This is a genomic window from Vibrio sp. 10N.222.49.C12 (assembly GCF_041475025.1).
Classification (GTDB): Bacteria; Pseudomonadota; Gammaproteobacteria; order Enterobacterales; family Vibrionaceae; genus Vibrio; species Vibrio crassostreae_C.
This window is the reverse complement of record NZ_JBFRVF010000034.1, coordinates 1-57,671: the sequence shown is the minus strand read 5'-3', so window position 1 is coordinate 57,671 and position 57,671 is coordinate 1. Positions and strand designations below refer to the sequence as shown.

Below are 57,671 nucleotides of genomic sequence, written 5' to 3'. Positions count from 1 at the left end.
ATCTGTGGGTTGGCGCGCGCCTGGTTACCTTCGTAATAACCCGTTGGACTTGGGTTAAGTGCACCGACCAATTGAAAACGCGCAGGAAAACGAGTCTTGCCCGCAGCACGGGAGATAATGATCTCGCCCGACTCTAGTGGCTCTCGTAATGAATCAAGCACCTTGCGCTCAAACTCCGGCATCTCATCTAAGAACAATAAGCCGTTATGCGCTAAAGAGATCTCTCCGGGGCGAGGCACCGAACCACCACCCACTAATGCCGCCATTGAACTGGAATGGTGAGGAGAGCGAAAAGGTCGTTGCTTCCAGTTGTATTGATTGATTTCTTGTTGCGTTAACGAGGCCACCGACGCGGTTTCCATCGCTTCGTCATCACTCATTTCAGGTAATAGGTCACGCAGTCGAGAAGCGAGCATAGTTTTTCCGGTTCCGGGTGGGCCAAGAAACAATAAGTTATGATTCCCAGCAGCGGCTATCTCTAGAGCTCGCTTGCCTTGTTGTTGGCCGATAATATCTTGTAGGTCGCGAAGCACTGAAACATCAGCCTGATGATGTTCCGTTCTATATAGCCCAAGCTGAGCCTGTCCACACATGTCAGCACAAACCTCCAACAAGGTTTGTGCAGATTTATGCGCTCCCTTGCCCACCAGCGCAGCCTGATCACCGTTATGATGTGGGACAACTAAGCATCGCTCTACACTGTCGGCGGCTAACGTCGCAGGCAAAACGCCCTTTACCGAGCGAAGTTCTCCTGACAATGCCAACTCACCGATAAATTCATGTTGAGCTATTTTTGATGTCGGAAGCTGATCTGACGCCACCAAAATCCCAAGCGCGATGGGCAGGTCAAAACGGCCACCTTCTTTGGGCAAATCGGCTGGGGCGAGATTGACCGTGATTCTTTTCGATGGAAACTCAAAGCGAGAATTGATGATCGCGCTTCTCACTCGGTCTTTAGATTCCTTGACCGTTGTTTCAGGTAGACCCACCAGCGTGAAGCCAGGCATTCCGTTGCTTATATGCACCTCAACGGTCACTTCTGGCGCCTCTACACCCACACTAGCTCGGCTATGAATTATCGCGAGTCCCATAACTTTCCTTTGTCTTTGATTTAAAAGTATTCGCTCTGGATATTCGTTGCTCACCAAAGCGATAAGGTTGTTATATAGCTTGGTGGAATGGTATTTTAATGTGAAAAAAGAATGACATTTCCCTTGTCATGCGGCAGATTTGTGTGATAACACTAGAGATGTAGACATTTACTGAAGACAATAAACGAGAAAACTCGAATATTATGATTTTTAACGCTCGCATTTACGCACTGATTAACCTGATTATCGTAGTCATTATTAAGACTGCGCGGGGGCGAGTGGGAAGAAAGTAACCACGAATTAGAAAAAACCCCCGCACTGACAAGTCCGGGGGTTTTTTCTAATTTAAACATTCGATTTTTATATTTTTGAGCATTTTCGGCTTTGCCGATTTACAGGAAGAATGGGAGCACAAGATGTGCAGAGACAAAGGAAACAGTTACCAAAATAAAGGTAATACGGGAGAATTCCGATGAAAGGCGCAGAACTAGTCGTATCCGCACTCAAGCAACAAGGAATTGAGACCGTATTTGGTTACCCCGGTGGTGCCATCATGCCAATCTACGATGCACTCTATGACGGCGGGGTTGAACATATCCTATGTCGCCATGAGCAAGGCGCCGCTATGGCCGCGATCGGCATGGCTAGAGCAACACAAGATGTCGCTGTTTGTATGGCAACCTCGGGACCAGGTGCAACCAACCTAGTCACTGGCCTTGCTGATGCCTTTATGGATTCAATCCCATTGGTTGCTATCACAGGTCAGGTTGCAAGTTCCCACATTGGTACCGATGCATTCCAAGAAATGGATGTGATTGGTATGTCTCTGTCATGTACTAAACACAGCTACCTAGTAACTGATATTGAAGAGCTAGCTCCAACCCTCGCTGAAGCGTTTGTGGTAGCAAAGTCTGGCCGCCCTGGCCCGGTTATCGTCGATATCGCTAAAGACGTTCAACTAGCAGAAGCACCTGTTAACGCTCTTCCTGAATTTACTCCACCCGCAATTCCTGTTGCGACAACTGATGCCATTGAACAGGCACAGTACTTTTTGTCTCAAGCGACCCGTCCTGTTTTATACGTAGGTGGTGGTGTTCAACTTGCTAAAGCAACCGATGCGGTTCGTGAGTTTTTACGCCTAAACCCAATGCCAGCAGTAAGCACACTGAAAGGCTTGGGCACTATCGAACGTGACGACCCACACTACCTTGGCATGCTGGGTATGCACGGCACTAAAGCCGCTAACCTTGTGGTTCAAGAGAGTGACCTGTTGATTGTTGTCGGTGCTCGTTTTGATGACCGAGTAACTGGCAAACTCGATACCTTTGCGCCGCATGCTAAGGTTATCCATATCGATATCGATGCCGCTGAGTTCAGCAAACTGCGTCTTGCCAATGCGCCAATTCGCGGTGACATCAACAAGATCATGCCTCAACTAGAGCTAAGCCAAGACATCTCCTCTTGGGTTCATCACTCTGAAGGTCTTCGTAGCTCATTCAAATGGCGTTACGACCACCCTGGTGATCTGATTTTTGCTCCACTGCTGTTGAAGCAACTGTCAGACATGATGCCAGCAAGCTCTATCGTATCGACTGATGTGGGCCAACACCAAATGTGGGCAGCTCAGCACATTCAGCCTCGCGATCCACAGAACTTCATTACCTCTGCCGGTTTAGGCACCATGGGCTTTGGCTTGCCAGCTGCAATGGGTGCTTCGGTTGGGCGTCCTGATGACCAATCTATTCTTATCTCTGGTGATGGCTCGTTCATGATGAACGTGCAAGAGCTTGGCACGCTGAAACGCCGCCAAATCCCAGTGAAGATGGTACTTCTTAACAACTCTCGCTTGGGTATGGTTCGCCAATGGCAATCGTTGTTCTTCGATGGCCGCCATAGTGAAACTATCCTAGATGACAACCCAGACTTCGTAATGCTAGCGAAAGCGTTCGATATCCCGGGTAAAACCATCACGCGTAAAGAAGAAGTAGAGCCAGCACTAAAAGAGATGCTAGAGAGCAAAACCGCCTACCTACTTCATGTTCTTATCGATGAAGAAGAGAACGTATGGCCACTAGTACCGCCAGGTGCTTCAAACAGTGAGATGTTGGAGAACACATAACATGAAAAGATACCTATTAGACATCAAAGCCGATGATAAGCCTGTACTACTAGAGCGTGTTCTTCGTGTTATCCGCCACCGTGGCTTTATTGTTAAGCAAGTAGCGGGCACTCAAAACCACGAAAGCAAAGTGGCGAGTGTTGAGATCATTGTAGACAGTGACCGTCCGATCTCTTTCTTAGTCAATCAAATCGAAAAGCTGTGGGATGTGCGTACCGTTGACGTTATCTCTATCAGTCGTAATGAATTGCCAAACAACAACTTACAACAAAAGATAAACGCATAAGGAACCACAAACATGACAGCTAAAACGGCAGACTATATTTGGTTTAACGGTGAGATGGTTCCTTGGGCAGAGGCGAACGTTCACGTCCTGACTCACGCAATGCACTACGGTACTTCTGTGTTTGAAGGTGTTCGTTGTTACAACACACCAAAAGGGCCGGTTATCTTCCGTCACCCTGAACATGCTAAGCGCCTAAAAGACTCAGCAAAAATCTATCGCTTCCCTATTCCTTACACTGAGGAAGAAATTATGGAAGCGACTCGCGAAACGCTACGCCAAAATAAGCTAGAGTCAGCGTACATCCGCCCTCTAGGTTTCGTAGGTAACGTTGGTTTGGGTGTCTGCCCGCCAGAAAATACTGAGATGGAACTGATCATCGCTGCTTTCCCTTGGGGGGCTTACCTAGGCGAAGAAGCACTAGAAAACGGCGTTGATGCAATGATTTCTAGCTGGAACCGTGCCGCTCCAAACACGATCCCAACCGCAGCAAAAGCCGGTGGTAACTACCTATCTTCACTATTAGTTGGTGGCGAAGCTCGCCGTCATGGTTACGATGAAGGCATCGCACTGAGTGTTGATGGTTACCTTTCTGAAGGGGCTGGTGAGAACATCTTTGTGGTACGTAACGGCGTGCTATCCACACCACCAGCGACCAGTGCGATTCTGCCGGGTATCACGCGTGATTCGATCATGACACTAGCAAAAGACATAGGTTATGAGATCCGTGAAGAGAACATTGCTCGTGAAGCGCTATACCTTGCTGATGAAGTATTCATGACAGGCACAGCGGCGGAAATCGTTCCGGTTCGCAGCGTAGACAAAATTACAGTAGGTGAAGGCAAACGCGGCCCTATCACTGAAAAAGTTCAAGCGGCTTACTTTGGTCTATTCAATGGAACCACTGAAGATAAGTGGGGCTGGTTAGACTACGTTTACCCAGCAGACCAAACTTCAGAAAACCAAACGCAAACAACTAAGTAAGCAACAGCCAAATATTTTATAAGGATTTAAGCAATGCCAATCTATCGTTCAGCAACGACTACCCACGGACGCAACATGGCTGGTGCGCGCGCTTTATGGCGTGCAACTGGCGTTAAAGATGATGACTTCGGTAAGCCAATCATCGCAGTTGTAAACTCTTTCACTCAATTCGTACCAGGCCACGTTCACCTTAAAGATATGGGTCAATTGGTAGCAGGTGAAATCGAGAAAGCGGGCGGTATCGCTAAAGAATTCAACACCATCGCAGTTGATGATGGTATCGCAATGGGTCACGGTGGCATGCTGTACTCACTGCCATCACGTGAGCTTATCGCAGACTCAGTAGAGTACATGGTGAATGCTCACTGTGCGGATGCGATGGTATGTATCTCTAACTGTGACAAAATCACTCCGGGAATGATGATGGCTGCAATGCGCCTTAACATCCCAGTGATCTTTGTATCAGGCGGCCCAATGGAAGCAGGTAAAACCAAGCTTTCCGATCAAATCATCAAGTTAGACCTTGTTGATGCAATGATTCAAGGTGCCGATCCAACGATTTCTGATGAGCAAAGTGAGCAAGTAGAACGTTCTGCGTGTCCGACATGTGGTTCTTGTTCAGGTATGTTCACGGCTAACTCAATGAACTGTCTAACTGAAGCGCTAGGCCTATCTCAGCCTGGTAACGGTTCTATGCTAGCAACGCACGCTGACCGTGAAGAGCTATTCATCAATGCTGGTAAGCGTATCGTTGACCTGACTAAGCGTTACTACGAGCAAGATGACGCATCAGCACTGCCTCGTAACATCGCTAACCGCGCAGCCTTTGATAATGCTATGGCGCTAGATATCGCGATGGGGGGTTCAAGTAACACAGTACTTCACCTTTTAGCGGCAGCTCAAGAAGGTGAAATTGACTTTGATATGGGTGATATCGACGAGATGTCTCGCCGCGTTCCACACCTATGTAAGGTTGCGCCTTCAACACCTAAATACCACATGGAAGACGTTCACCGCGCTGGTGGTGTTATGGCTATCCTAGGTGAGCTTGATCGTGCTGGCCTACTGAACAACCAAACTCGCACAGTGCTTGGTCTAAGCATGCAAGAGCAACTTGCTCAATACGACATCATGCAGACAGAAGACGAAGCCGTGCTTAAGTTCTTCCGTGCTGGCCCTGCAGGCATTCGTACTACCAAAGCATTTTCACAAGATTGCCGTTGGGATCGTCTTGATGACGACCGTAAAGAAGGTTGTATCCGTACTAAAGAGAACGCATTCAGCCAAGAAGGTGGCCTAGCCGTACTTTCAGGCAACATCGCCGTTGACGGTTGTATCGTTAAGACAGCAGGTGTTGATGAAGAAAACCTGAAATTCCAAGGCCCAGCTATCGTATTTGAAAGCCAAGATAGTGCTGTTGATGGCATCTTAGGTGGCAAAGTGAAAGCGGGCGAAGTGGTTGTTATTCGTTACGAAGGTCCTAAAGGTGGTCCGGGCATGCAAGAAATGCTTTACCCAACCACTTACCTAAAATCTATGGGTCTAGGCAAGTCTTGTGCTCTATTAACAGATGGTCGTTTCTCGGGTGGTACATCGGGTCTGTCTATCGGTCACGCTTCTCCAGAAGCAGCAAGTGGCGGTGTGATTGGTCTAGTAAACACTGGCGATATCATCACTATCGACATCCCTAGCCGTTCGATCACACTTGATGTGCCTGAAGCTGAACTAGAAGCGCGTCGTGTTAAGCAAGACGCACTAGGCTGGAAACCAGAAAACCGTCAGCGTGAAGTGTCTTTCGCACTGAAAGCTTACGCAAGCATGGCGACCAGTGCCGACAAAGGTGCCGTGCGTGATAAGTCTAAGCTAGAGGGCTAGTCTATGAGTGATGACACGGTCAGTCCCCAAAAACAAACTGGCGCAGATTATCTGCGTCAGATCCTGAGAGCGCCAGTTTACGAAGCCGCAATCGTGACACCTCTGCAAGAGATGCCTCGCTTAAGTGCTCGCATTGGTAATCAGGTTCAGCTAAAGCGTGAAGACCGTCAGCCGGTCCACTCGTTCAAGCTACGTGGTGCCTACAACATGGTATCAAGCCTTTCAGAGCAGCAAAAAGCCGCAGGTGTGATTGCAGCATCGGCAGGTAACCATGCTCAAGGTATGGCGCTGTCCGGTTCTAAGCTTGGTATTCAAACCACGATTGTGATGCCAAAAACCACACCAGACATCAAGGTTGATGCGGTACGTGGCTTTGGCGGTAACGTAGTTCTACACGGCAGCAACTTTGATGAAGCTAAAGCTGAAGCAGAACGCCTTTCCGCTGAACATGGCTACACCTTTGTGCCTCCATTCGATCACCCATTGGTGATCGCCGGACAGGGCACCATGGGTATGGAAATGCTTCAGCAAAATGGTCACATGGATTACATCTTTGTGCCGGTTGGTGGTGGTGGCTTAGCTGCGGGTGTTGCTGTATTAGTAAAACAGCTGATGCCAGAGATTAAAGTCATTGCAGTAGAACCAGAAGATTCGTCTTGCTTAAAAGCGGCCCTCGATGCCGGTGAACCTGTGGTACTGGATCAGGTCAGTATGTTTGCTGATGGTGTTGCGGTTAAACGCATTGGTGAAGAGACATTCCGTCTTTGCCAACAGTACATTGACGGTCACATTGCAGTATCTAGCGATGAGATATGCTCTGCGGTGAAAGACATCTTTGAAGACACTCGTGCGATTGCTGAACCTTCAGGAGCGCTTGCTCTGGCTGGTTTAAAGAAGTTTGCAGAGCAGAACCAACTGCAAGGCAAACAACTGGCAACTGTACTTTCTGGTGCTAATACCAACTTCCATGGTCTGCGCTATGTGTCTGAACGTTGTGAGTTAGGTGAAAAGCGCGAAGGTCTACTTGCGGTTACTATTCCTGAGCGACAAGGTGCCTTCCTAGAGTTCTGTAATATCATTGGCGGCCGTGCTGTGACTGAGTTTAACTACCGTCATAACGATGACAGCCTAGCGAACATCTTCGTCGGTGTACGTCTCAATGGTGGACAAGAAGAACTCGATCACATCATCAATGACTTACGTGAGGGCGGCTACCCGGTTGTCGATCTCTCTGATGATGAGATGGCAAAACTGCACATTCGTTACATGATTGGTGGCAAACCATCAAAACCATTGAAAGAGCGCCTATACAGCTTCGAGTTTCCTGAATACCCAGGAGCATTGATTAAGTTCCTTGATACCTTAGGTACCCATTGGAATATCAGCCTGTTCAACTACCGTAACCACGGCGCTGATTACGGCCGTGTATTGTGTGGATTCGAACTGGATGATGATGATTTAGCTCAGTTCTCAACACATCTACGAGAGCTTGGCTATCAGTGTAAAGATGAAACCGATAACCCTTCCTACAAGTTCTTCTTGTCATAAGAGTTAACGACCGAATCAAAAAGAGCGAGTATTTACTCGCTCTTTTTATTGGTGCTGATTCAACTCAAACTTGAAAAGGATCTTCTCGCTAAGATCATTAGACCGCCTTGCGATGATCCAACCAATCTTGGTGAAGTTGTTCACTCGATCCTAGGTATTTCACCATCCACTCGATCAACTTATGGTTATCGTCTTTTCGCCACACCAAACAACAATGACTCTGCGGACTCGGTTCAGGCAGTATTTTTTCCACCAGCAAGCCTTGTTCGATAATTGGCGCGGCAATGTGCCTCGGCATATAACCCACCCCTACTCCATTTTTAAGGCATTCAATTGCGCTATACCAATTGGGTAACAACAGGCGTCTTTGACTTGAGTAGTGGCCTGTGTGTCGCTTAGGGAGCACACTGGAGGTATCATCCAAGCAGATGGCTGGATATTGGCTCACGAACTCTTCATTGAGGTTCTGTTCGCGCACACACGGGTGACTTGGCGACATTACAAATGCCCAATCTAATTGCCCCATGTCTTTGACTTCAAAATCGCCACCAACTGGCACAGCTGAGGTGGCGCCAATCACGATATCCGCCCTGCCCTGTGCAATCGCTTCCCATGAGCCGTTGAATACCTCCATGTTGATCTGAAGTTCGGCAAACTCAAAGGTTTGATAGAACTCTTCAATCATCGGCTTCATCTTGTCGAGCTTCACCACATTATCGAGCGTCAGACGCAAGGTTTTCTTCCAACCTCGAGCTGCTCGACGAGTCTGGGCACTGACCTCTTCCATTTGCCTCAGTAGTGCACGCGCCTCTTCAATGAACAGTTCACCTGCCGGAGTGAGCTCAACCTTTCTCGGTAAACGCCTGAAAAGCAGCACATCCAGTTCTTGTTCGACCTGTCTGACACCATAACTGATCGCCGAGGGCACTTTGTGCAACTGCTCAGCCGCCGCGGTAAAACTGCCCAAGCGCGCTACCGTATCGAGCATTTCTAAAGAGGATTTAGAGAACATAAGCCTTCAAATTTTTTGATTGATAACCACATATTTTAGCGTTTTATTTTATCAGGTCTGAAAAATAGAATGTCAGCATAAATAAACAGGGGCTTTCACTTCTGTATATCAAACAATTTTTTTGATGATAAAAACATCATTACCTTTAGCTTAATGGCATCTTATGAATATTTCTAAATTTCAATTGGTCTACCTTGCAGTTCTTTCAATGCTTGGCTTTATTGCGACCGATATGTACCTTCCTGCATTTAAGGCAATGGAAGTTGATTTCGCAACCGGCCCAGAGCAGATTGCCCTGTCTTTAACGGTATTCCTTGGCGGTATGGCAATGGGTCAGCTTCTTTGGGGTCTGGCGAGTGACAAGTATGGTCACCGTAATACGCTGGCGGTTGGTCTTGTTATCTTTACTGCAGCTTCATTCGGCTTAGCATTCAGCACCGAGGTATGGCATCTACTGACACTGCGCTTCATTCAAGCGATCGGCGTATGTGCTCCTGCGGTAATCTGGCAAGCAATGGTTATCAAGCGTTACTCACAAAGCAGTAGCCAACAAATTTTTGCAACCATCATGCCTTTGGTTGCGCTATCTCCTGCATTAGCACCTCAGCTAGGTGTGTTACTGGCGGATAGCTTTGGCTGGCACAGCATCTTCATCACATTAACCTTGATGGGTGCACTGCTAGTGGCGACAACAATGGCTCAACCAAAAGAAGCGCCTGAAGTAAAACAGACATCGATTAAGACAGACATCAAGATGTTGCTTAAATCAAAGCCTTACATGGGTAATGTCTTAATGTTTGCTTCAGCATCTGCAGCGTTCTTCGCTTACCTAACGGGTATGCCAGAGATCATGGCTCAACTAGGTTATGAAGCAAAAGACATCGGTTTGAGCTTTATCCCACAAACAATCGCGTTCATGGCGGGTGGTTACTTCGGTAAGCAAGCAGTGAAGAAATATGGCGATGGCGTTGTACTAAGAAACCTTATCGGTTTGTTCAGTGTAGCGGCGATGCTTATCTTTATCGCATCACAGTGGGAACTGACGTCAATCTGGCCTCTACTTGCGCCTTTCTGTTTGATTGCTGTCGCAAACGGCGCACTTTACCCAATCGTAGTAAACCGTGCTCTATCAAGCGCTAAACAAAGCCCAGCAACAGCTGCTGGTCTACAAAACAGCCTGCAAATCAGTATCAGTGGCCTATCAAGTGCATTGGTCGCGGCAATGGCTAGCCAAGCACTAAGCGCGACGGGTATTGCCGTTGTGATCTGTTTGGGTGCGTTGTGGGTTGGCTATATTGTTTCGAACAAAGAGCTTTCTGAACACTTCGCGACACCTGACAACTCTCGAGTAGTCGCTGACGAGAAACAAGACTAGTTTCTAAGTTAACGAAAACAAAAAAGAGCGAGATTACTCGCTCTTTTTTTATATCTAAATTTTACTTCTACTTATTTTGCAGCAACTTCACCATCGACTACTTCTAACGCTGGCGCTTTATGGCGGCTATATTCATCATAGTTAACCACTCGGCTGCGGCCCATATCTTTCGCCATGTACAAAGCATTATCGGCCATCTTAACCAGAGACTCGGTATCAGACGCTGGCTTAGGATAAGTGGCGACACCTATCGAAACACCCAACTGACCTAATGACAGACCTTTATGCTCAAGGTGCATTGAACGCACCGTATCACATAAGGTTTGACCAAACTCCGTCGCTTCTTGCATTGAATAATGTGGAAGCAGTACCGCTAACTCCTCACCACCGAGTCGGCAAGCAATCTCGTCTTCGCTAACACTCTGTTTGAGCAGTGCGCTGATCTCTTTCAATACGAAGTCACCTGCATCATGACCAAAGTTGTCATTGAAGCGTTTGAAGTGATCCAAATCGAGCATCAATAGCGATAATGGCTGCTCGCTGGTGGGCGAATTCATTGAGTGCTCTTCCAGTTTTTGTTCGAAGAAACGACGGTTGAATAAGCCAGTCAGCGGATCGCTCAATGCTTGAGAACGCAGTTTCTCTTGCAAGCTGAGGTTGGCTAAAGCGAGCCCCAAGTGTTCAGAAACACTAAAAGCCAACTGTTCGATAATCGGATCAATCTTGATATCACCTTGACCAAAATAGAGGTGCATAATGCCAATGGTATTGCCGTGCGCCGTCAGCGGAATACACAAGGTTTGATTGTTGTCCATTTCATGCATGTGACCACAAGTAAGAGAATGAAAATCGTTATTCGATAGATGAGCACGCCCTTTGCGCAGCGACCAGCACTCTTCCGGAGCAAAGCTGACACTGCCTGGCCATGTTTCTCCCCAATCAAGCTGGGTAACCAACTGGTTACGTGAGGCACGCATCAGAGAGACACTGCCATTCACCTGACCAAGAATACGCGGCAAGATATCTGAAACGATCTGCTGCGCCTCAACCATGTTGCTGCACGCGGCCAGCATAGTCGCAAGGCGATGCATCAGCTCAATTTCATGGGTTCTTTGGCGAATCCGTTCATCTTGCTTCTTTTGCTCCTCTTCCACTCGCTGAACGATTTGGCGATTGCTCACGTAAGAGGTGCCAATCAAGAAGCTTAAACTCAGCACGACCATGCCCACCAGTATTCCCATTAATTGGAAGTTCATCTGTTTCAATTGATGCATTGGCGAGGAGATCACGACAACGAAATCTTGTCCGTTAACGCTCTCTTTCATTGAATAATAGATTCGGTCGATGGAGGTCACGGTACTAAAACGGACATCACTGCCAATACCTTGTTGAAGCGCTTGTTGGAATTCGGGGCGGTTAGCGTGGTTTTCCACTCTCGCCAATGCATGCTCAGATAAGTCCGTATCCCCTATCACTACCCCATCGGTATTGATCACTTGAATTCGAAGGCGAGTATTGGCTTGGGTTAACCCTCCAATGTAGTGATCAACATCCACGCCAGCCGTAAATAACTCACTGTCTTCACGAATTTCATAGATAACATCGGACATCAAAGAGACAAGATGATCGCGCTCATTCTCCACCACTAACTTTTCCAAGGTGACATAAAAGCCATAGAGACCTATTAACATTGAAAAAGACAAAATAATGATCGGCAATGTTTGCCATTTCTTTTCAACCAATATCACGATGTATTAACCCAACTTTACCGAACCGTAACCTGAATACTAACAAGCCTCCAACAAAATACAATTGGCAAATCTATTATTTCACTGTCAGTAAATTCTGACAAAAAAGCCAGCAACTGACGTTACTGGCTTTGATTGGAATCCAATTTTAAGTGCTGGAGGCGGAAAGGTTACTTCTTAGTCGGACGTTTCCAATCAGCGATCTTGCGCTCTTTAGCTCGGCTGATAACCAGCTCATTTTCCAACACATCACGCGTCACTGTAGAGCCAGCACCAACCGTCGCACCATTACCAATCGTAACAGGCGCTATTAATTGACTATCTGAACCAACAAACACGTCATCACCAATAATGGTCTTAAACTTATTCGCCCCATCGTAGTTACAAGTAATTGCACCCGCACCCACGTTTACGCGCTGACCAATTTCAGCATCCCCAAGATAAGTCAGGTGGTTGGCTTTAGAGCCTTCGCCAAGGCGAGTGTTCTTCACTTCAACAAAGTTACCGACGTGCGAGTTATTACGCATATCGGCACCCGGACGTAGGCGAGTGAATGGACCAACCGTACAGTCTTCCCCCACCGTTGCCCCTTCAATAACGCTGTATGGACGAACGATGGTGTTGTCGTCAATCTCACAGTCTTTCAGTACACATCCCGTACCAATAACCACATTATCACCAATGCTGACACTGCCTTCAATGATAACGTTAGTATCGATCTCGACATCCATACCGCACTGCAGATCACCGCGTAGATCAAAGCGGCTAGGGTCGCGTAGCATCACGCCTTGCTTCAATAGCTTATCGGCTTGCGTAGCTTGGTAAGCGCGCTCTAGGCGAGCCAGTTGCGAACGATCGTTAACGCCTTCCACTTCAATTGGGCTTACTGGGTGTACCGCTTCAACTGCACGACCTTCGTCGTGAGCCGCAGCGATAACGTCAGTCAGGTAATATTCACCCTGTGCGTTGTCGTTGCTTAGACCTGACAACCAGCGCTTCAGATCGCCACCAGTCGCCACCATAACGCCGGTATTGATCTCTTTGATAAGCTTCTGCTCATCCGTTGCATCTTTCTGTTCAACGATAGCCACAACAGGGCCATTACGACGAATAATACGTCCGTAGCCCATCGGGTTGTCTAACACGACAGTAAGTAGCGCGATGCCACCGTTTGGTTGAGCGTCTAATAGGTTTTCAATGGTTTCAGGTGAGATTAGTGGAACATCACCGTAGAGCACCAATACTTTTTCATCATCAGCGAAATGTGCAGATGCTTGATCCACAGCGTGACCTGTGCCGAGCTGTTCAGCTTGCAGTGCCCAGTTTACAGATTCTTCAGCTAAGGTAGCCTTCATCTGATCACCACCGTGGCCGTAAACCAGGTTGATGTTTTGAGCGCCTAGACCATTACATGTATCGATAACATGCTTCACCATTGGCTTACCCGCAAGTGTGTGCAGAACCTTTGGTGTGTTTGAATACATGCGAGTGCCTTTGCCCGCCGCGAGAATTACCGCGCTAAACTTCATTGTAAACCTATCCAACGTTATTTTTATTAAGCCGATATTGTAACCGTTTTTGGGCAAAAAATTAAATCGCAATAACCATTTAACCAGTAGTGATACGTAAAAGAAGCATTTTTGAGAATCTAAAAATGCAAAAAGGCGACCCTTAGGTCGCCTTTATCTCAGAGTCTGTAATCTTAAAAAGATTAACGACGCTGTTTTGTCAGTTCGATAACTCGTAACTGAGCAATGGCTTTAGCCAGTTCACCGGCCGCTTGTGCGAAGTCTATGTCGCCATGCTGATTTTGGATATTCTCCACAGCCTTGCGCTTAGCTTCTTCCGCCTTTGCTGCGTCTAGCTCTTCACCACGGATAGCTGTATCAGCCAGTACAGTTGCTGTACCAGGCTGAACTTCTACCATACCACCAGAAACATAAATGATTTCTTCGTGGCCGTGCTGCTTAACAATACGCACCATGCCAGGCTTGATAGCGGTCAGCAGTGGACAGTGACCATGGAAAATACCAAGTTCACCCTCACTACCGGTCACCTGAAACGTCTCAACAAGACCAGAGAAAAGCTTTTTCTCTGCACTCACTACGTCTAGATGAAAGGTTATTGCTGCCATATCGCCTCCTAGTTAGCCTTATAGCTTCTTAGCATTCTCAATAGCATCGTCGATAGTACCGCAGTACATGAACGCTTGCTCTGGAATGTCATCGTATTCACCAGATAGTAGACCTTGGAAGCCACGTAGAGTCTCTTTAAGAGGTACGTAAATGCCTGGGTCACCTGTAAATACTTCCGCTACGTGGTAAGGCTGAGTAAGAAACTTCTCAATCTTACGAGCACGAGATACTACTTGCTTATCTTCTTCAGATAGCTCGTCCATACCTAGGATAGCAATGATATCTTTCAGCTCTTTATAGCGCTGAAGTGTAGACTGAACGCCACGAGCTGTGTCGTAGTGCTCTTGTCCAACAACCAATGGATCCAGTTGGCGAGAAGTAGAATCTAGCGGGTCGATCGCTGGGTATAGACCCATTGCTGCGATGTTACGGTTAAGTACAACCGTTGCATCCAAGTGCGCGAACGTTGTTGCTGGAGACGGGTCAGTCAAGTCATCCGCTGGTACGTATACCGCCTGTACAGACGTGATAGAACCCGCTTTCGTTGACGTGATACGCTCTTGTAGAACACCCATTTCTTCAGCAAGTGTAGGTTGGTAACCTACCGCAGAAGGCATACGACCTAGAAGTGCTGATACCTCAGTACCTGCAAGCGTGTAACGGTAAATGTTATCAATGAACAGTAGTACGTCACGACCTTCGTCACGGAAGCGTTCTGCCATTGTTAGACCAGTCAGTGCAACACGTAGACGGTTACCTGGTGGCTCGTTCATCTGACCGTAAACCATTGCTACTTTTGATTCTTCAGGTTTTTCGATGTTTACAACACCCGCTTCCTGCATCTCAAAGTAGAAATCGTTACCTTCACGAGTACGCTCACCAACACCTGCAAATACAGATAGACCCGAGTGTTGAAGTGCGATGTTGTTGATAAGTTCCATCATGTTGACGGTCTTACCTACACCAGCACCACCGAATAGACCGATTTTACCACCCTTAGCGAATGGACAAACCAAGTCAATTACTTTAACACCCGTCTCTAGAAGAGCTGTCTCGTTAGACTGCTCTTCGTAGCTTGGCGCTTCACGGTGAATTGCGTAGTGCTGTTCAGCACCGATTTCACCACACTCATCAATCGCGTCACCAAGAACGTTCATGATACGACCTAAGGTCTTAGTACCCACTGGTACTGAGATTGGAGCGCCAGTATTTTCAACTGTCAAACCACGACGTAAACCATCAGAGCTACCCATTACGATTGCGCGAACTACGCCACCGCCAAGTTGTTGCTGAACTTCAAGAACTAGACGTTCTTGTACTTCATTAACATTCAGAGCATCGTATACACGAGGTACTTCGCCCTGTGGGAACTCTACGTCGACTACCGCACCGATGATCTGTACGATCTTACCTGTAGCCATCGTTAATCCTCTAACTAATTAGTTTTACCTAAGCTTTAAACCGAATAAGCGATTAAACCGCTGCCGCGCCTGAAACGATTTCAGAAAGTTCTTGTGTAATAGCCGCTTGACGCGCCTTGTTGTACACAAGTTCTAAATCTTCGATTAGGTCACTAGCGTTATCTGTTGCAGCTTTCATTGCAATCATTCGAGCCGCTTGCTCACTAGCAAGGTTCTCAACTACACCTTGGTACACTTGAGATTCGACGTAACGAACCAATAGTGCATCTAGTAGTAGTTTTGGCTCAGGCTCATAAATGTAGTCCCAAGCATGATCACGCTGCATGTCTTCGCTATCCGATTTAGGCAAAGGAAGTAATTGATCGATCGTTGGTTCTTGTACCATAGTGTTTTCAAACTTGTTGAACACTACGTACAGGCGATCCAATTCACCTTCATCATATTTCTTCAGCATTACGCTTACAGAGCCGATTAAGTCTTCAAGGCTTGGGCTATCGCCTAGGCCAGAAACTTGAGCTGCTACTTTCGCGCCGCTGTTGTTGAAAAATGCTGTTGCTTTTGAACCTACAATTGCAAGCTCAACATCAGCACCTTTACCAGACCACTCTTGCATGTCATTCATGGCTTTCTTAAACAAGTTAATGTTCAAACCACCACAAAGACCACGGTCTGTAGAAACGATGATGTAACCAACACGTTTGGCTTCACGCTCCTCAAGATAAGGATGCTTATACTCAAGGCTGCCGTTAGCCAAATGACCGATCACTTTACGCATTGTTTCTGCATATGGACGAGTAGCTTCCATAGCGTCTTGAGAACGACGCATTTTTGAAGCTGCTACCATTTCCATTGCTTTCGTAATCTTCTGTGTGCTTTTAACACTACCGATTTTATTACGTATCTCTTTTGCGCCGGCCATCGTTACTCTCCGTTAATGGTATGAGGTGACCCTAAGGTCACCCACCAATTACCAGGTCTGGGTTGCTTTGAAATCGTCAACAAGCTTCTTCAGCTCAGCTTCGATATCATTGTTGTAAGCACCCGTTGTGTCGATCTGTGTCGCTAGATCTGCATATTGACTACGAGCAAACGACAGTAAAGCTGCTTCAAAATCTAGAACTTTAGAAAGCTCTACATCTTGAAGGTATCCACGCTCTGCAGCGAAGACGACAACAGATTGGTCAAATACAGACATAGGAGCGTATTGCTTCTGCTTCATCAGTTCTGTAACTTTTTGACCGTGGTCTAGCTGCTTCTTAGTCGCTTCATCAAGATCCGAAGAGAACTGAGCAAATGCTGCAAGTTCACGGTATTGAGCTAGAGCAGTACGGATACCGCCAGATAGCTTCTTGATGATTTTAGTCTGCGCCGAACCACCTACACGAGAAACTGAGATACCAGGGTCAACAGCTGGACGTACGCCCGCGTTGAATAGCTCAGTTTGTAGGAAGATCTGACCATCGGTAATCGAGATTACGTTCGTCGGTACGAATGCAGATACGTCACCAGCTTGCGTTTCGATGATAGGAAGAGCAGTTAAAGAACCCGTCTTGCCTTTCACTTCGCCTTTAGTGAATTCTTCTACGTAGTGTTCGCTTACACGAGCAGCACGCTCTAGTAGACGAGAGTGAAGGTAGAAAACATCACCAGGGAACGCTTCACGACCTGGTGGACGCTTAAGCAGTAGTGAGATCTGACGGTAAGCGACAGCTTGCTTAGATAGATCATCATAAACAATCAGTGCATCTTCACCGCGATCACGGAAGTATTCACCCATCGCACAACCAGCATACGGTGCAAGGTATTGCAGCGCTGCAGATTCAGAAGCCGATGCAACAACAACAACAGTGTTTGCTAGTGCGCCGTGCTCTTCTAGTTTGCGAACTACGTTAGCGATAGTCGACGCTTTTTGGCCGATTGCAACGTAGATAGAGAAAATACCAGAATTTTTTTGGTTAATAATCGCATCGATCGCCATCGCTGTTTTACCAGTCTGACGGTCACCGATAATAAGTTCACGCTGACCACGACCGATAGGGATCATTGAGTCAACTGACTTATAACCAGTTTGAACAGGTTGATCTACCGATTTACGGTCGATTACACCTGGTGCGATAATTTCTACAGGCGAAGTCAATTTCGCATCAATAGAACCTTTACCATCAATTGGCTCACCTAGCGTGTTTACCACACGACCAAGCATTTCAGGACCTACTGGTACTTCGAGAATACGACCCGTACCTGTAACTTTCATGCCTTCCTGTAGGTCAGCATATGGGCCCATTACAACAGCACCAACCGAATCACGGTTCAAGTTAAGTGCTAGCGCGTAACGGCCACCCGGTAGTTCAATCATTTCACCTTGCATCACGTCCGCTAGGCCGTGAATGCTAAGGATGCCATCGCTTACCGAAACGATAGTACCTTCATTGCGAGCTTCACTAACAACGTCGAAAGATTCAATACGTTGTTTAATTAGATCGCTAATTTCAGTGGAATTAAGTTGCATGCTCCAATCCCCATTAAGACTGCAATGCATCGCTCAGGCGGTCTAAACGACTGCGCGCTGAGTTATCGATGACTAGGTCTCCGGCTCGAATAATAACTCCACTAAGTAGAGTCTCATCTATACTGCAATTCAGCTGAACTTTGCGCGCTAAGCGCTGTTCCAATTTGCTGCTGATCTCTGCGCGTTGTTCTTTAGAAAGTTCAACCGCTGAAGTGACTTCAACGTCGATCTCTTTCTCGTGCTCTTGTTTGAGCAATAAGAACTCTTTGCAAACATCAGGAAAAGCCATTAAGCGGCCATTCTCTGCCATTACTTTTATCAAGTTCTGGCCGAATTCATCAAATTGTTCGCCACAAATTACAATGAATACTTCAGCTAATTTTTCAGCAGTTTGAGAGCTGCTTAAGAAATTGTGAACATCATCATTTTGTGCCACTTCGGCAGCAAAAGTAAGCATCTGACCCCATTGGTCTAGCTCACCTTTCTCTACCGCAAAGTCAAACGCTGCTTTAGCATAGGGGCGTGCGATTGTAGTCAAATCAGACATATACAGCCCCTTGCTTTAAAGTTTTGCAGTAATGTTGTTAAGAAGATCATCGTGTACATCTTTATCGATTGTACGCTCAAGGATTTTCTCAGCACCAGCAATTGCCAGAGTTGCGACTTGTTTGCGCAGGTCATCACGGGCACGTGTGCGCTCAGCTTCAATTTCGGCTTCCGCTTGCGCTAAGATTTTCTGGCGTTCTGCCTGAGCCTCTTCGCGAGCTTCATCAATAATTTGAGCCTTGCGTTTATTTGCCTGTTCAATAACCTCAGTTGCGGTGCGCTTCGCTTCTTTCAATTGGTCAGAAGCGTTGGCTTGTGCTAGATCCAAGTTTTTAGCAGCGCGTTCAGCGGCTACTAGACCGTCAGCAATTTTTTTCTGACGCTCTTCAATTGCTTGCATGATTGGTGGCCATACATATTTCATGCAGAACCAAACAAACATAGAAAAAGCAATTGCTTGACCTAACAGAGTTGCGTTCATATTCACAACAGCTACCCCTCGTTAAGAATCAACTACAAAAATTTAATTAACTAATTAACAGTTAATTAGCCTGCTAGTTGACCAACAAATGGGTTAGCAAACGTGAATAGTAGTGCGATTACGATACCGATCATTGGAACAGCATCCAGTAGACCAGCGATGATGAACATCTTAACTTGTAGCATTGGAGCCATTTCAGGTTGACGCGCAGCGCCTTCTAGGAATTTACCACCAAGAATAGCAAAACCAATTGCAGTACCTACGGCACAAAGACCAACAATAATAGCAACAGCGATTGCTGAAAAACTTAGTACAGTTTCCATTTACGTTCTCCGATTAACATTAATAGTTAGAATAAAACTTAAAAATTTTTAGTGATCGCCATCTTCATGGGCCATTGATAAATAAACAATTGTTAACATCATGAAAACAAATGCTTGAATCAAAATAACCAAGATATGGAAGATAGCCCAAGGTAGAGAGCCTACCCATTGTAAATACCACGGTAGCATTGCCGCACAAAGAATGAATACAACCTCACCTGCGAACATGTTACCGAATAGACGCATACCAAGTGATAGAGGCTTCGCGAGTAGCGATACCACTTCAATCAGTAGGTTAAACGGGATCATGATTGGGTGATTAAATGGATGTAAAGCAAGTTCTTTGGCGAATCCACCTAAGCCTTTTACTTTGATGCTGTAGTAGATCATCAGAGCAAAAACACCTAAGGCCATTGACATGGTTATATTAACATCAGCTGAAGGAACCACTTTCAAATAAGGGATACCTAGCCAATGCTCCGCAGGATATGGTAAGAAATCGATAGGCACTAAGTCCATCAAGTTCATTAAAATAATCCAGCAGAATATAGTCAGTGCTAATGGAGCAATCAGAGGGTTGCGGCCATGGAAAGTGTCTTTAACGTTGCCATCAACGAATTCAACTACCATTTCAACAAAACACTGAAGCTTACCAGGTACACCTACTGTTGCTTTCTTAGCGACTGAGCGAAAAACCCAAAGGAATAACATCCCTGTCAACACCGAAAAAAACAGACTGTCTATATGTACGTTCCAGAAACTTGTCTCCTCTACAAGACCAAACTTAGCTAAAGAAAGGTTTTGTAAGTGGTGCTCAATGTATCCGGATGCTGTTGGCGCAGCCATAACTCATCCTATTTTTTATTGTTAATGAAAAGCACTGGCGCAAAGATATTAATACCTAGAACCAGTAAATAGGTCAGTTTGAGGGGAACTAATTCCACCTGCATATACATGTAGACAATAGAGAATAGTAGAACTGTGATAAGGATTTTTAGCGCTTCGCCTGCATAGAACGACGCCGCAACTAACTTAGTTGCGCGAGCTCCACTAAATAGGAAAGCACACACACAAAAAACTGCATTTGCGATGACAAAAATACCGCCACCGATTAATGCAGCAAAACCCCAATCAGGATTAACAGCTAAACCTAACCCTATCGCCACTAATATAACCGCGCTAAGCTCGATCAATAACATTTGCTTTGCAAGCACTCGTCCTGGTCTTGCTAACGCCGCTACCATGTATTCGTTCCTCTTTTAAGCCTTCTTTACTACTCGCTTAAAAGCGTGCTGAGAAATTGGCGAAAATTATACGTTCAGCCAAATTGATTGCAATAACAATGCAGCAATCATTTACATTTTTGTATACAAACCTACAACTTTTGTACGAAATTACTTGTTTATTACATAATTGACCTAAATCAATTATCTCATTTAGTACTCTAGTTTAGCAATAAGTTGCTCTAATTTGTGAGGCTCATCAAGAGTAATTGTCACTTTTGACTTACCGCTAACAGAACGAGTAACTGAAACGTTTGCTTGCAATTTTTCCGTGAGTCTTCGTGAAAGTTCGATAGCTTCTGTGTCTTCAGGCTTCGATTCACCTTCAACGTCTGGTTTTAAGCACTTTTTGACAAGTTGCTCAGTTTGACGCACGGTCATTTTTTTGGTTGCCGCAGTGTTTGCTGCTTCAACCTGGGTATCACCTTCAAGCGCAAGCAGTGCTCGAGCATGCCCCATTTCCAGTTGTTTATTGGAAACTAAACCTTTTACTTCATTTTCGAGCTGATTTAGACGTAATAAGTTACTCACCGTAGCTCTCGATTTACCGATTACATCAGCGACTTGTTGGTGTGTCAGCTCAAATTCGTTCTGTAGTCGCTCTAGCGCTTGTGCTTCTTCGATAACATTCAGATCTTCACGCTGAATATTCTCAATCAACGCCATCGCGATAGCGGCTTTGTCTTCGACTCTCTTGACCAAACATGGCACTTGTTTAAGGCCAGCTTGACGAGCCGCTCTCCAACGACGTTCACCAGCAATAATCTCGAACTGGTCGTGCGCCAATGGGCGAACTACGATCGGTTGGATAATGCCTTGAGATTGAATTGATGCTGCCAGCTCTTCTAGCGCTTCAGGCGTAATATCCTTACGCGGTTGATATACACCAGGCTTCAAGCAACCAACAGCCAGTTCAATAAGCTCACCATCAGCCGACAACGCCTGACTATGAGAAGCAACTTGCTGTTTTTCACGAGCCAATGAGCTAGTTGCAAGCAATGCATCTAGCCCTTTTCCTAAACCACGCTTAGACATTGAGCGAATTCCTTTGGTTGGGCCTATACTGGGACTTCTTCACGACGCAACATTTCGCCAGCAAGAGCAAGGTAAGCCTTAGCTCCTGCGGAATATTTGTCGTAGTACATTGCTGGCTTGCCGTGACTCGGGGCTTCTGCCAGACGCACATTTCTAGGGATCACAGTTCGGTAGACTTTGCTACCAAAGTGTTTTTTGAGTTGATCAGATACTTCGTTCGATAAGCGGTTGCGAGGATCGTACATAGTACGCAGAAGACCTTCGATCTTCAGGTTCTCGTTTACAACAGCCGCTAGCTTACTGATGGTATCCATCAATGCAGTCAAACCTTCCAAAGCAAAGTATTCACATTGCATAGGAACCAATACGGAGTCGGCCGCAGCCATCGCGTTGATTGTAAGAAGGTTTAATGAGGGCGGACAATCAATAAAGATGAAATCATAGTTATTGCGAATGGGTTCGAGTGCATTTTTTAAACGAACTTCACGAGCAAACACTTCCATCAGCTTGATTTCTGCCGCAGTAACATCACCGTTCGCGGCGATGAGGTCATAATTGCCAGATGTACTCCGGCAAACCACCTCATCAAATGGGGTGTCTTCAACCAACAAATCGTAAGCTGTTGCTTCAACTTGATACTTGTCGACACCGCTCGCCATAGTGGCATTACCTTGAGGATCGAGGTCAACAACCAATATCTTGCGTTTTGTTGCCGCCATTGATGCTGCTAAATTAATGCAAGTTGTTGTTTTCCCTACGCCACCCTTCTGGTTGGCAATTGCTACGATTCTACCCACTATGGCCTCGCTGATTATCCCTGACGCGATAAAGTAACTAGATGACGCTCTCCATCAAGCTCTGGCACTTGCAAAGCTTTAATGTCTGTCACTGAACACCATTCAGGTAACAGGTCGATTTCGTCTCTAGGATGTTGTCCCTTAAGAGCCAAAAATACACCGGATTGCTCTTTAGGTAAATGGTGACACCACTCTACCATGTCTGTCATTGACGCAAATGCACGACTGAGCACTGCATCAAACTTTTCTTCTGGTTGAAATTCTTCAACGCGACTTTGAACCGGTACCACGTTGTCGATACCCAGCTCATGAATCACCTGTTTGATAAAACGAATACGCTTACCTAGGCTGTCTAGCAAGTAAAACTCGCAGTCTGGATTCATGATTGAGAGCGGAATCCCAGGAAGACCAGGTCCCGTACCCACATCGATAAAGCGCTTACCTTGTAAGTGAGTGCTAACAATGATGCTATCTAAGATATGTTTCACCATCATTTCTTGTGGGTCACGAACTGATGTTAGGTTATAAGCTTTGTTCCACTTGTTCAGTAACTCAACGTAGCCAACCAACTGGCCACGTTGTTTTTCAGATACTTCAAGTTCAGTCTGGCCAATAAGGTGATCCAGTTTTTCGCGTAATGCGCTCATTATGCTTCCTCACCTTTTTTCAACAGGCCGTGTTTTTTCAAGTAAACCAACAGAATTGAGATTGCTGCAGGTGTGATACCTGAAATTCGCGAAGCAATACCAATTGAGTCAGGCTTAGCTGTCGTTAGTTTAAGAACCACTTCGTTAGAAAGTCCTTTTACCTTGCTGTAATCGATATCAGCAGGCAGTTTGGTGTTTTCATGACGCAGTGATTTTTCAATTTCGTCTTGTTGACGCTGAATGTAACCATCGTACTTCACTTGGATCTCAACTTGCTCAGACGCTTGTTGATCTTCCAGTGCAGGACCAAAACGATCCAATGCGGTTAACTGTGAATAAGTCATTTCAGGGCGACGAAGAAGATCTTCACCGCTCGCTTCACGAGACATTGGTGTTTTCAGAATTTGGTTCAGTTGATCAATATCTTCAGATTTTGGATTAATCCAAGTCTCTTTCAGACGTTGACGCTCCTTCTCCATGTTTTCCATCTTCTCGTTGAAACGAGCCCAACGAGCGTCATCAACAAGGCCAAGTTCACGCGACTTTTCAGTCAAGCGGATATCGGCGTTGTCTTCACGAAGCAGCAGACGGTATTCCGCGCGAGACGTAAACATGCGGTAAGGTTCTTTGGTACCCATGGTAGATAGGTCGTCGATAAGCACGCCCATGTAAGCTTGGTCACGACGTGGACTCCAGCCTTCTTTGCCTTGAGTAAACAAACTTGCATTCAGACCGGCCATCAAGCCTTGTGCAGCCGCTTCTTCATAGCCAGTGGTACCGTTGATTTGACCCGCAAAGAATAGACCTTTGATAAACTTAGTTTCGTAAGTCAGCTTAAGGTCGCGAGGATCAAAGAAATCGTACTCAATCGCATAGCCAGGGCGAACGATATGAGCATTTTCAAAGCCCTTCATCGAACGAACAATTTGAACCTGTACATCAAACGGCAGACTGGTAGAGATACCATTCGGGTATAGCTCGTGAGTCGTTAGACCTTCTGGCTCAATAAAAATTTGGTGACTGTTCTTGTCAGCAAAACGCATTACTTTGTCTTCAATCGAAGGGCAGTAACGAGGGCCAATGCCTTCAATCACACCCGCGTACATAGGGCTGCGATCAAGGTTGGCACGAATTACGTCATGCGTATTTTCATTGGTATGCGTGATGTAACATGGAATTTGACGAGGTTGTTGAGCTCGGCTGCCCATGAACGAGAAAACAGGCGTCGGGTTATCACCGTGCTGAACCTCAAGATCAGAAAAATCAACGCTACGCGCATCGATACGAGGAGGAGTACCTGTTTTCAGGCGATCAACTCGGAATGGAAGATCACGAAGACGGTCAGCCAGTGCGATCGATGGTGGATCACCAGCACGGCCACCTGAAGAACTTTCCATACCAATATGGATCTTGCCGCCTAGGAATGTGCCCACAGTCAGAACCACAGCGCTTGCGCGGAACTTAAGGCCCATCTGCGTTACCACACCTACCACTTGATCCTGTTCAACGATCAAGTCATCAACCGACTGTTGGAACAAAGTCAGGTTTGGCGTGTTTTCAAGAACGTTACGAACAAAGGCTTTGTACAGTGCGCGGTCAGCTTGTGCACGAGTAGCACGAACCGCAGGGCCTTTTGATGCGTTCAATGTTCTGAACTGAATACCTGCATGATCAATAGCTTGCGCCATTAATCCACCCATTGCATCGACCTCTTTTACCAAGTGGCCCTTACCGATCCCGCCAATGGCTGGGTTACAAGACATTTGTCCTAGTGTATCGATATTATGAGTAAGTAATAACGTACTTTGACCAGTACGTGCAGATGCGAGTGCGGCTTCCGTTCCTGCATGGCCACCACCAACAACGATGACGTCAAATTTTTCGTGATAAAGCATGAACCGACCTCAGGTATTCAAACGTTTTCTAGATTGATAAAAAGGAGCGATATTCTACCTGTTTTCATAGCCTGAGAAAACGTTTTTGGGATTTTTCGAAAAAGCTGTTTTTAATTAATATAGATAAGATCTTTAAGGAGATCTTTTATTAGATCTATTATTAGGATCGAGGGTATCTGTGGATAAGTCGGAAATGATCAACGAGATCATGGATCTTTTTTGGATCAAATGATGTGATCTAACTTTGATCAGGATGAGGATTAGCTGGGATCAAAATGGCTACTTATTCACAGGAGGAAATTAGCCTAAAACTTGTTATTTGGATAACTATAGGTTAATCACCGTATATGTATGATCTTATCCACAGCAGAAATTGAAAATAGATCGCTAATTTTCGATGTTTTTGAAAAAAAGTTATTCACAATCACGATGTTCAGAGACAAAAAAAGCGGCATAAGCCGCTTTTTGAGAGAGGAGAGAGGTTAAAACTGGTCGCTATGATCGTTGAACCAAGCTTCTGCTGCGTCTTCTGGTACCGGAGTTTCCAATACATCGATGGTAAAACAGTCAGAAATAGGCTGAGCACCGAGCTCTTTCATCTGGCTGTGGACTGATTTTCCCGCCAAACAGAAGGTATCGTAACTCGAATCACCAAGCGCCACGACAGCAAAGCGAACCGGGCTTAAATCTGGAGATTGCTGGGTCAATGCGTCGATAAACGGCTTAATATTATCTGGAAATTCACCCGCACCATGAGTTGAAGTCACCAGCAACCAAAAGCCTTGTTGGGGAATATCATCGAATTCAGGCTGATTATGAAGGGTGATCTCGTGGCCTTGCTCTTCAAGAAGATCATTAAGGTGATCGCCAACGTACTCTGCACCACCTAAGGTGCTGCCTGTAATAATGTGGATCATTAAGCTGTCCTTACTAAAGAAAAAGGCCAGCATGAGCCGGCCTTTAAAGGTTATTTACCAATACAGAAAGAGGTGAAGATACGGCCGAGTAGGTCATCGGAACTGAATTCACCAGTAATCTCGTTAAGGTGTTGCTGCGTTATACGCAGTTCTTCTGCCAAGATTTCCCCTGCCATATAGCCTTCGAGCTGTTGCTGGCCAATATCTAGATGCTCAGATGCGCGTTCTAGGGCATCTAAGTGGCGACGACGTGCCATGAAGCCACCTTCATTGCCACCAGCAAAGCCCATGCAATCTTTTAAGTGATTACGTAGTGCATCAACGCCTTGTCCCGTCTTTGCTGATAGTCGAATCAGAGTTGGATCATTAACATGGCAAATCCCGAGATCTTCACCGGTTTGATCGGCTTTGTTACGAATCACGGTCATTCCGATGTTATTCGGCAGACGATCAACGAAATCTGGCCAGATATCTTTCGGGTCGGTTGCATCGGTAGTGGTGCCATCGACCATAAATAAAACGCGATCGGCTTGAGCAATTTCTTCCCAAGCGCGTTCAATACCGATTTTTTCGACTTCATCCGAGGCTTCACGCAGGCCTGCGGTATCAATAATGTGCAGTGGCATACCATCAATATGGATATGTTCACGAAGTACATCACGGGTTGTACCTGCAATATCAGTCACAATCGCGGAGTCTTTACCCGATAATGCATTCAGTAAGCTCGACTTACCGGCATTAGGACGACCTGCAATCACCACCTTCATACCTTCACGCATGATGGCACCTTGATTGGCTTCTTGGCGAACCGCTTCGAGGTTGTCGATGATAGCTTGTAAGTCAGCACTTACTTTACCGTCAGCAAGGAAATCAATCTCTTCTTCTGGGAAGTCGATAGCGGCTTCAACATAGATGCGTAAGTGAATCAGAGAGTCCACCAGCGTATTAATGCGTTTCGAGAACTCACCTTGCAACGATTGCAGAGCTGATTTCGCCGCTTCTTCTGAACTGGCATCAATGAGGTCAGCAATCGCTTCTGCTTGGGTTAAATCCATCTTGTCGTTCAAGAAGGCACGCTCCGAGAACTCACCTGGGCGTGCTGCGCGTAGCCCTGGAATAGCGAGGATGCGCTTGATGAGCATATCCATTACCACAGGACCACCGTGGCCTTGCAGCTCTAAAACGTCTTCACCGGTAAACGAGTGCGGGTTAGGAAAGTAAAGCGCGATGCCTTGGTCTAGCTCTAAACCATCGTGAGATTTAAAAGGGGTGTACTCAGCGTAACGTGGTTTCAGTACTTTGCCGGTAACTTCAAGCGCAACTTGGGCTGCTTGTGGGCCTGAAACGCGAATAATACCGACGCCGCCACGGCCGGGTGCAGTCGCTTGAGCAACAATCGTATCTGTAGTCATAGTTGTGCCTGCTAGCATGTGAAAGCCAAAAAGGGGCGCTCACGATTAATCAATTAGCTGAATTGTAATCAGCTAAAAACAAAAAGGCGACCTTTTGGTCGCCTTTCTTTGTCTCTTTCTATTATCGAACTTACTTAGAATGTAAGCCTTTCTTTTCCAGCGCGCGGTAGATAAGCGTTTGCTGAATCAGAGTTACGATGTTCGATACTAGCCAGTATAGAACCAGACCTGAAGGGAAGAACAGGAAGAAGAATGTGAACATAACCGGCATAAAGGTCATGATCTTCTGCTGCATTGGATCCGTTACAGTTGTCGGGCTCATCTTCTGGATTAGGAACATTGAAGCACCCATCAGAAGTGGCAAGATGTAGTATGGGTCTTGTGCTGAAAGGTCAGTAATCCAACCGAAGAACGGTGAGTGACGCAGTTCAACAGACTCCATTAGTGCCCAGTATAGCGAAATGAAGATAGGCATTTGCAGAAGGATAGGTAAACAGCCACCTAGTGGGTTTACTTTCTCTTTCTTGTAAAGCTCCATCATTTCTTGGCTCATGCGTTGACGGTCGTCGCCGATACGCTCACGCATTGCAGTCAGCTTAGGCTGAAGCATACGCATTTTCGCCATAGACGTGTACTGAGCTTTCGTTAGTGGGTACATAGCACCACGAACGATGAAAGTTAGACAGATGATTGCCAGACCCCAGTTCACAACGATGCCTTGAATGAACGAAAGCAGAGTATGAAGTGGTTTAGCAATGAACCATAACCAACCGTAGTCAACTACTAGGTCTAGGTTAGGTGCAGTTTCAGCCATTTGGTCTTGAAGTTTAGGACCAACCCAAAGCGTTGCTTTGAAGCTCGCTTCGTCGCCATTAGCGATAGTCTTGTTCGGCATACGAACACCGATGTCGCCTAGGTTACCGATTACACGAGTGTAAAGGTTGCTGCCTGCTTCGTCGCGTGGGATCCAAGCACTTGCAAAGTAGTGCTGAATCATCGCTGCCCAACCTTGACCGTTTGCTAGGTTAAGAGACAGGTTGCGATCTTGCATGTCGTCGAAGCTGTATTTTTTGTAACGCGTATCTTCCGTAGAGTAAGCACCACCACGGTAAGTTGGCATTGTTAGGCTACCGCCGTCATCCATTACGTTCTGACGCAGGTGAGCGTACATGCCGAATGTCGCGTTGTTACCAGAGTTGTTGACTACATCGTATTCAACATCCATTGCGTAGCTGCCACGCTTAAGGATGAATGTTTTCGTGTAATCAAGGCCGTTCGCTTGGTAAGTCATCGGGATGCGTAGTTCATCCTGACCATCAGCAAGCGTGAAGCTGTCTGCTGAAACTGTGTAGCTTGGGCGGTTTGTGCTGCTTAAATCGATACCTTGAGGACCCACTAGACCGCTTTGTGCGATAAATTGGTGACCTGGTTCGTTTTTAAGAAGAACAAACGTATCTTCAGAATCGAACTCAGCAGAGTAATCGTTTAGGTTTGCTTTAACGACATCACCACCAACCGTATCAATTGACAGAGTCAGTACATCAGTTGTTACTGTGATAGTTTTAGCAGAAGAAGCAACTTGACCAGGAGCCGGGTCTAGATCATCTGCATAAGATGGCGCTGGTAGGGTGCTGCCAGATTGTGCCTGCTCAACCGCTTGTGGTGCTGGATTCTGAGCTACGTTCCATTGTTGGAACAGTAGGAAAGAAACCAAAGCCAATGCGATTAACAGGATATTACGTTGAGAATCCATCGTTATTTATCTCTGTCTTGTTTTTGGACTGGTGGAACGGGGTCAAAGCCCCCTTCGTTCAAAGGATGGCATTTTAATAGACGTTTGCCTGATAACCAACACCCTTTTACAAAACCGTGAGCTTTCAATGCTTCTATCGCATATAAAGAGCAGGTTGGAGTAAATCGGCAGCGTGGGCCGATGAGTGGACTAATAAACCATCTATAAAAATAGATGGGTATTAGCGCTATCCACGCGAAGGGCGAGACAGGCGAAGCCATAATTTGTCGAGTAGCTTGAACATTTCTTCATTGCTTAAATCTTGCGCGCTCTTCTTAGCGATTACAACAAAATCTTTGTTAGGAAGTTTGTGTTGAGTGTTACGAAAGCTTTCACGAGTAAGACGCTTGAATCGGTTACGACCCACGGCGGTTTTAATCTGCTTTTTCGGAACGGCTAATCCAAGACGAGGATTTGAAAGAGAGTTATTTCGGGCAATGATGGTGAAATGAGGGGAGCCAGCTCGATGAGCTTGCTTGAAGACATTTTGATAATGTTCGGGAGTTAACAAGCGTAACTCCCGACCGAAGGCTAGCTTATTCAAAATAATCAAAGATTACTTAGAAAGACGCTTACGGCCTTTTGCACGACGTGCATTGATTGTTGCGCGACCGTTCTTAGTAGCCATGCGAGCACGGAAACCGTGAGTACGCTTACGCTTTAGAACTGTAGGTTGAAAAGTGCGTTTCATTGTAATTACCTTACTGATCAGTAGTTTTAGGTTTTTGTTAAACCCGGCGTGGGCATTTTTTCTCTTCTTTATATAAGAAAGGAAAACCGACGCCTCTCAACAAAGAGGCGGAATTGTAATCACTGTCACAAAAAGTGTCAATGATTGGGTTAACTAAAATTCCGGTCGGGGGATTATACGTAGAATAACTAAAATCACAAGGATCCTTAGTCGATCCCAACCTTATTTAAGAATTTTTTTAATTTAGGATCCTGTGGATTACCAAAAATATCCTGTGGAGATCCCTGCTCGATAATATGACCGTCAGCCATGAAGATCACTCGGTCTGCGACCTCTCTCGCGAACTGCATTTCATGGGTAACCACCAGCATGGTTTGATGCTGATTTGCCAGCTTTTTCATTAGGTTAAGCACTTCGCCAACCCACTCAGGATCGAGCGCTGAAGTCGGCTCATCAAACAGTAAAAGCTCGGGTTGTAGTGCCATTGCACGGCCAATACCCACCCGTTGTTGCTGGCCACCAGAGAGCGCGGCTGGGTAGCTATCACCTTTGTCACCTAAGCCAATATCATCAAGTATTTGTTGTGCTTTTTCATGGGCTTGCTGTTTTTTCCAACCACGAACGGTAATTAAACCTTCAGCAATATTCTGTCTCGCGGTTTGGTGAGCGAACAGTGCATAGTTTTGGAACACAAAACCGGTCTTACGACGCAGTGCAAGCACCTCTGCCTTAGTGTGTTTCTGAGTATCAACCTTGATATCATCAATCGAAATCGTGCCTTGATCGGCTTGCTCTAGAAAATTCACACAACGCAGTAGGGTAGATTTACCCGTACCACTTGAACCTATGATGACAATTATCTCACCTTGTTTGATTTCTAGGTCGATCCCTTTCAAAACTTCGGTGTCACCAAACTGCTTGTGGATACTTTGTAATTTGATCATCGTACATACGCCTTATTCAGTTTCACTTCGGCCCAAATTTGAATACGAGTGAGGATAACCACCACGCCCCAGTAAATCAGTGCGACTGCTAAGAAAGCCTCGAAGAAGCGGAAACTTGAAGAAGCCTCCATCTGAGCTTTAGCCATGATTTCGGCGACACCTAGGGTGAAGGCAAGTGAAGTCGACTTGATCATATCGATGAAGTAGTTCATCAACGACGGCAGTGCCACGCGAGTTGCTTGCGGTAAGATCACTCGGCGCATCGCTTGGCTGGTTGTCATACCGACCGAAAGGCTGGCTTCCATCTGGCTGCGATCAATACCGATAATCGCGGCACGAATACTTTCTGCCATATACGCGGCAAAGTGCAGGGTTAAGCCAATCACAGCGGCGCTGAAGGCATCCAACCCAACCATCCACGGGAAGACTTGTGGTAAGCCGTAATAAAGGAGGAACAGCTGCACCAACAGTGGTGTGCCTCGGAAGAAGCTAATGTACAGCTGGCTCAGTTGGTCGAGCACTGGGATTTTGAATACACGAATATTCGCCAGTATCAGAGACAGGATCAGAGCAAAGAACAAGCCCCAGGTCGCCATCTCCATCGTGGTGCCTAAATACTTCAGTAGTATTGGCAACAGCTCTAGCATGTAATTAAAGTCAAATCCCATAATCTATCTCGTATTTTTATTGGCAGTGTTGTTCTATATGTAAGTACTGTTGTATCAGGTTTTTTAATCAGTGCACAAAAGCAAAAAGCCCACCGCTGTATAAAGCAGTGGGCCTTGAATGGAGAAAGTGAGTAATTACTTCTGAGTAATGTCCGCACCAAACCATTTCTGAGAGATACTTTCTAGCGTACCATCTGCGCGCATTGCTGCTAATGCTTCATTTACTTCTGCTTGCAGTTTTTTGCCGTTATCGTTGTCGACGAAAGGCCAAGCGTTTTCAATTGTTTCGAATGGCTGACCTGCTAGTTGTAATGGTAGACCAGTCTTCTTGATAAGCTCTAGTGCTGATAGGCGATCCATTACGAATGCATCGGCACGACCCAGTGCCACGTCATGTTCAATACCTGTATCGTAGGTTTTTACATTGATCTTGCCATCTTTGTCGTAGCTGCGAAGCAGTTGTTCAAAGTTTGAGCCTAGGTTTACCGCAACCGTCTTGCCATCAAGGTCTTCGATGCCTTTAATGCTGTCATTACCTTTACGAACGGTAATTTGTGCGCCGTCTACTACGTATGGGTCTGCGAATAGGTATTTCGCTTTACGTGCATCCGTCATTGTAATTTGGTTTGAAATGGTATCGATGCGACCCGTTTCAAGAAGACCAAACAGACCAGAGAAGTTTGCCGTTACGTATTCAACCTTGTAATCGTTACGCTTACCGATCTCATCCCATAAATCCACTTCAAAACCCTGTAGCTGGTCTTGTTTAACGAACGTAAACGGGAAATAGCGACCAGACATGCCGACTTTAACTTCAGTCGCAGCTTGAACAGTAGCAGCAGAGAGTGCGATAGCCGCAATTGCAGCCTTAATCCAGTTATTCATTTGGTAACTCCTTATATTTATGGGTTTGGATGTTACTGGGAAAATGCTCACTAGAATAAATAACCAGATGTTATTAACCATAACCAGATTGAATTCCCGATTTGGGGATAACTAGCAAGGATCCGGGCATAAGTGGATCATTGTGTGAGTAAATTAGGGGCAAGATGTGTGGATCCACCGATAAATTACAAATTTATTGTGAATAACTTGGATCTTATTCACTGGATCTGTGATCAATTGCTGGTGATCTGACTTATCAACAGGTAAAATTAGCGGTCATTTCATATTACTTTAAATAGAGTGAGGGCACCGTGTCATCTTCGCTTTGGTTGCAGTGTTTGCAACAGCTTCAAGAAGAGTTACCAGCTACAGAATTCAGTATGTGGGTTCGTCCGTTACAAGCGGAACTCAATGACAATACTCTAACTCTATTTGCACCGAACCGTTTCGTACTCGATTGGGTTCGTGATAAGTATCTAAATAGCATTAACCGTCTGCTGCAAGAATATTGCGGTAACGATATCCCACATCTTCATTTTGAAGTGGGAAGCAAGCGTGTGATTGCACCAAAGCCTGCGACACCGACACCAACTCAGACTCGCACTGCAGCTGATGTGGCCGCTGAGTCATCAGCACCTGCGCAATTACAAGCTCGCAAACCTGTCCATAATATCTGGCGTGATGAAGAGCCTGTCGCGGTTGACTTGAATCACCGCTCAAACGTGAACCCAAAACATAAGTTCAATAACTTTGTTGAAGGTAAGTCGAACCAACTCGGCTTGGCTGCGGCACGTCAGGTTTCTGATAACCCAGGTACAGCCTACAACCCGTTGTTCCTATACGGCGGCACTGGTTTAGGTAAAACGCACTTGTTGCATGCGGTGGGTAACGCCATTGTTGATAATAAGCCGAATGCGAAAGTGGTTTACATGCACTCAGAGCGTTTTGTTCAGGATATGGTAAAGGCTCTGCAAAACAACGCGATCGAAGAATTTAAGCGCTACTACCGTAGTGTTGATGCATTGCTTATCGATGACATCCAATTCTTTGCTAATAAAGAGCGTTCTCAAGAAGAGTTCTTCCATACCTTTAACGCGCTGCTTGAAGGCAACCAACAGATCATCCTAACGTCTGACCGTTATCCAAAAGAGATCAACGGGGTAGAAGATCGTCTTAAATCTCGTTTCGGCTGGGGTTTGACGGTAGCGATTGAGCCACCAGAGCTTGAGACACGTGTTGCGATCTTGATGAAGAAAGCCGAAGACCACCAAATTCACCTTGCGGATGAAGTGGCGTTCTTTATTGCCAAGCGTCTACGCTCTAACGTTCGTGAACTGGAAGGCGCATTGAACCGTGTTATTGCGAATGCAAACTTCACTGGCCGCCCGATCACGATCGACTTCGTGCGTGAAGCACTGCGTGACTTACTTGCCCTGCAAGAAAAACTGGTCACTATTGATAACATTCAAAAGACAGTCGCTGAGTACTACAAAATCAAAGTCGCTGATCTATTGTCTAAGCGTCGTTCTCGTTCTGTTGCTCGTCCACGTCAATTGGCGATGGCACTGGCGAAAGAGCTAACAAACCACAGCTTGCCTGAGATTGGCGATGCATTCGGTGGTCGTGACCACACGACGGTACTACATGCTTGTCGTAAGATTGCTCAGCTGCGTGAAGAGAGCCACGACATTAAAGAAGATTATTCGAACTTGATTCGTACCCTTTCTTCTTAATACACAGTATTCTTAACCTTAATAAGCAGAATCTTGGCCACGTACTATTACGCAGTGCCATTTAGACCGTAAGAGCAAGATATGAAATTTACCATTGAACGTAGTCACCTGATTAAGCCATTACAACAAGTATCTGGCGCACTCGGTGGCAGGCCAACGCTTCCAATTCTAGGAAACCTACTGATTAAAGTAGAAGATAACGTGTTGTCGATGACAGCGACGGATCTAGAAGTTGAACTGATCAGCCGTGTAACGCTTGAAGGTGATTTCGAAGCGGGTAGCATTACCGTACCTTCACGTAAATTCCTAGATATCTGCCGTGGATTGCCAGATAACTCAGTGATCACGGTGGTATTGGATGGTGACCGTATTCAGGTTCGCTCTGGTCGTAGCCGCTTCTCTTTAGCAACATTACCTGCGGCAGATTTTCCAAATATTGAAGACTGGAGCAGTGAAGTTGAAGTGTCAGTGACACAAGCTGAACTTCGCGGTCTTATCGAGAAAACACAATTCTCAATGGCGAACCAAGATGTTCGTTACTACCTCAACGGTATGTTGTTTGAGATTGAAGGCTCTATCCTGCGCAGCGTAGCGACCGATGGTCACCGTATGGCAGTATCTCAAGCACAACTGGGTGCGGATTTTGCTCAGAAGCAGATCATTGTTCCTCGTAAAGGTGTGCAAGAGCTAGTGAAGCTATTGGATGCACCTGAACAGCCAGTAACACTACAAATCGGTAACTCTAACGTGCGTGCGGAAGTGAACAACTATGTCTTCACTTCTAAGTTAGTAGATGGTCGTTTCCCTGATTATCGCCGCGTAATGCCGCAAAATACCACCAAGACACTTGAAGCTGGCTGTGATGAATTACGTTCAGCATTTTCTCGTGCTGCGATTCTATCGAATGAAAAATTCCGTGGTGTTCGCGTTAATCTTGCGGATAGCGAGATGCGTATTACCGCGAACAACCCAGAGCAAGAAGAAGCAGAAGAAGTACTCGATGTTAACTTCGACGGTGATGCTCTAGAGATTGGCTTTAACGTAAGCTACGTATTGGATGTTCTGAACACACTGCGTTGTGAACAGGTTCGTATCTCAATGTCAGACGCCAATGCGAGTGCTCTTATTGAGAACGCACAAGATGACAGCGCGATGTACGTTGTTATGCCAATTCGCTTATAAGCTGCCCCATGTTGACCTACCGAGTCGTGATTGAAGATTAATATGAAGACGTTATGCCTTTATCGCGCTTAATCGTTAAGCAGTTTAGAAATATTGAAGCCTGTGACATTCAACCGTCATCAGGCTTTAACTTTCTTATAGGGGCTAACGGAAGCGGCAAAACCAGCGTCCTTGAAGCGGTGTATCTGCTCGGACACGGTCGCTCATTCAAGAGTTCACTTACCGGTCGTATCATACAAAACGAGTGTAGTGAGCTGTTTGTACACGGCCGTTTTATGACCTCGGATCAATTTGAGCTGCCAATTGGCATTAATAAGCAGCGCGATGGCACGACAGAGGTTAAAATAAGCGGTCAAACTGGGCAAAAGTTGGCTCAGTTAGCTCAAGTCTTACCTTTGCAGTTGATTCACCCCGAAGGGTTTGATTTACTGACAGATGGACCTAAGCATCGCCGAGCATTCATTGATTGGGGAGTCTTCCACAGTGAGTCGGGCTTTTATGATGCGTGGGGCAGGGTAAAGCGCCTCAATAAGCAGCGAAACGCCTTATTGAAAACGGCAACCCACTATCGAGAGCTGAGCTATTGGGACCAAGAACTGGCCCGTTTAGCAGAAAGCATCAGTCAGTGGCGTGCCACCTACGTTGATCAGCTCAAAGAAGTCGCCGAAGAGATCTGTGCGACCTTCCTTCCTGAGTTTGAGATAAAGATTAACTATTATCGTGGCTGGGACAAAGACACCCCATACGCCGAGATATTAGAAAAGAATTTTGAAAGGGATCAGCAGCTTGGTTACACCTTTAGTGGGCCAAACAAAGCGGATCTGAAGATAAAAGTGAACGGCACTCCAGTGGAAGATGTCTTGTCACGAGGTCAATTGAAGTTGATGGTGTGCGCGCTACGAGTAGCACAAGGGCAACACCTCACTCAAATGACAGGTAAGCAGTGCATCTATTTGATAGATGACTTCGCTTCCGAATTAGATAGCCAACGCCGAGCACGTCTTGCTGAGTGTTTAAAGGCGACCCAGGCTCAAGTTTTTGTAAGCTCTATTACCGCTGATCAGATTGCAGATATGCATGACGAAAATAGCAGGATGTTTCATGTGGAACATGGCAAAATAGAGCAAGGATAATTAGTCAGAGAGTAACTATGTCAGATAATTACGATTCATCGAGTATTAAAGTACTGAAGGGTCTGGATGCGGTACGTAAGCGTCCTGGAATGTACATTGGCGACACGGATGATGGTACCGGTCTGCACCACATGGTTTTTGAGGTGGTAGATAACTCTATTGATGAAGCGCTAGCTGGTCACTGTAATGACATCATTGTAACTATCCATGAAGATAGTTCTGTGTCTGTGAGCGATGACGGCCGTGGTATTCCAACAGAATTGCACCCAGAAGAAAACGTATCTGCAGCCGAAGTAATCATGACGGTTCTTCACGCTGGTGGTAAGTTCGATGATAACTCGTACAAGGTATCTGGTGGTCTGCACGGTGTTGGTGTTTCAGTAGTTAACGCACTTTCTAAGCAAGTTACTCTTACTATCCACCGCGGTGGCAAAATCCACACTCAAACCTACAGCCACGGTGAGCCTCAAGCGCCACTAGCGGTTATCGGTGACACGGATAAAACAGGTACAGAGATTCGTTTCTGGCCGAGTGAAGAAACCTTCACTAACATCGAGTTCCATTACGACATTTTAGCTAAGCGTCTACGTGAGCTATCATTCTTGAACTCAGGTGTATCAATTAAGCTAATTGACGAGCGCGAAGAAGACAAAATGGATCACTTCGAATACGAAGGCGGTATCCAAGCGTTTGTTGAACACCTTAATACTAACAAAACGCCAATCATCCAAAAAATCTTCCACTTTAACTCTGAGCGCGAAGACGGTATTACCGTTGAAGTTGCGATGCAGTGGAATGACGGCTACCAAGAAAACATCTACTGTTTCACCAACAACATCCCTCAACGCGATGGTGGTGCTCACTTAGCAGGTTTCCGTGCGGCGCTAACGCGTACTCTGAACAGCTTCATGGACAAGGAAGGCTTCTCTAAGAAAGCGAAGACGGCGACCTCTGGTGATGATGCTCGTGAAGGTCTGACGGCGATTGTTTCTGTTAAAGTGCCTGATCCTAAGTTCTCAAGCCAAACTAAAGATAAGCTGGTTTCTTCAGAAGTGAAGTCTGCCGTTGAATCTACAATGGGTGAGAAGTTGTCTGAGTTCCTTATTGAGAACCCAGGTGAAGCGAAAACAGTTTGTTCTAAAATTATTGATGCAGCACGTGCTCGTGATGCAGCGCGTAAAGCTCGTGAAATGACACGTCGTAAAGGCGCATTAGATTTAGCGGGTCTTCCTGGTAAGCTTGCTGACTGTCAGGAAAAAGATCCTGCACTGTCTGAACTATATATTGTGGAAGGAGACTCTGCTGGCGGTTCAGCTAAGCAGGGGCGTAACCGTAAGAACCAAGCAATCCTACCGCTGAAAGGTAAAATCCTTAACGTAGAGAAAGCACGTTTCGATAAAATGCTGTCTTCTCAAGAAGTAGCAACGCTAATCACCGCTCTTGGTTGTGGTATTGGTCGTGACGAATACAACCCAGATAAACTGCGTTACCACAACATCATCATCATGACCGATGCCGATGTCGATGGTTCTCACATCCGTACCCTGCTACTGACGTTCTTCTACCGTCAAATGCCAGAGCTGATTGAACGTGGCTACATCTACATTGCTCAACCGCCACTTTACAAAGTGAAGAAAGGTAAGCAAGAGCAGTACATTAAAGATGAAGATGCGATGAACCAGTATCAAGTATCTTTGGCTTTAGACAACGCAGAACTGCACGTAAACCCTGAAGCGCCAGCATTTGCAGGTGAAGGTTTAGAGAAGCTTGTTCAGCAATACAATGCAGGCATCAAGCTTGTTGATCGTATGAGCCGCCGTTACCCACGCGCATTGGTTCACGAACTGATTTACGTTCCTCGTCTAACGGCCGAGCAGTGTCATGATGACGCGGCAGTTGAAGCTTGGGGTAAGCAGCTTGTTGAACAGCTAAACGCGAAAGAAGTAGGTGCAAGCCAATACAGCCTTGAAGTTGAAAAACACGAAGAGCTAGGCTTAAGCGTTCCTAAGATTGTGGTTCGTACTCATGGTGTGACTCATGAACACCTACTAAGCATCGATCTTATTAACTCTAAAGAGTTTGGTAAGCTAGCGGATCTTTCTGAAGCTCTTGATGGCTTGATTGAAGAAGGCGCTTACATTAAGCGTGGTGAGCGTACTCAAGAAGTTTCTAGCTTCGTTGATGCTCTGAACTGGTTAGTGAAAGAGTCTCGTCGTGGTCTAAGCCTACAGCGATACAAAGGTCTAGGCGAGATGAACCCGGATCAACTTTGGGAAACCACAATGGATCCTGAAACTCGCCGTATGATGCAAGTAACAATTGAAGACGCTGTTGGTGCTGATTTGTTGTTTACGACGCTAATGGGTGACCAAGTTGAACCTCGTCGTAACTTCATCGAAGAGAATGCACTGAAAGTAGCAAACCTAGACGTTTAGTCTCTTTGATACTTCGCTCTTTGGCTTAATTTCTGTGTCAGAGGTGCTCACATACATTCGTATGCTCCGCGCCTCTTCCTTGAACTAAAGCCAAATAGCTTCGTCTCAAAAAACTAAAATCATTTTAAAGCACTATCCTTTGGATGGTGCTTTTTTATGTTTGTAAGATATTGAAAAATATTGAGTTGCAAAAATAATTGAAAATAACCCCTTGAAACTATTTTGCTCAATCCATATATCTATTTGTGAAGAGGATGACTGTCTTGCTCTACAAGAGAAGAAACAGAACCTTCATTACCGCTAACGAAGTATCGCTCAATAGAGGATAACTTTGGCAGCACACAACTTAAAAATTGATTCATTGCCATGTCCCAGCGTTGTCGCCAATAGAGGTGAAACCCGAGGAATGCGAATTGAATCTCTTAGCTGTTTACTGGGTCACACACAGGTTAGATCCAAGTAAAATTCGCAGCTAAGACTATTGCTTACTAAAAGGATAGCATTATGAGAACTGTAGATTTCACTCCACTTTACCGCAACGCAATCGGCTTCGATCGTCTATTCAACATGATGGAAGCGAATACATCGAAGAACTCTTCTGGCGGTTACCCTCCATACAACATCGAGCAAAAAGACGAGAACAACTACCGTATTACTATGGCAGTCGCTGGTTTTGCTGATGACCAATTAGATCTGACTCAGAAAGAGAACATGCTAATTGTGAAAGGTGAGCGTAAAGCAGAAGCAGAGAAAACCTTCGTATACCAAGGTATCGCAGAGCGCGATTTCGAGCGTAAATTCCAACTGGCTGACTACGTAAAAGTGGTAGGTGCAAGCATGGAAAATGGTCTTCTTCACATCGACCTCGAACGCGAAATCCCAGAAGCGATGCAACCACGTAAGATTGCTATCAATGGTAATAGTTTACTAGAAGGCTAATTACTGTTAGCTCCTTAGAGCTAAAAAATATCGGGAAGTAAAAGTGAAAGAGCACCTAATGAGGTGCTCTTTTTGTATTTGACCTGCGGTAAGCTAAAAGCTCTTATTACTGCTCTGAGTAAGCCTTTTTCACTTCTTCAGCAATGATAGCAATGCCTTTCTGCATCGCCTCATCATCTTGCACGTAGTTCATACGTAGACATTGATGGGCATGATCCCACTCGTCTTCTTGGCCGATAAAGAAGTATTCACCCGGAACAATCAATACGCCACGAGCTTTAAGGCGGTCGTACAGTTCCATTGTGGTGATCGGCAGCTCATCAAACCATAGCCATAAGAAGATAGCGCCTTCAGGCTTGTGAATACGGAAGCGAGGGTCGTCGATAGCGTCTTGTAACAGTTCAACTGCACGTAGTGACTTATCTTTATAGAAAGGTTTGATTACCTCGCTACTTAAGCGCAGTAAATCGCCTTTTTCAATCATGTGATTGGCAATTGCAGGGCCAACACTGTTTGGCGCTAAGCTAATGATGCCATTCATGTTGGTCAATGCTTGTGTTACTTCTTCACTCGCAATTACTATACCGCAACGCACACCCGGCAAACCAAGCTTAGAAAGGCTCATGCACAGAATCGTATTTTCATTCCAGAGCGGTTCGACATCTTCAAAGATGATGTTAGGAAACGGCAGGCCGTAAGCATTGTCGATCAGCAGTGGGATGTTGTTTTCACGCGCCAGTTTATCCAGTTTACGCACTTCTTCGTCGGTCAGTACGTTACCCGTTGGGTTGGTTGGACGAGATGCACAGATAGCCGCGACTGAGTCATCAACCTTTAGTTGTTCAAAATCAACGTGGTATTTAAACTGACGGTTTTCTAGCAGTTCGATCTCTGGGTGGTAAGAGATAAAAATATCGTCATCAATACCCGCGTCGCCGTAGCCGATGTATTCCGGTGCGATCGGCAGTAGGATTTTCTTATGTGAGCCGTCAGGCTGTTGGCCTGCTAGCAGGTTGAATAGGTAGAAGAAGCCACTTTGACTGCCATTAGTCAGGCTGATGTTCTTCTCGCTGATGTCCCAACCGTAGGTCTCTTTCAGCATTGCTGCTAACGATTTGATGAAGCTGTCTTTACCCTGCGGACCATCGTAGTTGGCGAGGGCGGCGATGAGTTCTCCACTGGCGAGCATGTCGGCACTGGCTTGGTTAAAGTAATCGAGCATGGCAGGGATAGCGGCTGGGTTGCCACCACCGAGCATGATAGCGCCAGGAGTGCGCAGGCCATCATTCAAATCATCCATTAAACGAGTGATTCCAGAGTATCGATTAAACTTTTCGCCAAACTTAGAGAACTGCATTACTAATTTTACCTAATTCATTGTGATTGCTTGTTACGTGTCATTAAGGCAGACCTTATGTCTGCCATCAGTGTATTCCTTGAACATACCGCAATGTTTTTGCGACGCATAGCGCCAAATGCTCTAACACGTAAAAAACTTCTATAAAGTTTGGTTAATGAGTGACAGCTTGCTTATTGAACGTACCTTTAGCGATAAAAAAAGGAGAAGCCTAAGCTTCCCCTTTAGTTTCTGGTGTTTATGTTAATGAAGGTTTAGTTCGAACCGGTATAAACGACTAATACCTTGTCATCTTGGTATTGGCGTTCGAACGCATAGTAGCCCTTGCTGTTACGGATGATGTGCTTACCTTGAGCAACGGCTGGGTGGCGTTGGCGGAATTGGCCAAGCGCTTGCCAGTGTTCTAGCAGCTCTGCACGTTCGCCAGTGATTTGATCCCAAGGCATGTCTGAGCGTGTGCCTTGCATTGGATCAGAACCCGTTGGGCCAAAGTCTCGGGCGATTTCATCGCCGTAATAGATCTGTACCGCACCGGGAGCCAGCATCAACGCGTTTGCAGCTTTGGTTTGTTTTGCAAAGTCACTGCCATGTTGTGTCCAGAATAGCGAGGTGTCGTGAGACGAGAGATAACTCAACACATTGAACTCGCTGTCACTGTTGATCTTGTCTGCGTAGCGAAGGTAATCAGCATCAAGATCGGATAGACACTTCAGCGCCTTAGGGGCGATGTCGCTCTGGAATTCAAAGTTGATGATCGAATCAAAGCCGTTAGCAAAGTAATCTGATTTGACTACGCTGTGTGCCCACACTTCGCCAGTCATCCAGAAAGGTAAATCATCTAAGGCTTTGTCTGGGTTGCTCTGTTTCCACTCAGCTAGTGCCTGGTTGGTGCTCTCTTTCAGTTCTGCCCATGCTTCGAGTTCAACGTGTTTAGCGGTATCGACCCTGAAACCATCGACACCATATTCGCGCACCCAATCCGATAACCAAGTGATTAAATGGTTACGAGGTGTTTTGAGTTCATCGGTCGCGCTGGTGGACTTATTGCGATAGAAATTAGGCAGCCCGATTGTCTCTGTCGACTCTGTTTTGAAATCGGGCAGATGCGCCAAAGACATGGTGAGGTTATTGTAGCCCGGAGAGTCATAGGCGCCGATATCGCTGCGTAGCCAAGCTTTGCCCCACCACTTTTCCCACGCTTCTTTGTCGCTGTAAGAGATGTAGTTGTTGAAGTAGTGCCAGTTCTGACCTTTGGCAGGTTGCCAATCTGTCCAGTTTTCGCCAAGTGTTTGTTTGGCTTCTTCGTCAGTTAGGTTGAGCTTACCAAAATCAAACTCTTGCATGTCGGCAAGCGTCGCATAGCCGGTGTGGTTCATTACCACATCCCAAACAACACGAATGCCTTTGCTATGCGCGGTATCGATGAAGGTTTTTAGCTCGTCTTCGGTGCCCATGTTGTCATCGAGCTTGGTCCAATCTTGATGGTAGTAGCCGTGGTAGCCGTAGTGTTTGAAGTCACCTCGATCACCGCCGCCAACCCAGCCGTGGATTTGCTCTAACGGAGACGTTATCCAGATAGCATTAGCACCGAGTGATTCTATGTAATCGAGTTTTTCGGTTAAGCCTGCCAAGTCACCACCGTGGAAGGTGCCGATTTCGTCTTGTCCATCTTGGCTGCGACCGTAACTGTTGTCGTTATCAGGATTACCATTGTGGAAACGGTCAGTCATTACGAAGTAAACCGTGGCGTTATCCCAACTAAAGTCAGCTTTGGTTTCTGGTTCTACTTTCTCAAGCAGCAGAACACCTTGGCTATTTTCTGCTGGCTGCATGGTGACGCTGCCATTCGTTACTGTGACTTGTTTGCCTGAAAGAGCGTCTCTAACCACGGTGCCATCATCAAAGGTTTGAGCAACGTCGATGATGGTTGGTTCGTCACTAGGAACCGGACAAGCAAAGCTTTGTACTTGTTGTTGCTTCGGCTTTATCTGAACGGTCAGTTCATTGGTTTGTGGGTTGAGCATAAACTGATAGGTGTTAGCGCGAAAGATCTTGATATCTAATTCAGACTTCTCGGCGCAGTCGTCTAGGCGAAGGGGTTTATTGAATTTGATGCGGTTTTCTTCAGCCAGCGCATAGTTGGTGCCACAGGTATTTTGAGTATCGCTGATAGAGAAGGTATAGCTACCTTTCGCGAGTTCCTGTTCTGCAATCACGGCGCCTTTACCGGATGATTCGAATACGACAGTGTCGTTATCAATTGTCAGTAATAGGTTGTTGTCACTGGTTTGGCTGCATGCGCTGAGTGCGAGTATTGAAAGCGCGAGTACTGTTTTTTTCATTGTTCCCTTCCCCTGAATAAACAGGTCAGTTATAGCAAACAATGCCCTCTACAGTCTGAGTGCTGTTTCATTCAGTTAATCAATAAGACCTCTACAAACAAATGCTTGGTTCACAAAAACAAAAAGGGAAGCTTTCGCTTCCCTTTGGGTGTTTACCGTTAATTACTCAGAGTATGACTTAGAGTAATTGTCTCACTTGTGCTTATTTTTGCAGTAGAGAGATGTCAGCAATCTGTAGGAACAGGTTACGTAGGTTGTTCAGTAGCGTTAGACGGTTCTTCTTAAGCGCTTCGTCATCAGCCATAACCATTACGTTATCGAAGAATGCATCAACTGGTTCACGTAGATCAGCAAGCTTGCTTAGGGCTTCTTGGTAGTTACCTGTTGCGAATGCTGGTTCTAGTGCTTCCGTCATTACTTCAACGTTTTCAGCCAGTGCTTTCTCTGCGTCTTCTTGAAGAAGCGTTAGGTCGATTTCAGCTGGTAGCTCGCCATCGAATTTCGCAAGGATATTACCTACACGCTTGTTCGCTGCTGCTAGTGCTTCTGCTGCTTCCAGTTCACGGAAGTGAGAAACCGCTTTAACACGTTGGTCAAAGTCAGCAGGCTTAGTTGGACGACGTGCTAGTACCGCTTGGATGATATCAACGCTGAAACCAGCATCTTGGTACCATGCGCGGAAACGACCTAGCATGAAGTCGATAACGTCAGCTTCTACGTTTTTGTTAGTCAGCTTGTCGCCTAGTAGCTCTTTCGCTTTACCGATTAGATCGGTTAGGTCTAGGTTGTAGCCGTTTTCAACGATGATACGTAGCACACCTAGAGACGCACGACGAAGTGCAAATGGGTCAGAACCTTTTGGTGCTTGGCCAATACCGAAGATACCTACGATAGTGTCTAGCTTGTCTGCCATTGCTACTGCTGAAGAGATACCCGTGCTTGGTAGATCGTCACCCGCGAAACGAGGCATGTATTGCTCGTAAAGTGCCAGTGCAACTTGCTCGTCTTCACCGTCGTGAGTCGCGTAGTGCATGCCCATCACACCTTGAGTATCCGTAAATTCGAATACCATAGAGGTCATTAGGTCACACTTAGCCAGTAGGCCAGCACGCTTAGACTTTTCAACGTCAGCATCGATTTGCTCAGCAATGTAGCCTGCAAGCTCTGTGATGCGGTCTGTTTTGTCTTTGATAGTACCCAGTTGCTTCTGGAAGATAGCTTGGTCTAACTCAGCAAGACGGTCGATAAGCGGGCGCTTACGGTCTGTGTTGAAGAAGAATTCAGCATCAGCAAGACGTGGGCGTACCACTTTCTCGTTACCTTCGATAACGTGACGAGGCTCTTTAGACTCGATGTTCGATACGAAGATGAAGTTCGGTAGTAGCTTCTTGTTGTCATCGTAAACAGGGAAGTACTTTTGGTCACCCTTCATGGTGTAAACCAAAGCTTCAGAAGGGACTTTTAGGAACTCTTCTTCAAACTTCGCTGTCAGTACTACTGGCCATTCAACCAGAGACGTTACTTCTTCAACAAGGTCATCTTCTAGGTCAGCTGTACCGCCAACCGCAGCTGCCGCTTTTTGCGAATCAGCAAGGATGATCGCTTTACGCGCTTCGTAATCTGCCATTACTTTACCGCGCTCTTCTAGGATCGCAGGGTATTGGTCAGCAGAGTCGATTGTGAACTCTTGTTCGCCCATGAAACGGTGGCCACGGATAGTACGAGCAGATGCTACGCCTAGGATTTCGCCTTCAACAAGCTCATCACCTAGTAGTACTGTCAGTGTTTTTACTGGACGGATAAATTGAATGTCTGAGTTACCCCAGCGCATTGCTTTAGGAATTGGTAGGCCAGCCAGTGCTTTCGCAGCAATGTCCATCACCAATTCTTGAACTGGTTTGCCAGCTACTTCTTGTTTGAAAAGAAGCCACTCGCCTTTGTCTGTTTTCAGACGGTCAGCTTGCTCAACAGTAATACCGTTACCACGAGCCCAACCTTGTGCCGCTTTGGTCGCGTTGCCTTCAGCATCGAATGCCACAGAAACAGCAGGGCCACGTTTCTCAACCACTTTGTCTGCTTGGCCTTCAGCCAGTGCAGTTACTTTAAGTGCTAGACGACGAGGTGCTGCGTACCACTTGATGCCTTCGTGAGAAAGCTCAGCCGTTTTAAGACCTGCTTCAAAGTTAGAAGCAAACGCTTCTGCTAGAGAACGAAGTGCTGTTGGTGGAAGCTCTTCCGTACCCAGTTCAATTAGAAAATTCTTCGCCATGATTATTTACCTTCCTTCTTACACATTGGGAAGCCAAGCGCTTCACGTGACGCGTAGTACGCTTCAGCAACTGATTTAGTCAGGTTGCGGATACGAAGGATGTAACGTTGACGCTCTGTTACAGAGATAGCTTTGCGCGCATCAAGGATGTTAAATGCGTGACCTGCTTTTAGAATGCGCTCGTAAGCTGGAAGCGGCAGTGGCTTCTCAAGCTCAAGTAGTTCTTTACACTCTTTCTCGCACTGATCGAAGAAAGTGAATAGGAAATCTACGTCTGCGTGCTCGAAGTTGTATGTTGATTGCTCAACTTCGTTTTGGTGGAAGATGTCACCGTAAGTCACGTTAGAACCGTCTGGTGCTACGTTCCATACTAGGTCGTAAACAGAATCTACTTCCTGGATGTACATTGCTAGACGCTCGATACCGTAAGTGATCTCACCTGTTACAGGTTTACACTCAAGGCCGCCAACCTGTTGGAAGTAAGTAAACTGTGTTACTTCCATGCCGTTTAGCCATACTTCCCAACCAAGGCCCCATGCGCCTAGTGTTGGGTTTTCCCAGTTATCTTCAACGAAGCGAATGTCGTGAACAAGTGGGTCAACACCAAGAACCTCTAGGGAGCCTAGGTACAACTCTTGGATATTGTCTGGCGATGGTTTTAGCGCTACTTGGAATTGGTAGTAGTGCTGCAGACGGTTCGGGTTTTCACCGTAACGGCCATCGGTCGGACGACGAGAAGGTTGAACGTAAGCTGTAGACATTGGCTCTGGGCCAAGTGCTCGTAGACATGTCATTGGGTGAGAGGTGCCTGCACCTACTTCCATATCTAGAGGTTGAACAATGGTACAACCGTTTTGAGCCCAGTAATCCTGCAGCGCGAGGATCATTCCCTGGAAGGTTTTGATATCGTATTTTTGCATAGTCAGGTTCGCGCGATTCTTTTAAATGAATGAGAAAAATAACCTCTGAGTATACCGAGATATTCGTAAAGCGAGTAGGGGTAATCTTGTTTAATTAGTGGTCTAAAATGTCGTTTAGTGGATTTTTGTGCCTTTAATGTTTGTTTTTCGGCACAAGTGGATATTTTGATAACTTTGACACTTGTGTTTGAAAGCATGGGCTATTAAAATCTCGCGGTCTTTGGGGAGTAGCTTACTTATTCATATCCTATTGAATGAGTTCGTTCGTCAACATAATTGATGCAAAATCATCATGGCGTTCGAGGCAACCACCACCTTGGTGGTGCTTAGCAAGACCATAGACAAGCATCGTGAACCGGGATGGGGCGCGAGGTTTGTCTTTGGTTAAATATAATAATCCCCATCCCAAATGAGCATGTCGTGAGCGTTTTAGCAATTTCAATTACAACTGTCGCCTTAGCCGAGATCGGTGATAAGACTCAGTTGCTATCTCTTTTATTAGCCAGTCGATATCGCAAGCCGATACCGATCATCGCAGCTATCTTCTTTGCCACCATTGCCAATCATGCCCTTGCAGCATGGCTCGGGGTCGTGGTTGCTGATTATCTTTCACCTGAAGTATTAAAGTGGGTGCTGGTGGTCAGTTTCATTGCGATGGCTGGCTGGATTTTGATTCCCGATAAGTTAGATGACGATGAACAGATCTCAAACCGAGGACCGTTTGTCGCCAGTTTTATCGCTTTCTTTATTGCTGAGATCGGCGATAAAACCCAAATTGCGACCTCTATCCTAGGGGCTCAATATGCGGATGCATTAGCGTGGGTGATTCTGGGTACAACCATTGGTATGTTGCTGGCAAATGTACCTGTGGTGATCATCGGTAAGCTGTCTGCTGATAAGATGCCTCTTGATCTGATTCGTAAGATCACAGCCTTGCTATTCGTGGGTTTAGCTATCGCTGCTGCGTTTTACTCGTAAGTGTTTTGAGTCTTATTATACTCAATCAGTAGAGTAATGTGTTGTAGGTCATACTCTTACAGTATTGTGGGGTTTATCGAGCGAATGGACATATAACTGTCATACTTGTCATGATATTTTAATCTTGTGAGTTAAGAACACGAGGGCATGATTATGTTGACGCGTTATATGGGTATTACTCCACAAAGCCAAAGTTATCTATTTACTTTTGGTCTTGCACTTACACTGTTAGGCATGGTGTTGACGGACATGTGGCTGCCAATGGTCGCGGGTGCCATCATCATGACTGCACTTGCGGTAGAGGCTTGGATTCGGGTCGCGCATATTATTCCGATGCGCAAAGATATCCGAGAAATTCAGCATCAGCTGGAGCATCTGCAAAACAAATCTAGAAGCGAATAAACAAAAAGCCGCTCGTACTCTGAGTTCTGTTTAAGAACATAAGGTACGAGCGGCTTTTTTGATACTTGATAGTCGGTGGGGCGTTACGCCTCCAATCCCTTTCTGATCAAATACTGGTAAGGCAACGTTTCTGTTGCTTGGCCTACCAACTGGTGATCCATGAATCGACAAAAGCTCGGAATATCTCGAGTTGTCGAAGGATCGTCAGCTTTTACCAGTAACACATCGCCATCCTGCATGTTTCTAATTGTCTTCCTGACCATCATTACTGGTTCCGGGCAACGCAGGCCTTCAGCTTCTAAAGTATGGGTTGCCAGTTCAGGTTTGAATGTCATGGTTTGTATCTCTATATCTATCTAACGAGTGAATAATACGTCTGCAGAAAAAATATGCAATAAGTGCTTGGCAAACAGAATCATTTCCTATAACTTAGTTAACAAGTTGATAACAACTTGAAGCAAAGGCAACTAGCTAAGGAGTGGCGATGTTGACAGGATTAGATAGATTAACAATTTATTCGGTTCTCTGTTTTATTTCTTTTTGTGCGTTAGTACTACGCTCATCGACAGAGACCTCACTGATGCCTATTTTTGGCATAGTAGCAACGATTATTGGTATTTGGGTAGAGATGCGCCGTTGGCAAGGCATAGCCGAAGAGCAAGAGCACTAACCCGAATACAGCAAGCGAATTCCGATACGACAACATTCCGACACTATCCCCAAATTTTCTTGGGCTTCCCCGCGTAATTGCGGGATTTTTTTTATCTAAAGCATGCTATAAACAACTTAGTGACTAATGGCAATCGTATACAGCTAGGTAAGTGGCGTGGAATTAGAAGACATCTATCGTAGAGACCTTAATTTATTGGTCGCTTTAAAGGTATTGATTGAAGAGGGCAGCGTAAGCCAGGCCGCGCTTCGTCTTAACTTAAGCCAATCCGCAACCAGTCGAGTATTAGGGCGTTTAAGAGAATTACTAAACGATCCGTTGTTTACACGTCAAGGTCAGCACCTTATTCCTACCAAGAAAGCACTCGAGATCAGTCAGCGTATTGATCAGCCTTTGGAGTCTTTTCGCCAATTGCTGAGTCCGAGTGACTTTGACCCTTACTATTGCAGCGAACGTTTTCTGATCGCTACCACCGATTATGCGATGCAAACCATCTTGCCTTATGCGTTGCCTAAGATTTATGAACAAGCACCCAATATCTCTTTGGAGTTTGCTCCGTTGCAGCATGAGCATTTGTTTAAACAGCTCAGCACCGAACGCGTTGATATGGCGATCTGTCGTCCGAGTGGCAGCATTGCACCACTTCATCAAGAAGTCTTGGGGCCGGTTGGTGTGTCGTGTCTGTTATCTAAAAACCATCCATTAGCCGATCAACCTTTAAGCCTTGCAGACTATGTTTCACTCCCACATGCGATGATTGCGATCAGTGATGGTGTTAAGGCTTTATTGGACAACGCTTTAGCTAATCAACAACCCAGAAAAATGGTACTGCGTGCTTATCACCTTGAAGCGGCATTGGCGATTGTCGATAGAATGCCGTTGGTGATTACTGTGCCTGCTGATTTGGCTTATTTGGTAGCAGAGCGTTATGACTTGGTTGTTAAGCCATTACCATTTGAATTTATGCCGTTTGATTACTCACTGATCTGGCACTCGCGTTGCGATTCTTCTGCTTCACAACAATGGTTAAGAAGAGTGGTAAAAGAAGAGTGTGGTGAGTTGATTCAAAAACGGATTGCGGATGTCGGTTTGGGTTAACCGGATCTGAGTCTGAGTTCACTTGACCCGAATGACAAAAACGCAAAAGGGCTGATAAAAATCAGCCCTTTGTTGTTTTGGGTTATCCAAGCTTAAAGCTGTTGCTTAAGGTTTGATAACTTTATGTTTGAGAGCCTATAGTTTAATGACTACGCGACCAGTGATTTGACCGTTAGTGATGTCTTCTGCTGCTTGAATTGCACCGTCTAAAGACACTTCTTTGGTTGCTTGAGCGTAGAAAGATTCTGGTAGTAGCTCAGCCAGTTGTTCCCACGCTTTAATACGTTTTTCACGAGGGCACATTACAGAATCAACACCTTGTAGGCGAACGTTACGCAGAATGAATGGCATTACCGTGGTTGGTAAGTCAAAACCGCCTGCTAGACCACACATCGCAACCGCACCGTTGTAATCAATTTGCGCCAATACTTTCGCAAGGACTTTGCTGCCTACCGTATCGATAGCGCCAGCCCACAGTTGTTTTTCTAGTGGCTTAGCTGGTTCTTCTAGTTCAGCACGCTCTACAATACGTGTCGCGCCTAGTGATTTAAGTAGTTCACCGTTTACAGAAGCACGGCCAGTCACTGCTGCCACTTTGTAGCCCAGTTGGTTTAGTAGAGTGATAGATACGCTACCTACACCGCCACTTGCGCCGGTAACTAGGATTTCACCGTCTTCAGGCTTGATGCCAGCATCGACAATAGCTTGAACACAAAGCATTGCTGTGAAGCCTGCTGTACCAATCGCCATTACTTTCTTAGCGTCTAGACCTTTAGGCATCGGCACTAACCAGTCACCGTTTAGGCTTGCTTTCTCAGCCATGCCGCCCCAGTGACCTTCACCAACACCCCAACCAGTTAGAACCACTTCGTCGCCTGCTTTGTAGCGAGGGTCATCAGATTGTGAAACCACACCAGAAAGGTCGATACCAGGAACCATAGGGAAGTTGCGAACAATGCGCCCTTTACCTGTAATCGCCAAACCATCTTTGTAGTTCAAAGAAGAGTAGCTAACATCAATCTTCACGTTACCTTCTGGTAATTGAGATTCTTCAATTTGAGAAACTGACGCGATAGTTTTTTTGTCTTCTTGGTTTAGTACAAGTGCTTTAAACATGATCTGCTCCGTGGAGGAATATTAGGAAACTGAAGTAACTTTAGTTGAATCATCCGAGAAAAAATAATGAAACATCAACATTGAATATATGCGTTTTGTGCATAGATGTCAGGGTTGGTTTTTCTCTCGTTGAGTTCGCTGAACACAATCGATGCATTGTTGGATGCCAAGCAATAAAAAGTGCAGCTATATAAATATAGCTGCACAAAAGATTACCCTTCAAATATTACAGTCAGTAAACGCTATGGGCGTTCAAATACCGTTGCAATACCTTGGCCTAAACCAATACACATAGTCGCCAAGCCGTATTTCACGTCTTGTGCTTCCATCAGGTTGATTAGCGTCGTCGAGATACGAGAACCAGAACAGCCTAGTGGGTGACCCAGAGCAATCGCACCGCCGTTAAGGTTTACTTTCTCGTCAACAACATCCAGTAGACCTAAGTCTTTAGCACAAGGTAGAGATTGAGCAGCAAACGCTTCGTTTAACTCAATCACACCCATGTCTTCAATGGTTAGTCCTGCACGTTTAAGTGCTTTTTGGGTTGCTGGTACTGGGCCGTAACCCATGATTGAAGGATCGCAGCCAGCGATAGCCATAGACTTCACGCGAGCGCGAATCTTAAGGCCAAGTGCGTTAGCTTTCTCTTCGCTCATGATAAGCATTGCAGAAGCACCATCAGACAGAGCTGATGAAGTACCTGCTGTTACTGTGCCGTTTGCTGGGTCAAATACCGGACGCAGCTGGGATAAGCCTTCAACTGTTGTCTCTGGGCGAATGACTTCGTCGTAATCCAGAGTGAACAGAGAACCGTCTGCAGCGTGAGCTTCGGTTGGCAGGATTTCATTTTTGAAACGACCTTCAACCGTAGCTGCTTGAGCGCGAGCATGTGAGCGTGCTGCGAATGCATCTTGGTCTTCACGGCTAATACCGTGCATTTTGCCTAACATCTCAGCGGTTAGCCCCATCATGCCGGCCGCTTTTGCTACGTGTTTTGACATGCCTGGGTGAAAATCAACACCATGGTTCATTGGTACGTGGCCCATGTGCTCCACACCACCAATCAGGCAGATTTCAGCATCACCAACCATGATAGAGCGAGTTGCATCATGCAAAGCTTGCATAGATGAACCACATAAACGGTTGACTGTTACAGCACCAATCTCAATCGGTAGACCAGCAAGCAAGGCAGCGTTACGTGCAACGTTGAAGCCTTGCTCTAGTGTTTGTTGTACACAACCCCAGTAAATATCTTCAATTTCGACAGGGTTTACTTCTGGGTTGCGCTCTAAAATGCCTTTCATCAAATGTGCAGACAGATCTTCAGCACGATTGTGACGGAAAGCTCCACCTTTGGAACGTCCCATTGGGGTGCGAAGGCAATCAACAACAACTACATTTTTCATTTTGCTATTCCTTTTCCAAATGTGGGTTACAGAGAACTGGCTTGTTGGCTGTCGTAAAAGCTTTCGCCCTTCGCTGCCATATCAAGCAATAGCTGAGGAACTTGGTACATTGCACCTAAGTCTTGGTAGCCTTTCGCCATTTCAACGAAGTTACCAATGCCCACACTGTCTAAGTAGCGGAATACGCCGCCTCTAAATGGAGGGAAGCCTAAACCGTAAACCAGTGCCATATCCGCTTCTTGCGGTGTCGCGATAATGCCTTCTTCTAGACAAAGCACCACTTCGTTGATCATTGGAATCATCACGCGCTGGATAATTGTTTGGTCATCAAAATCTTGTGGTGCTTGACATACGTCAGCCAAGATAGGAAGAATGTCTTCAGAGAAGGTCTTCTTCGGACGACCACGCTTGTCTACGCTGTATGTGTAGAAACCGCTACCGTTTTTCTGACCGTATTTTTCAGCAACGTAAAGTGCATCAATCGCATCACGACCTTCTTTGCCCATACGCTCTGGGAAACCTTGCGCCATCACAGCTTGTGCGTGGTGTGCAGTGTCTAGGCCTACAACGTCTAGTAAGTAAGCCGGGCCCATTGGCCAACCGAACTTGCGCTCCATCACTTTATCGATCTTAGTGAAATCAGCACCGTCGCGTAGCAACATGCTGAAACCGCCAAAGTAAGGGAAAAGTACACGGTTAACGAAGAAGCCTGGGCAGTCGTTAACAACGATTGGGGATTTACCCATCTTCGCTGCGTAAGCAACCACGCGATTGATTGTTTCTTCTGAAGTATGCTCGCCACGGATGATCTCAACCAAAGGCATGCGGTGTACTGGGTTAAAGAAGTGCATGCCACAGAAGTTTTCTGGGCGTTTTAGAGATTTCGCTAACAGGTTGATCGGAATTGTTGAGGTGTTTGATGTAAGAACTGTATCTTCACCCACGAGACCTTCAACTTCACTCAGCACTGCTGCTTTTACTTTAGGATTCTCCACCACGGCTTCTACGACAACGTCTGATTGCTCAACACCAGCGTAATGCAAGCTTGGAGTGATAGAAGAGAGAATACCTGCCATCTTAAAACCATCTAGGCGACCGCGAGATAGACGCTTATTCAATAGTTTAGACGCTTCATTCATACCAAGATCAAGCGATGCTTGTGCGATGTCTTTCATCATCACTGGCACGCCTTTCAACGCAGATTGGTAAGCAATACCGCCGCCCATGATACCTGCACCAAGTACGGCTGCACGCTCAGTTGCTTTGTTTGCTGACTTACCCGCTTGTTTCGCTAAGCCTTTGATGTACTGGTCATTCAGGAATAAGCCAACTAATGCTTTTGCTTCTTCCGATTTCGCTAGCTTAACGAAGTGCTTACGTTCGATGTCGAGTGCTGCATCGCGATTGCTGCGTGCTGCTTCTTCAATCGCAATCACAGAAGTAATCGGAGCTGGGTAGTGAGGCCCTGCTTTTTGAGCAACTAAGCCCTTCGCCATGGTAAAGCTCATCATCGCTTCGAGTTTGCTTAGTGAAAGCGCTGATGTCTTTTGTTTACGGCGTAGCTGCCAGTCTAATTTTTCATTAGCAGCCAGAGAAACGGTATTGATTGCCGATTCTAGTAACTGGTCTGTTTCAACAATCGCATCTAACAAGCCAACTTTAAGCGCTTCATCTGCACGGCATGCTTTGCCTTGCGTGATAATTTCCATTGCGCTGTCAGCACCGATAACACGAGGTAGGCGTACACAACCACCAAAACCAGGCATGATGCCAAGTTTGGTTTCAGGTAGGCCAATGCTGGTGGTCTTGTCACCGATACGGAAATCGGTAGCGAGTACACATTCACAGCCGCCGCCAAGGGCATGGCCACGCATCATTGAAAGAGTTGGGACAGGAAGGTCTTCGAGCTTGCTGAAGATTGAATTAGCGAATCTTAACCATTCATCAAGTTCTGCTTCTGGCTTAGCAAATAGGCCAAGAAATTCAGTGATGTCTGCGCCTACAATGAACGCGTCTTTGTTTGAAGTTAAGATTAAACCACGTAATCCTGCGTGAGCATTAAGAGCATCTAACGCTTTATCTAGTGATTCTAAAGTAGCAAGGTCGAGTTTGTTTACAGAGGCTGGTGCACAGAAGCTTAATTCCGCAATACCATCTTGTAATTCCTTTACCTGTAGGGTGTTAGCTTGGTAAATCATTGTCTATCTCCATGACATACAATCCACGATTGTTTGAGAGAATCTTGTTATCTTTCTATTATTGTAGAATACCTGGTAAGACCAGTTATCTTAGTCTGTACCTCTGCTTGATTAATTTCAATACATTTTTTAAACAATTGTTTAACATTGTGCGATGGCACAGATCCTCTAACCCTTATTATTCACGCGTGATACACTTCGTCGCTCTTATTAACTAAGTTAACGATATGAATGAACAGCCTTATTTAATACCTTCTGCGTCGGCTCTGTTTGAAGAAGAGATAAAAAAGAGCGTCTTTATTACGCATCTTGCTCATACTCCAAGTATTGAAGCTGCAAAACAGTTCGTAGAACAGGTGAAAAAAGAGCATTCTTCAGCGAGGCATAACTGTTGGGGTTTTGTTGCTGGTCGACCTGAAGACTCAATGCTTTGGGGTTTCAGTGATGATGGTGAACCCTCGGGTACAGCGGGTAAGCCTATCTTGGCGCAATTGTCTGGATCTGGTGTGGGTGAATTAACGGCTGTCGTCACGCGTTACTCTGGTGGAATTAAGCTTGGAACTGGTGGTTTGGTTAAAGCTTATGGTGGCGGAGTGCAACAAGCTCTCAAGCTGCTTCAAACTATCGAGAAAAAAATAACCACAAAATTACGGCTAGAGTTAGACTATGGCTTTGTGCCAATCGCACAATCCATCATGGCTCAGCATCAGGCTGTTGAGGTCCAAGCGGATTATGGTGTGCAAGTTGAGCTTATTATTGAGATAGAGCTCCTGCAGGTAGATGCGTTTACCCAAACCATGATCAATAAAAGCGGTGCTAAGGCACTGGTAACGAAAGTCAAAGACAACTAGGAAGTGTGAAGCATTTCGCTTCGTTCAATAGCTCATGCAATTTCGCTCAATTATTCGAATCGTCGGATTATTATTAGCACTTTTTAGTGTATCAATGCTCACACCTGCGTTAGTCGCTCTGATCTATCGAGATGGTGCGGGTGTGCCATTTGTAACGACTTTCTTTGTTCTGTTATTTTGTGGTGCGACGTGTTGGTTTCCAAACCGACGTTATAAGCATGAGTTAAAAGCACGCGATGGCTTTTTGATTGTGGTTCTGTTTTGGACGGTAATCGGTAGTGCGGGTGCGTTGCCGTTTTTGATTGCTGATAACCCCAATGTTTCGGTAACCGATGCCTTCTTCGAATCCTTTTCTGCACTGACCACTACCGGTGCGACGGTGATCGTTGGCCTTGATGACCTGCCTAAAGCTATCTTATTTTACCGTCAGTTCCTGCAATGGTTTGGTGGTATGGGTATCATCGTATTGGCGGTAGCGATCCTTCCAGTTCTGGGCATCGGTGGTATGCAGCTGTATCGAGCTGAGATTCCAGGCCCTGTAAAAGACAGCAAAATGACTCCGCGTATCGCTGAAACCGCAAAAGCGCTGTGGTACATCTATCTCAGCCTAACCATTGCTTGTGCGGTGGCGTTTTGGCTAGCCGGTATGAGCTTCTTTGATGCAATCAGTCATAGCTTCTCTACTATTGCTATTGGTGGCTTCTCCACTCACGATGCAAGCATGGGCTATTTCAACAGCCCGGCTATCAACATGATTACCGTGGTGTTCCTGCTTATATCTGCGTGTAATTACTCTCTTCACTTTGCTGCATTTGCTTCAGGTGGTGTGCATCCTAAGTATTATTGGAAAGATCCTGAGTTCCGCGCCTTTATCTTTATTCAGGCAGTACTGTTCTTGGTTTGTTTCTTATTACTGCTCAATCATCACTCTTATGATTCGTACTACGATGCTTTCGACCAAGCCTTGTTCCAAACCGTGTCTATCTCTACGACCGCGGGTTTTACAACGACGGGTTTCTCAGAGTGGCCATTGTTCTTACCCGTACTGCTTTTGTTCTCTTCTTTTATAGGGGGCTGTGCAGGTTCTACGGGTGGTGGTATGAAAGTGATTCGAATCTTACTACTTACTCTGCAAGGTGCTCGTGAAATGAAGCGTCTTGTTCACCCACGGGCTGTCTATACCATCAAGGTTGGCGGTTCTGCACTACCACAACGTGTTGTAGATGCGGTCTGGGGCTTCTTCTCTGCATACGCATTAGTGTTTGTGGTTTGTATGCTGGCTCTTATTGCAACTGGTATGGACGAGTTGAGTGCTTTCTCTGCGGTAGCGGCGACATTAAATAACCTTGGCCCGGGCCTTGGTGAAGTCGCGGTGCACTTTGGCGATGTGAACGACAAAGCAAAATGGGTACTTATCGTATCTATGCTGTTTGGCCGATTAGAAATCTTCACCTTATTAATCTTATTGACCCCTACGTTTTGGCGTAGCTAAGGACAACATTGTGGCAAAAGCTCTATTTTTGTATTCAAGCCGTGAAGGGCAGACCAAGAAAATCTTGAACTATATAAAAGAAGAAATGAGTGAGTTCGAATGTGAGCTTCAAGATCTGCACACTATTGGCAAGGTGGACTTTGCTCAGTACGACAGAGTGTTGATTGGCGCATCGATTCGTTATGGCCACCTTAATAAGAAGCTATATCAATTTATTGATGCCAACCTTACTCAGTTGCAATCAAGCAAGGTTGCGTTCTTCTGTGTTAACTTAACGGCGCGTAAAGAAGACCAAGGCAAAGATACACCAGAAGGCAGTGCGTATATTAAGAAGTTCCTTACCAAGTCTCCATGGCAGCCGACTTTAATCGGTGTATTTGCAGGTGCCCTCTATTACCCACGTTATAACTGGTTCGATAGAACCATGATCCGCTTTATTATGAATATGACAGGTGGTGAAACGGATACAACGAAGGAAGTTGAGTACACAAACTGGGAAAAAGTCTCTTTGTTCACTGAAAAACTGAAGAATATGTAAGATAAAAGCCTACTTTTGAGGCGTTTTGAGTTCTTTTTAATCGAACGAATAAAAAAACGAAAAAAACTTAAAAAAGGGCTTGCCAGTGTGATCGAAATCTCTATAATGCCACCTCGCTGACACGGGATGGCTTCTTAGGAAACCAGAACGAATCAGAAAGCCAAATTAGCCAAGCCAAGCGCTTGAAAAAAGTTTT

53 protein-coding genes and 1 riboswitch (1 of these 54 running past the window's edge) are annotated in these 57,671 nt (G+C 45.8%); of the genes, 18 read left to right on the top strand and 35 right to left on the bottom strand.

All coding sequences use genetic code 11. The features are described 5' to 3' along the window. On the bottom strand, positions 1–1,091 hold the 5' portion of the coding sequence (locus AB4583_RS12455) for a YifB family Mg chelatase-like AAA ATPase (protein WP_017058783.1). 433 nt of this gene lie to the left of the window's left edge; the window shows 1,091 of its 1,524 coding nt (coding positions 1–1,091); it begins with the start codon at positions 1,089–1,091; its stop codon lies off the left edge, out of view. A gap of 472 nt (positions 1,092–1,563) precedes the next feature. Between AB4583_RS12455 and ilvG the strand changes: the two genes are divergently transcribed. From ilvG to ilvA, 5 genes are read left to right on the top strand one after another with little or no spacing between them, the layout of a single operon-like run. Next, positions 1,564–3,210 carry an acetolactate synthase 2 catalytic subunit gene (gene ilvG, locus AB4583_RS12450; RefSeq protein ID WP_017058784.1) on the top strand — a complete coding sequence of 549 codons (1,647 nt, stop codon included), beginning with the start codon at positions 1,564–1,566 and terminating at the stop codon, positions 3,208–3,210. Between the two features lies 1 nt (position 3,211). Next, positions 3,212–3,496 (top strand): acetolactate synthase 2 small subunit, encoded by a 285-nt coding sequence (ilvM, locus tag AB4583_RS12445; protein ID WP_017055442.1) that lies wholly within the window; start codon positions 3,212–3,214, stop codon positions 3,494–3,496. A 12-nt stretch (positions 3,497–3,508) separates the two neighbouring features. Continuing rightward, positions 3,509–4,477 carry a branched-chain amino acid transaminase gene (locus AB4583_RS12440; protein WP_017069571.1) on the top strand — a complete coding sequence of 323 codons (969 nt, stop codon included), beginning with the start codon at positions 3,509–3,511 and terminating at the stop codon, positions 4,475–4,477. Between the two features lie 33 nt (positions 4,478–4,510). Further along, positions 4,511–6,352: a dihydroxy-acid dehydratase gene (ilvD, locus tag AB4583_RS12435; protein WP_017069570.1), complete on the top strand. Its 1,842-nt coding sequence runs from the start codon at positions 4,511–4,513 to the stop codon at positions 6,350–6,352. A 3-nt stretch (positions 6,353–6,355) separates the two neighbouring features. Continuing rightward, positions 6,356–7,900 (top strand): threonine ammonia-lyase, biosynthetic, encoded by a 1,545-nt coding sequence (gene ilvA, locus AB4583_RS12430; protein ID WP_102426595.1) that lies wholly within the window; start codon positions 6,356–6,358, stop codon positions 7,898–7,900. Between the two features lie 97 nt (positions 7,901–7,997). Here the strand turns inward: ilvA and punR are convergent, their stop codons facing one another. After that, on the bottom strand, positions 7,998–8,912 hold the full coding sequence (gene punR / locus AB4583_RS12425) for a DNA-binding transcriptional activator PunR (RefSeq protein WP_136974240.1): 915 nt from the start codon (positions 8,910–8,912) through the stop codon (positions 7,998–8,000). A 163-nt stretch (positions 8,913–9,075) separates the two neighbouring features. On the opposite strand from punR, the gene punC reads away from it, so the two are divergent. Next, positions 9,076–10,287, top strand: a complete 1,212-nt coding sequence (gene punC, locus AB4583_RS12420; RefSeq protein ID WP_017063021.1) for a purine nucleoside transporter PunC — start codon at positions 9,076–9,078, stop codon at positions 10,285–10,287. Positions 10,288–10,358: 71 nt separating this feature from the next. Here punC and AB4583_RS12415 read toward each other — a convergent pair whose 3' ends face one another. The 24 genes from AB4583_RS12415 to AB4583_RS12300 form a co-directional block, all read right to left on the bottom strand. Continuing rightward, positions 10,359–11,978, bottom strand: a complete 1,620-nt coding sequence (locus AB4583_RS12415) for a sensor domain-containing diguanylate cyclase (RefSeq protein WP_171733079.1) — start codon at positions 11,976–11,978, stop codon at positions 10,359–10,361. A gap of 227 nt (positions 11,979–12,205) precedes the next feature. Next, complete coding sequence (gene glmU / locus AB4583_RS12410; protein ID WP_136978679.1) at positions 12,206–13,564, bottom strand: bifunctional UDP-N-acetylglucosamine diphosphorylase/glucosamine-1-phosphate N-acetyltransferase GlmU; 1,359 nt, start codon at positions 13,562–13,564, stop codon at positions 12,206–12,208. Between the two features lie 182 nt (positions 13,565–13,746). Continuing rightward, positions 13,747–14,169, bottom strand: a complete 423-nt coding sequence (locus AB4583_RS12405) for a F0F1 ATP synthase subunit epsilon (RefSeq protein ID WP_017069564.1) — start codon at positions 14,167–14,169, stop codon at positions 13,747–13,749. Positions 14,170–14,187: 18 nt separating this feature from the next. Continuing rightward, positions 14,188–15,591 carry a F0F1 ATP synthase subunit beta gene (gene atpD / locus AB4583_RS12400; RefSeq protein ID WP_017071781.1) on the bottom strand — a complete coding sequence of 468 codons (1,404 nt, stop codon included), beginning with the start codon at positions 15,589–15,591 and terminating at the stop codon, positions 14,188–14,190. Between the two features lie 52 nt (positions 15,592–15,643). After that, entirely contained in the window at positions 15,644–16,510 is an 867-nt protein-coding gene (gene atpG / locus AB4583_RS12395; RefSeq protein ID WP_017071782.1) for a F0F1 ATP synthase subunit gamma, read from the bottom strand. Between the two features lie 48 nt (positions 16,511–16,558). Further along, a complete protein-coding gene (gene atpA, locus AB4583_RS12390) occupies positions 16,559–18,100 on the bottom strand; it encodes a F0F1 ATP synthase subunit alpha (RefSeq protein ID WP_372117522.1) in 1,542 nt (513 codons plus the stop codon). Positions 18,101–18,113: 13 nt separating this feature from the next. Further along, positions 18,114–18,647, bottom strand: a complete 534-nt coding sequence (gene atpH / locus AB4583_RS12385) for a F0F1 ATP synthase subunit delta (RefSeq protein ID WP_017058795.1) — start codon at positions 18,645–18,647, stop codon at positions 18,114–18,116. 15 nt (positions 18,648–18,662) lie between these two features. After that, positions 18,663–19,133 (bottom strand): F0F1 ATP synthase subunit B, encoded by a 471-nt coding sequence (gene atpF, locus AB4583_RS12380; protein WP_032545592.1) that lies wholly within the window; start codon positions 19,131–19,133, stop codon positions 18,663–18,665. Between the two features lie 59 nt (positions 19,134–19,192). Then, a complete protein-coding gene (atpE, locus tag AB4583_RS12375; protein ID WP_004411110.1) occupies positions 19,193–19,450 on the bottom strand; it encodes a F0F1 ATP synthase subunit C in 258 nt (85 codons plus the stop codon). Between the two features lie 48 nt (positions 19,451–19,498). Next, a complete protein-coding gene (gene atpB, locus AB4583_RS12370) occupies positions 19,499–20,296 on the bottom strand; it encodes a F0F1 ATP synthase subunit A (RefSeq protein WP_017058797.1) in 798 nt (265 codons plus the stop codon). Positions 20,297–20,304: 8 nt separating this feature from the next. After that, positions 20,305–20,694, bottom strand: a complete 390-nt coding sequence (locus AB4583_RS12365) for a F0F1 ATP synthase subunit I (RefSeq protein ID WP_017058798.1) — start codon at positions 20,692–20,694, stop codon at positions 20,305–20,307. 192 nt (positions 20,695–20,886) lie between these two features. Continuing rightward, positions 20,887–21,768: a ParB/RepB/Spo0J family partition protein gene (locus AB4583_RS12360; protein WP_372117516.1), complete on the bottom strand. Its 882-nt coding sequence runs from the start codon at positions 21,766–21,768 to the stop codon at positions 20,887–20,889. 23 nt (positions 21,769–21,791) lie between these two features. Then, positions 21,792–22,565, bottom strand: coding sequence for a ParA family protein (locus tag AB4583_RS12355; protein ID WP_029235097.1), 774 nt, complete (start codon positions 22,563–22,565; stop codon positions 21,792–21,794). Between the two features lie 14 nt (positions 22,566–22,579). Next, on the bottom strand, positions 22,580–23,212 hold the full coding sequence (gene rsmG, locus AB4583_RS12350; RefSeq protein WP_017058801.1) for a 16S rRNA (guanine(527)-N(7))-methyltransferase RsmG: 633 nt from the start codon (positions 23,210–23,212) through the stop codon (positions 22,580–22,582). Next, positions 23,212–25,107 (bottom strand): tRNA uridine-5-carboxymethylaminomethyl(34) synthesis enzyme MnmG, encoded by a 1,896-nt coding sequence (mnmG, locus tag AB4583_RS12345; RefSeq protein WP_372117513.1) that lies wholly within the window; start codon positions 25,105–25,107, stop codon positions 23,212–23,214. The genes rsmG and mnmG overlap by 1 nt, the downstream gene beginning before the upstream one ends. 482 nt (positions 25,108–25,589) lie before the next feature. Then, positions 25,590–26,024: an FMN-binding protein MioC gene (gene mioC, locus AB4583_RS12340; RefSeq protein WP_017058804.1), complete on the bottom strand. Its 435-nt coding sequence runs from the start codon at positions 26,022–26,024 to the stop codon at positions 25,590–25,592. Between the two features lie 50 nt (positions 26,025–26,074). Beyond that, positions 26,075–27,436, bottom strand: a complete 1,362-nt coding sequence (gene mnmE, locus AB4583_RS12335) for a tRNA uridine-5-carboxymethylaminomethyl(34) synthesis GTPase MnmE (protein ID WP_029235098.1) — start codon at positions 27,434–27,436, stop codon at positions 26,075–26,077. A gap of 130 nt (positions 27,437–27,566) precedes the next feature. After that, on the bottom strand, positions 27,567–29,189 hold the full coding sequence (gene yidC, locus AB4583_RS12330; RefSeq protein WP_017069558.1) for a membrane protein insertase YidC: 1,623 nt from the start codon (positions 29,187–29,189) through the stop codon (positions 27,567–27,569). Between the two features lie 2 nt (positions 29,190–29,191). Then, a complete protein-coding gene (yidD, locus tag AB4583_RS12325; protein ID WP_004735802.1) occupies positions 29,192–29,449 on the bottom strand; it encodes a membrane protein insertion efficiency factor YidD in 258 nt (85 codons plus the stop codon). Continuing rightward, positions 29,416–29,739, bottom strand: coding sequence for a ribonuclease P protein component (rnpA, locus tag AB4583_RS12320; protein WP_017055478.1), 324 nt, complete (start codon positions 29,737–29,739; stop codon positions 29,416–29,418). The genes yidD and rnpA overlap by 34 nt, the downstream gene beginning before the upstream one ends. A gap of 45 nt (positions 29,740–29,784) precedes the next feature. Beyond that, positions 29,785–29,919 carry a 50S ribosomal protein L34 gene (rpmH, locus tag AB4583_RS12315; RefSeq protein WP_004735800.1) on the bottom strand — a complete coding sequence of 45 codons (135 nt, stop codon included), beginning with the start codon at positions 29,917–29,919 and terminating at the stop codon, positions 29,785–29,787. 206 nt (positions 29,920–30,125) lie between these two features. After that, positions 30,126–30,863 carry an amino acid ABC transporter ATP-binding protein gene (locus AB4583_RS12310; RefSeq protein ID WP_017063027.1) on the bottom strand — a complete coding sequence of 246 codons (738 nt, stop codon included), beginning with the start codon at positions 30,861–30,863 and terminating at the stop codon, positions 30,126–30,128. Then, the gene (locus tag AB4583_RS12305; protein WP_009848134.1) at positions 30,860–31,531 is read right to left on the bottom strand and encodes an amino acid ABC transporter permease; all 672 of its coding nucleotides are present in this window, start codon (positions 31,529–31,531) and stop codon (positions 30,860–30,862) included. Before AB4583_RS12305 ends, AB4583_RS12310 begins: the two co-directional genes overlap by 4 nt. Before the next feature lie 135 nt (positions 31,532–31,666). Next, complete coding sequence (locus tag AB4583_RS12300; protein WP_009848135.1) at positions 31,667–32,416, bottom strand: amino acid ABC transporter substrate-binding protein; 750 nt, start codon at positions 32,414–32,416, stop codon at positions 31,667–31,669. Between the two features lie 311 nt (positions 32,417–32,727). Between AB4583_RS12300 and dnaA the strand changes: the two genes are divergently transcribed. The 4 genes from dnaA to gyrB all read left to right on the top strand — a co-directional run bounded on the left by dnaA (position 32,728) and on the right by gyrB (position 38,899). Then, positions 32,728–34,149 carry a chromosomal replication initiator protein DnaA gene (gene dnaA, locus AB4583_RS12295; RefSeq protein WP_017058808.1) on the top strand — a complete coding sequence of 474 codons (1,422 nt, stop codon included), beginning with the start codon at positions 32,728–32,730 and terminating at the stop codon, positions 34,147–34,149. Positions 34,150–34,230: 81 nt separating this feature from the next. Then, positions 34,231–35,331: a DNA polymerase III subunit beta gene (dnaN, locus tag AB4583_RS12290; RefSeq protein ID WP_017058809.1), complete on the top strand. Its 1,101-nt coding sequence runs from the start codon at positions 34,231–34,233 to the stop codon at positions 35,329–35,331. Between the two features lie 53 nt (positions 35,332–35,384). Next, positions 35,385–36,464, top strand: a complete 1,080-nt coding sequence (gene recF, locus AB4583_RS12285; RefSeq protein WP_019825571.1) for a DNA replication/repair protein RecF — start codon at positions 35,385–35,387, stop codon at positions 36,462–36,464. Between the two features lie 17 nt (positions 36,465–36,481). Beyond that, on the top strand, positions 36,482–38,899 hold the full coding sequence (gyrB, locus tag AB4583_RS12280; RefSeq protein ID WP_017058811.1) for a DNA topoisomerase (ATP-hydrolyzing) subunit B: 2,418 nt from the start codon (positions 36,482–36,484) through the stop codon (positions 38,897–38,899). Positions 38,900–39,138: 239 nt separating this feature from the next. Here the strand turns inward: gyrB and AB4583_RS12275 are convergent, their stop codons facing one another. Further along, positions 39,139–39,261 carry a hypothetical protein gene (locus AB4583_RS12275; protein ID WP_267869012.1) on the bottom strand — a complete coding sequence of 41 codons (123 nt, stop codon included), beginning with the start codon at positions 39,259–39,261 and terminating at the stop codon, positions 39,139–39,141. Positions 39,262–39,403: 142 nt separating this feature from the next. On the opposite strand from AB4583_RS12275, the gene AB4583_RS12270 reads away from it, so the two are divergent. After that, complete coding sequence (locus AB4583_RS12270) at positions 39,404–39,838, top strand: Hsp20 family protein (protein WP_009848140.1); 435 nt, start codon at positions 39,404–39,406, stop codon at positions 39,836–39,838. A gap of 106 nt (positions 39,839–39,944) precedes the next feature. Here the strand turns inward: AB4583_RS12270 and AB4583_RS12265 are convergent, their stop codons facing one another. From AB4583_RS12265 to glyQ, 4 genes are all read right to left on the bottom strand, one after another. Then, a complete protein-coding gene (locus AB4583_RS12265; RefSeq protein WP_017058812.1) occupies positions 39,945–41,195 on the bottom strand; it encodes a valine--pyruvate transaminase in 1,251 nt (416 codons plus the stop codon). A gap of 254 nt (positions 41,196–41,449) precedes the next feature. Further along, positions 41,450–43,537: an alpha-amylase gene (locus tag AB4583_RS12260; RefSeq protein WP_372117506.1), complete on the bottom strand. Its 2,088-nt coding sequence runs from the start codon at positions 43,535–43,537 to the stop codon at positions 41,450–41,452. A gap of 202 nt (positions 43,538–43,739) precedes the next feature. Further along, positions 43,740–45,806, bottom strand: a complete 2,067-nt coding sequence (gene glyS / locus AB4583_RS12255) for a glycine--tRNA ligase subunit beta (RefSeq protein ID WP_017058814.1) — start codon at positions 45,804–45,806, stop codon at positions 43,740–43,742. A 2-nt stretch (positions 45,807–45,808) separates the two neighbouring features. Further along, complete coding sequence (glyQ, locus tag AB4583_RS12250; RefSeq protein WP_017058815.1) at positions 45,809–46,726, bottom strand: glycine--tRNA ligase subunit alpha; 918 nt, start codon at positions 46,724–46,726, stop codon at positions 45,809–45,811. A 210-nt stretch (positions 46,727–46,936) separates the two neighbouring features. Continuing rightward, positions 46,937–47,053: riboswitch (yybP-ykoY riboswitch) on the top strand. 93 nt (positions 47,054–47,146) lie between these two features. On the opposite strand from glyQ, the gene AB4583_RS12245 reads away from it, so the two are divergent. Together AB4583_RS12245 and AB4583_RS12240 are read left to right on the top strand one after the other, a co-directional pair. Next, a complete protein-coding gene (locus AB4583_RS12245) occupies positions 47,147–47,704 on the top strand; it encodes a TMEM165/GDT1 family protein (RefSeq protein WP_004739245.1) in 558 nt (185 codons plus the stop codon). Positions 47,705–47,851: 147 nt separating this feature from the next. Beyond that, on the top strand, positions 47,852–48,106 hold the full coding sequence (locus tag AB4583_RS12240; RefSeq protein ID WP_017058818.1) for a hypothetical protein: 255 nt from the start codon (positions 47,852–47,854) through the stop codon (positions 48,104–48,106). Between the two features lie 83 nt (positions 48,107–48,189). Here the strand turns inward: AB4583_RS12240 and tusA are convergent, their stop codons facing one another. Then, on the bottom strand, positions 48,190–48,441 hold the full coding sequence (gene tusA / locus AB4583_RS12235) for a sulfurtransferase TusA (protein WP_004736675.1): 252 nt from the start codon (positions 48,439–48,441) through the stop codon (positions 48,190–48,192). A gap of 149 nt (positions 48,442–48,590) precedes the next feature. On the opposite strand from tusA, the gene AB4583_RS12230 reads away from it, so the two are divergent. Then, the gene (locus AB4583_RS12230; protein WP_004736674.1) at positions 48,591–48,776 is read left to right on the top strand and encodes a hypothetical protein; all 186 of its coding nucleotides are present in this window, start codon (positions 48,591–48,593) and stop codon (positions 48,774–48,776) included. A 156-nt stretch (positions 48,777–48,932) separates the two neighbouring features. Next, positions 48,933–49,874 (top strand): LysR family transcriptional regulator, encoded by a 942-nt coding sequence (locus AB4583_RS12225; protein WP_017058819.1) that lies wholly within the window; start codon positions 48,933–48,935, stop codon positions 49,872–49,874. Positions 49,875–50,009: 135 nt separating this feature from the next. On the opposite strand, the gene AB4583_RS12220 is transcribed toward AB4583_RS12225, so the two are convergent. The 3 genes from AB4583_RS12220 to fadB form a co-directional block, all read right to left on the bottom strand. Next, positions 50,010–50,990, bottom strand: coding sequence for an MDR family oxidoreductase (locus AB4583_RS12220; protein WP_017058820.1), 981 nt, complete (start codon positions 50,988–50,990; stop codon positions 50,010–50,012). Between the two features lie 242 nt (positions 50,991–51,232). Further along, positions 51,233–52,396, bottom strand: coding sequence for an acetyl-CoA C-acyltransferase FadA (gene fadA / locus AB4583_RS12215; protein ID WP_372117501.1), 1,164 nt, complete (start codon positions 52,394–52,396; stop codon positions 51,233–51,235). Between the two features lie 26 nt (positions 52,397–52,422). Continuing rightward, positions 52,423–54,594, bottom strand: coding sequence for a fatty acid oxidation complex subunit alpha FadB (fadB, locus tag AB4583_RS12210; RefSeq protein ID WP_372117499.1), 2,172 nt, complete (start codon positions 54,592–54,594; stop codon positions 52,423–52,425). A gap of 227 nt (positions 54,595–54,821) precedes the next feature. Between fadB and AB4583_RS12205 the strand changes: the two genes are divergently transcribed. From AB4583_RS12205 to hemG, 3 genes are read left to right on the top strand one after another with little or no spacing between them, the layout of a single operon-like run. Then, a complete protein-coding gene (locus AB4583_RS12205; RefSeq protein ID WP_372117497.1) occupies positions 54,822–55,445 on the top strand; it encodes a YigZ family protein in 624 nt (207 codons plus the stop codon). Positions 55,446–55,479: 34 nt separating this feature from the next. Further along, complete coding sequence (locus AB4583_RS12200) at positions 55,480–56,937, top strand: TrkH family potassium uptake protein (RefSeq protein WP_372117494.1); 1,458 nt, start codon at positions 55,480–55,482, stop codon at positions 56,935–56,937. Positions 56,938–56,947: 10 nt separating this feature from the next. Beyond that, positions 56,948–57,475 carry a menaquinone-dependent protoporphyrinogen IX dehydrogenase gene (gene hemG / locus AB4583_RS12195; protein WP_065584162.1) on the top strand — a complete coding sequence of 176 codons (528 nt, stop codon included), beginning with the start codon at positions 56,948–56,950 and terminating at the stop codon, positions 57,473–57,475. Positions 57,476–57,671 lie beyond the last annotated feature (196 nt).

Bases quoted from the DNA above. Each gene is read 5' to 3' on its own strand.
- ilvG (WP_017058784.1), top strand. From the start codon at position 1,564: ATGAAAGGCGCAGAACTAGTCGTATCCGCACTCAAGCAACAAGGAATT.
- ilvM (WP_017055442.1), top strand. From the start codon at position 3,212: ATGAAAAGATACCTATTAGACATCAAAGCCGATGATAAGCCTGTACTA.
- AB4583_RS12440 (WP_017069571.1), top strand. From the start codon at position 3,509: ATGACAGCTAAAACGGCAGACTATATTTGGTTTAACGGTGAGATGGTT.
- ilvD (WP_017069570.1), top strand. From the start codon at position 4,511: ATGCCAATCTATCGTTCAGCAACGACTACCCACGGACGCAACATGGCT.
- ilvA (WP_102426595.1), top strand. From the start codon at position 6,356: ATGAGTGATGACACGGTCAGTCCCCAAAAACAAACTGGCGCAGATTAT.
- punR (WP_136974240.1), bottom strand. From the start codon at position 8,912: ATGTTCTCTAAATCCTCTTTAGAAATGCTCGATACGGTAGCGCGCTTG.
- punC (WP_017063021.1), top strand. From the start codon at position 9,076: ATGAATATTTCTAAATTTCAATTGGTCTACCTTGCAGTTCTTTCAATG.
- AB4583_RS12415 (WP_171733079.1), bottom strand. From the start codon at position 11,978: ATGTTAATAGGTCTCTATGGCTTTTATGTCACCTTGGAAAAGTTAGTG.
- glmU (WP_136978679.1), bottom strand. From the start codon at position 13,564: ATGAAGTTTAGCGCGGTAATTCTCGCGGCGGGCAAAGGCACTCGCATG.
- AB4583_RS12405 (WP_017069564.1), bottom strand. From the start codon at position 14,169: ATGGCAGCAATAACCTTTCATCTAGACGTAGTGAGTGCAGAGAAAAAG.
- atpD (WP_017071781.1), bottom strand. From the start codon at position 15,591: ATGGCTACAGGTAAGATCGTACAGATCATCGGTGCGGTAGTCGACGTA.
- atpG (WP_017071782.1), bottom strand. From the start codon at position 16,510: ATGGCCGGCGCAAAAGAGATACGTAATAAAATCGGTAGTGTTAAAAGC.
- atpA (WP_372117522.1), bottom strand. From the start codon at position 18,100: ATGCAACTTAATTCCACTGAAATTAGCGATCTAATTAAACAACGTATT.
- atpH (WP_017058795.1), bottom strand. From the start codon at position 18,647: ATGTCTGATTTGACTACAATCGCACGCCCCTATGCTAAAGCAGCGTTT.
- atpE (WP_004411110.1), bottom strand. From the start codon at position 19,450: ATGGAAACTGTACTAAGTTTTTCAGCAATCGCTGTTGCTATTATTGTT.
- atpB (WP_017058797.1), bottom strand. From the start codon at position 20,296: ATGGCTGCGCCAACAGCATCCGGATACATTGAGCACCACTTACAAAAC.
- AB4583_RS12365 (WP_017058798.1), bottom strand. From the start codon at position 20,694: ATGGTAGCGGCGTTAGCAAGACCAGGACGAGTGCTTGCAAAGCAAATG.
- AB4583_RS12360 (WP_372117516.1), bottom strand. From the start codon at position 21,768: ATGTCTAAGCGTGGTTTAGGAAAAGGGCTAGATGCATTGCTTGCAACT.
- rsmG (WP_017058801.1), bottom strand. From the start codon at position 23,212: ATGAGCGCATTACGCGAAAAACTGGATCACCTTATTGGCCAGACTGAA.
- mnmG (WP_372117513.1), bottom strand. From the start codon at position 25,107: ATGCTTTATCACGAAAAATTTGACGTCATCGTTGTTGGTGGTGGCCAT.
- mioC (WP_017058804.1), bottom strand. From the start codon at position 26,024: ATGATCCACATTATTACAGGCAGCACCTTAGGTGGTGCAGAGTACGTT.
- mnmE (WP_029235098.1), bottom strand. From the start codon at position 27,436: ATGACTACAGATACGATTGTTGCTCAAGCGACTGCACCCGGCCGTGGC.
- yidC (WP_017069558.1), bottom strand. From the start codon at position 29,189: ATGGATTCTCAACGTAATATCCTGTTAATCGCATTGGCTTTGGTTTCT.
- yidD (WP_004735802.1), bottom strand. From the start codon at position 29,449: ATGGCTTCGCCTGTCTCGCCCTTCGCGTGGATAGCGCTAATACCCATC.
- rpmH (WP_004735800.1), bottom strand. From the start codon at position 29,919: ATGAAACGCACTTTTCAACCTACAGTTCTAAAGCGTAAGCGTACTCAC.
- AB4583_RS12310 (WP_017063027.1), bottom strand. From the start codon at position 30,863: ATGATCAAATTACAAAGTATCCACAAGCAGTTTGGTGACACCGAAGTT.
- AB4583_RS12305 (WP_009848134.1), bottom strand. From the start codon at position 31,531: ATGGGATTTGACTTTAATTACATGCTAGAGCTGTTGCCAATACTACTG.
- AB4583_RS12300 (WP_009848135.1), bottom strand. From the start codon at position 32,416: ATGAATAACTGGATTAAGGCTGCAATTGCGGCTATCGCACTCTCTGCT.
- dnaN (WP_017058809.1), top strand. From the start codon at position 34,231: ATGAAATTTACCATTGAACGTAGTCACCTGATTAAGCCATTACAACAA.
- recF (WP_019825571.1), top strand. From the start codon at position 35,385: ATGCCTTTATCGCGCTTAATCGTTAAGCAGTTTAGAAATATTGAAGCC.
- gyrB (WP_017058811.1), top strand. From the start codon at position 36,482: ATGTCAGATAATTACGATTCATCGAGTATTAAAGTACTGAAGGGTCTG.
- AB4583_RS12275 (WP_267869012.1), bottom strand. From the start codon at position 39,261: ATGAATCAATTTTTAAGTTGTGTGCTGCCAAAGTTATCCTCTATTGAG.
- AB4583_RS12270 (WP_009848140.1), top strand. From the start codon at position 39,404: ATGAGAACTGTAGATTTCACTCCACTTTACCGCAACGCAATCGGCTTC.
- AB4583_RS12265 (WP_017058812.1), bottom strand. From the start codon at position 41,195: ATGCAGTTCTCTAAGTTTGGCGAAAAGTTTAATCGATACTCTGGAATC.
- AB4583_RS12260 (WP_372117506.1), bottom strand. From the start codon at position 43,537: ATGAAAAAAACAGTACTCGCGCTTTCAATACTCGCACTCAGCGCATGC.
- glyS (WP_017058814.1), bottom strand. From the start codon at position 45,806: ATGGCGAAGAATTTTCTAATTGAACTGGGTACGGAAGAGCTTCCACCA.
- glyQ (WP_017058815.1), bottom strand. From the start codon at position 46,726: ATGCAAAAATACGATATCAAAACCTTCCAGGGAATGATCCTCGCGCTG.
- AB4583_RS12240 (WP_017058818.1), top strand. From the start codon at position 47,852: ATGATTATGTTGACGCGTTATATGGGTATTACTCCACAAAGCCAAAGT.
- tusA (WP_004736675.1), bottom strand. From the start codon at position 48,441: ATGACATTCAAACCTGAACTGGCAACCCATACTTTAGAAGCTGAAGGC.
- AB4583_RS12230 (WP_004736674.1), top strand. From the start codon at position 48,591: ATGTTGACAGGATTAGATAGATTAACAATTTATTCGGTTCTCTGTTTT.
- AB4583_RS12220 (WP_017058820.1), bottom strand. From the start codon at position 50,990: ATGTTTAAAGCACTTGTACTAAACCAAGAAGACAAAAAAACTATCGCG.
- fadA (WP_372117501.1), bottom strand. From the start codon at position 52,396: ATGAAAAATGTAGTTGTTGTTGATTGCCTTCGCACCCCAATGGGACGT.
- fadB (WP_372117499.1), bottom strand. From the start codon at position 54,594: ATGATTTACCAAGCTAACACCCTACAGGTAAAGGAATTACAAGATGGT.
- AB4583_RS12205 (WP_372117497.1), top strand. From the start codon at position 54,822: ATGAATGAACAGCCTTATTTAATACCTTCTGCGTCGGCTCTGTTTGAA.
- AB4583_RS12200 (WP_372117494.1), top strand. From the start codon at position 55,480: ATGCAATTTCGCTCAATTATTCGAATCGTCGGATTATTATTAGCACTT.